Below are 57341 nucleotides of genomic sequence, written 5' to 3' on the forward strand. Positions count from 1 at the left end.
ACTCCCTGCAATCTTCCATCAAAAGGTGATCGCAGATCACGACGCCAGAGGTAATGTGGGGGCAAAACACCGCTTACGCTCTTTGTTGACCGTAGCCGGCTTGATTTCCTTCAGTCGTTCCTCGCGGTAGGCGACGAAGTGTTCGGGACTGAGGTGCTCAAGCGAGTAAGAGCTAATGCGCCGGCGGATCATGGCGCTGAGGACAAGCGCTTCAATCTTTCCGCCGCGTTTTTTCGGGGAGACTTCATTCCGGTATCGAGTGAGGAGGTCTCCGAACGATGTGTCGCCAAGCACGCGGGGATCGAAGTGGCGGAACGCGGAGCGTTCCATTTCGTCTTCGATTGATCTTGACCAGCGAACAGCATCGACCTTGCGATCGAAGGTTTTGGAGGTATCGGGGAAGCCTTTCCGGCGAACGATTGCCTGATACTTCCCGCGCAGTTTTCGGATGGTAGCCACGTCGCGCTCCCGGTGTGATCAAAATGTGATCAGAGGGATTTGCGGTGCTTCTCGGAGGGGAAATTGATTAAGCTAAATATTTGATTTATATAGCTTTTTCAATGGTGGGCGGTACTGGACTCGAACCAGTGACCCCTGCGATGTGAACACAGTGCTCTACCAACTGAGCTAACCGCCCCAAGCGGGATTCGGGGGGCCTTCAGGCCGCTCCCGAGCCGGGCCTGTCTATAGGCTTTGGGCGATCCCGAAGTCAAGACGTCTCGGGTAGTGGGTCTTCCGGCAGAGGACTGGCCGGGTATGCTACATGCCTGACGGCATCAAGACCGCGATCGGGAGGGGAATATGGCAGGAGCAGATTTTCGCACTGTGGGGACGCTGGCGAAGCTTGCGGGGCGAGGTTTGCTTCGCGCATTGCGGCCTGCGCCAGCGGGGCCTCGGGGCGGCGCCGCTTTCGAGGCGGCGTTCGGGGCGCTGGTCGCCGATCCCTCGGTCGCGGCGGAGGTGAAGCAGGCGCGGTTCGTGACGCTGTCGGCGGACGAGGCAGGTTGGCTTGCTGCAAATTGCGACGTCGCGCAGGGCGACGAGGTGACGGTCATGGCGGCCGGGAGCTTCTGGGCGTCGAAGGCGCTCGACATGCGCTTCGGCGCGCGCATCGGCGTCTGGCTGCGCGCGGGCGATCATGGCCATGTCCGAAAGACACGCGGCGCCGCGTCGAGCCTGCGGATGGAAGAAGGCGGGCCGCTTTATCTGGTTGCAAAACCGCCGGGCGAATGGGCGGACGAACGAGGGGCCTTCGATCCCGCCTTCCCGCGCGGCGGGCTGCCCGGCGCGATGAGCGCTTGCGTCATCGTCTGGAAGAATGGCGCGGTCAAGGGGCTCGAAGTGCTGGCGAGAGCGGGCGACCATGAGGGCCTCGTCGCCGAGGCGCTGGACGACGCACGCCATCCCGTGGAGCCGCCTGCGGGCTGGAACTATCTCTGGCGGCTTGGCGAGGGGCGCATCTACCGGGAGGCTGGTGACGAAGGCGCGCGGCGTATCTGCTGCCACACGCATGAGGATGTCGGCATCCTCCAATTCCCTGCGGACTTTGCGCTGACGGAAAACACGCGCCTCAGGTGGCGCTGGAAGGTGGACAAGCTACCTTGCGATCTGCCGGAAGATATCCAGCCGACGCATGACTATCTCTCGATCGCAGTCGAGTTCGAGAATGGTCAGGACCTCACCTATATGTGGTCGAGCAGGCTAGCCGAGGGCACGATCTTCCGTTGCCCGCTTCCCTATTGGGACAAGGTCGAAACGCATTGGGTGTTGCGCTCGGACGCCAACCGGCTTGGCCAGTGGCTTCGCGAGGAAAGGCCGGTGAGGGCGGATTATGCGAAGGCCGTCGGTGTGCCTCCGCAACGCATCGTCCGCGTCTGGCTCATCGCCGTCAGCGTTTTCCAGCGCGGAACGGGCATTTGCGAATATGCCGATATCGAACTTGTCGACGGCGACCGCGTCCAGAAAGTGCTCTAGCGCCAACCGCCGAAGTGGTCCGGGAGCAGGGTGGCTATGGCGCGGGGAAATTCGTCGAAATGGTCGATGATGATGTCCGCGCCGAGCTCGGTCACGGGCTGGCGCGTATAGCCGAAGCTGACGCAGATCGAAGGCAGGCCCGCATTCTTCGCCGCGTCGATATCGGTCTCGCTATCGCCGACCATGATCGTGGATTTCCGGTCGCCGCCGAGCAGGCGGATCGCCTCGAAGAGATGTTCGGGGTCGGGCTTCTTCACAGAAAGCGTGTCGCCGCCAATGACGACCGGGAAGTGCCGGGCGATGTCGAGATGTTCGAGGAGCTGGCGCGAGAGGCGCTCGACCTTGTTGGTGCAGACGGCGAGGAGCACATCCGCGTCTTCCAGCCGCTGAAGCAGCGGGCCGACGCCGGGCCAAAGCTCCGTATGGTCGGCGATATGCTCGCTGTAATAGGCGATGAACTCCTCAAACGTCTGATCGAGCAGTTCCTCGCTTGCGGCGGGCCCCGTTTCCTTGAAGCCGCGCTCCATCAGCAACCGTGCGCCGCCGCCGACGAGGTGGCGTACGCGGGAGGCCGGCACGCGCGGGCGGTTATGACGGGTGAGGATGACATTCATGGTCTCGCAGAGGTCGCCGGCTGTGTCGGCAAGCGTTCCGTCGAGATCGAACAGGAGCGTGGGGCGGGGCATGGTGAACCGGACTGAATTTGCGTCCGGCCTGTCTCGCATGTGCTCCCGGCGCTGGCAAGCCTCACATCGCGCGCCGTCGATTTGCTTTCAAAGCGGTGCATTCTCCAATCGGCAGCAGCCTGTCTTTCGGCCATTATTTTGGCATGACGGTGCTCACGCGCTACCAGATGCGGATGGCATGGCCGGATCAGGATGAAGAACTGATCGCGCGGCTGAAGATTGCCTGTTGGCGCGAGTCCTATCCCGGCATTCTTCCGCAATCCATTCTCGACGGGCTCGATCTTGAGAGTTCGAGTACAGAATGGGCGCGCGCCTTGCGGGGCGGCATAGCCTGGATTGCCGAGCAGAGCGGCGCGCCGGTCGGTTTCGGCCATGCGCGGGGTGACGAGGTCACCACGCTTTATGTGCGCAAGGCCGATCATGGGCAGGGCGTCGGCATGGCCTTGCTACTGCATTGCTTCGACGAGATCGCCTGTCTTGGCTATGGCCGTGCTCATCTCTGGGCGCTGGAAGAAAACACCAAGGCAAGGTCATTTTATGAGCGCATGGGTGGACAGGCCATCGCGCGGCGATCTGTCGGCTATCGTCAGTATGCAGATATTATGGAAGTTCGGTACGAATTCCCTCTCGACTGAGCGGGCGAGGCGTTAGTCTGCCGCGCGCGCACATTCATGCGTCCATTCGGCCATGCCGGAAATGGTTTCGCGGTAGCAGGCGAGCGCGTTGCGGATGACGTTGTCGTGCCAACTCTTGCGGCGGGGCGCGTAGTCGTCGCGGATCTCTTCCAGATAGGCTTTCGCCTCGGGGGCATCGAGCCCGCCCTCGAAACGCAGCCAGCGTTCGAGCAGTGAAGCGCGGATGGTTTTCGACGGGCTCGGCTTGTGGCGCGCGGAGCGGAATTCGATGACGGCGCCTGTGAGCCGCGCATGAGGTGCAAGCTCGTCCTCCAGCCCCCAGAACATGATGCCGCGCCGGGTTGGGCGCTTCGATCCCCACATGGCGTTGACGGTTGCGGGGTCGAGCGCATCCTCGCCCCACCAATGGGCGGCGCGGGCGAAATCCGATCCTTGCGGATTCGAAAAACAGAGATAGATCAATTCGCCATCGCCAGCCGGACCTGAATGCCAATCGATGAAGGCGACGCGGCGCGCAGCGGCAAGTTCTGTCGAGACGATGTGGCGAAGCGTGGTGTTCGACCACTCCGGCTTGAGGCCGCCATAGTGATAGCCGTCGGGGTGCGTGTATTGACCGCGGCTGATCGCATCTTCCAGCGCCCATTGTCCATGCTTCTGGACGAAGCGTGCGCCCGCACCGACGAGCTTGCTCATCGATTGATCGTCCAGACGCCTGGGGCAGAGAAATTTGTGCAGCTCGTCGTAGAGCGGATTTTCGGGGTGGGGGGCGTTGTGATCGAGGAAGTTGCGGTTGAGATCGATGTTGTTTTCAGTGCCACGCAGACCCCAGGCGAAGCCGAAAGGATTGACGGCGTGAACGAGCAGAGCGGCGGTACGCGGCGGAAGGTCGCGGGGGCCGCAGGTCGTCATCCAGGCGAGTTGAGCTGCCGAGCCCGCAAAACCCTCGGTTCCGTGTGTGCCGCAAGTGTTGAGCAGGACGGTTTCTGCGTCGTCCGGGCCGAACCAGGCGGTGTCGAGATGAAGGGCGATTCCATGAGGCCCGCGCGCCCGCGGATTCTCGTACGCAGTGAGCCGGGCGCCCGCCTGAGCAGCCGTTTCGAGGAAGCGGGAACGGGCTTCCTCATAAGTTTCCGAGAAAAACAGGCCTGCATCCATGAGCTTTTCGCTCTGTCTCTTTCCGCCCTTGGCGCCGAATGCTATCTAAGGGGAAGCCTTGGAGGTCCGCTCGACGCATCCCGCGTCAGTTTGAGCCTGACCCCGTTCAATAAGCAAGCCGCTCCCGAGGAGTTCACCATGAAGCTCGCTGCGCGTCTCAAAGACCAGAGCCTGTTGAAGACCCTTTGCTATATCGATGGAAAATGGGTCGGTGAGGGAGCGGCGCAGATCAAGGTTACAGACCCTGCGACTGACGAGGTTATCGCGACCGTGCCGTCGCTGGGTGCCGCCGAAACGCGCGAGGCGCTGAAGGCGGCCGAAAGGGCGCAGAAGGACTGGGGCAGGCGCCCGGCCAAGGAACGCGCCGCGATCCTGCGCCGCTGGTTCGACCTCATGATGGCCAATCAGGACGATCTCGGCGCGATCCTCACGGCCGAGCAGGGCAAGCCGCTCGCCGAAGGGAAAGGCGAAATCGCCTATGCGGCCTCCTTCATCGAATTCTACAGTGAGGAAGCGAAGCGCGTTTATGGCTCGATCGTGCCGTCGCCTTCCACGGACCGGCAGATCGTTGTGCTGAAGCAGCCGATCGGCGTTTGCGCCGCGATCACGCCGTGGAACTTTCCTTCCGCGATGATCACGCGCAAGGCGGGCCCGGCGCTTGCCGCCGGTTGCGCCATGGTGGTGAAGCCAGCCTCGCAGACGCCGCTCTCAGCGCTGGCGCTTGCTGAACTCGCACACCGCGCGGGCATTCCCGCCGGTGTTTTCAGCGTCGTCACCGGCAAGGCCGGCGAGATCGGCACGGAGATGACGACGAGCGAAATCGTGCGCAAGGTCACGTTCACCGGCTCGACGGAAGTCGGCAAGAGGCTGATGGAGCAGTCGGCCTCGACGGTGAAGAAGGTGTCGCTGGAGCTTGGCGGCAATGCGCCCTTTATCGTCTTCGACGATGCCGATATCGATGCCGCCGTCGAGGGTGCGCTTGGTTCGAAATATCGCAACACCGGCCAGACCTGCATCTGCACCAATCGCTTTCTTGTGCAGGACAAGGTCTATGATGCCTTCGTGGAGAAACTCTCCGCGAAGGTGAAGGCGATGAAGCAGGGCAGCGGCTTCGAGGACGGCGTGGCGCAGGGCCCACTCATCGACATGGCCGCCGTGGAAAAGGCCGAAGAACATGTGGCGGACGCTGTCGCCAAGGGTGGCCGCGTGGTCACCGGCGGCAAGCGCAGCGCGCTCGGCCATTCCTTCTATGAGCCAACCGTGATCGCCGATGCAAACTCGTCGATGAAGCTCGCGCAGGAAGAGACGTTCGGGCCCGTCGCGCCCATCTTCCGCTTCCATACCGAAGAGGAGGCGATCGCGCTCGCGAACGACACGCCTTTCGGTCTTGCGTCCTACTTCTACGCGCGCGACATCGGCCGCGTGTGGCGCGTGGCGCAGGCGCTGGAGGCGGGCCTCGTCGGCGTCAATGCCGGGCTCATCTCGACCGAGGTGGCGCCTTTCGGCGGATACAAGGAATCGGGCATCGGCCGCGAGGGCGGGCCCTGGGGCATCGAGGAATTCCTCGAAGTGAAATATGTGGCGATGGCGGGGCTTTGAGTAGATGACACCGGCGGAACAGAAGAAGGCGGCTGCTGCGAAAGCGGCCGAATATGTCGAGGACGGGATGAAGCTCGGCATCGGCACGGGCTCGACGTCGGAGGAATTCGTCCGTGTGCTGGCCGAGCGCGTGAAGGGCGGATTGCGCGTCATCGGCGTGCCGACTTCGGAGCGCACGGCGAAGCTCTGCACCGAGCTTGGCGTACCGCTGACCAATCTCGACGATACGCCGCATCTCGATCTGACCATCGATGGCGCGGATGAGTTCGATCCGGCGCTGCGTCTCATCAAGGGCGGCGGTGGCGCGCTGCTGCGCGAGAAGATCGTGGCGGCAGCGTCGGATCGCATGATCGTCATTACCGATGCGACCAAGAAGGTTGCCATGCTGGGCGCCTTTCCGCTGCCCATCGAGGTCATTCCCTTCGGCTCGCTCGCGACTGTGCGCCGCGTGGCGGAGGTTGCCAAAGCCTATGGTTGCGAGGGCAAGATCGCCCGCCGCGCGGATAGCTATGGCGAGCCCTTCTTCACGGACTCGAACAATTTCATCTTCGATTGCAGCTTCGGCCGCATTCCCGATCCGGATGGGCTTGCGCGGGAGCTAAATCTCATTCCGGGCGTCGTCGAGACCGGATTGTTCATCGGCATAGCCACATTGGCCCTTGTCGGTACGAGTTCGGGTGTCGATATCATAGAGCCGAAATAATTTTAGAGCGCAGCCGGCCATGACCAAATACGACTACGACCTCTTCGTCATCGGCGCGGGCTCGGGCGGTGTGCGGGCGAGCCGCATCGCCGCGAGCCATGGCGCAAAGGTGGCCGTTGCCGAGGAATATCGCGTCGGCGGCACATGCGTCATTCGCGGCTGCGTGCCGAAGAAGCTCTTCGTTTATGCGAGCCAGTTCTCGGACGAGTTCGAGGACGCGGAAGGCTTCGGCTGGACGGTCGGCGAGACGAGCTTTTCCTGGGCGAAGCTCATCGCCAACAAGGACAAGGAGATCGACCGGCTCAACGGCATCTATATCCGCAATCTGGAACGCTCCGGCGTTACCATCATCCAGTCGCGTGCGATCCTGAAGGACGCGCATACGGTGCACCTCGTCGGCGAAGGCCGCGACGTGACGGCGGACAAGATACTGATTGCGACCGGCGCGACGCCATTTCTGCCGCATGACGTGAAGGGCATCGAACATGCGATCACGTCGAACGAGGCGTTCCATCTGGAGGAATTGCCGAACGAGATCATCGTGGTCGGCGGTGGCTATATCGCGGTGGAATTCGCGGGCATCTTTAACGGGCTCGGCGTGAAGACGGGGCTGCTCTATCGCGCCGACAGGATCCTGCGCGGATTCGATGAAGATCTGCGGATCGGCCTGATGGACGAGATGCGCAAGAAGGGCGTCGACGTTCGCACCCATGCGCATATCACCGAGATCGAGCGCAGGGGTGGCAAGCTCCATGTGACGCTGAAGGACGGCACGGTGATCGAGACCGGCGCGGTTCTTTACGCGACCGGCCGCAAGCCGCATTCGCGCGGGCTGGGGCTTGAGGAAATCGGTGTCCGGATCAGGAAGAATGACGCCATCGAGGTCGATGCCTATTCGCAGACCAGCGTTCCGAACATCTATGCGGTGGGCGACGTGACGGACCGCGCGGCGCTGACGCCGATCGCCATTCGCGAGGGGCAGGCCTTCGCGGAGACGGTTTTCAACGCCAACCCGATCGCCGTCGATCACTCGGTCATTCCGACCGCGGTTTTCTCCCAGCCGGAACTCGGCACAGTGGGCCTTACCGAGCACGAGGCGCGGGAGAAGTTCGGCGAGGTGGACATCTACAAGACGAGCTTCCGGCCCATGAAGCACACCATGACGGGCCGCGAGGAAAAGACCTTCATGAAGCTCGTGGTCGACCAGAAGACCGACCGGGTGCTGGGCGTCCATCTGATGGGCCCGAGTTCCGGCGAGATTATCCAGGCTGTCGGCATCGCCGTCAGCATGGGGGCGACCAAGAAGCAGTTCGACCAGACGGTCGCCGTGCATCCCTCGGCGGCGGAAGAACTCGTCACCCTCAAGGAAAAATGGGTGCCGCCGGTCCAAAAGGCCGCCGATTAACCGGATTTTCCGCTATATCCAGCCGATTCAAGGGCTTAGACTTCCATTTGGAGAGGTTGTGGCCTATAAAGCGGCCCTCCATATGGAGAGCGAGCGGCGCAGGGCCGGGCGAAGGCGTCCGGATGCGCCTGTTCGTGTTTCGGAGTGACGATCATGGCGGAGACCTGGACACCGGATAGCTGGCGGGCAAAGCCCTCCAAGCATCTGCCCATTTACCCGGACGCGGCGGCCCTGCAGGCTGTCGAGGCCCGTTTGCGCTCCTATCCGCCGCTGGTTTTTGCAGGCGAGGCCCGCAACCTGAAGCGTGATCTGGCGGCTGTCTGCGAAGGACGCGCTTTTCTGCTCCAGGGCGGCGACTGCGCCGAGAGCTTTGCCGAATTCTCGGCCGACAATATTCGCGACACGTTTCGCGTGCTGCTGCAGATGGCGGTCGTGCTGACCTTTGCTGCCGGTTCGCCCATTGTGAAGGTCGGCCGCATCGCCGGTCAGTTCGCGAAGCCGCGTTCGGCGCCCGAAGAGACGATCGGTGGCGTGACGCTGCCTTCCTATCTCGGCGACAACATCAATGGTATCGAGTTCACGGCGGAATCCCGCATTCCGGATCCGGAGCGGTTGCTGCGCGCCTATTCGCAGTCGGCCTCGACGCTGAACCTCATCCGCGCTTTCGCGACCGGCGGCTATGCCGATCTCGATTTCGTGCATCGCTGGAATCTGGGCTTCGTTTCCGACAGTCCGGAAGGCGCGCGCTATGAAGAGCTGGCGAACCGCATCACGGAAGCGCTCGACTTCATGCGCGCCTGTGGCGTCAATTCGCAGACGCTGCCGCAGCTCCATACGACGGAGTTCTACACGAGCCACGAGGCGCTTCTGCTCGGTTTCGAGCAGGCGATGACGCGCGTCGACTCGACCACGGGCGATTGGTACGACACCTCCGCCCACATGCTCTGGATCGGCGACCGCACACGGCAGCCCGATCACGGCCATGTCGAGTTCCTGCGCGGCGTGAAGAATCCGATCGGCATGAAGTGCGGCCCGTCGCTCGATCCGGAAGAGCTTCTGCGTCTGACCGACATCCTCAACCCGAAGAACGAGCCCGGGCGTCTCACGCTCATCTGCCGTTTCGGCGCGGAGAATGTCGAAAAGCATCTGCCGGCGCTCATCCATGCGATCAAGCGCGAGGGCAAGAAGGTCGTCTGGTCTTGCGATCCGATGCATGGCAACACGATCAAGGCGTCGAATGGCTACAAGACGCGTCCCGTCGACCGGGTTCTTGCCGAAGTGCAGGCCTTCATGGCCGTGCACCGCGCCGAGGGAACGCATGCGGGCGGCGTCCATTTCGAGATGACGGGCCAGAACGTCACCGAATGCCTCGGTGGCGCGCAGGCCATCACCGAGACCGATCTCGGCGACCGCTACCACACACATTGCGACCCGCGCCTCAATGCGAGCCAGTCGCTCGAACTCGCCTTCATGATTGCTGAAGGTCTGAAGACCGAGCGCGTCAACGCGCAGAAGCTGGCCGTCGGCGCGAAGTGATCTTTGCATACAGATGAATCGAAAAGGCCCGGTCGAGACACTGGGCCTTTTTTCTTCTCGTCATGCCGGACCTGATCCGGCATCCATCTTCTTCACGTTGCGGCGCAAAGATGGACCCCGGGTCAAGCCCGGGGTGACGGGTGTTGATGCGTTTGCGGGCATCAGCGCCGCCGCAAAGAAAACTGTCATCTGTCATCCCGGCATTCGCCGGGATGACAGCAGAATTGGCGGCGGTCTCAATACTCTGCGGCTCAGCTCACCTTGATGAGCCTGCGTCCATGGTTCTCGCCTTCGAAGAGGCCGATGAAGGCCTTGGCGGAGTTTTCGAGGCCTGCGGAAATGTCTTCGGTGTAGACGAGCTTGCCTTCGTGAATCCAGCCGGCCATTTCGGTCTGCGCGGCGCGGAAGTCCTTGAAATAGTCGAAGACGACGAGGCCTTCCATGCGCAGGCGATGGGTGATGAAGCGCGTCACGTTGCGGATGCCGTGAAGTTCATTGTCGGCGCGGTTATATTCGCTGACCTGGCCGGAGACGACGATGCGGCCATGCTCATTCATGTTGAGGATCGCGGCGTCGAGCATTTCGGCGCCGACATTATCGAAATAGATGTCGACCCCGCCGGGGCAGGCTTCTGCGATGGCGGCGCGGAGATCGCTCGCCTCGCGGTAGTTGATCGTGCGGTCGAAGCCGAGGCTTCGCACATAGTCGCACTTGTCCTTCGAGCCCGCGATGCCGACAACGGTGCAGCCCTTCATCTTCGCGATCTGGCCTGCCGTCGCGCCGACGGGACCGGCGGCTGATGAGATCAGCACCGTGTCGCCTTCCTCCGGGTGTCCGAGATCGAGAAGGCCGAAATAGGAGGTGAGGCCCGGAATGCCGAGAACGCCGATGGCGGCGGTGGGGCGGAGCTTCCCGTGATAAAGCGCGGGATCGAGTTTCTGGATACCGCGTCCGTTGGAAATCGCATGGCTCACCCAGCCGAAACCGCCCGTCACGCGATCGCCCGGTTTGAACTTCTCGTTATTCGATGCTTCGACGATGCCGCTCATGGCGCTGTCGATTGTCTCGCCGAGTGGCAGTGCGGCCGCGTAGCTCGCGCTTGAAAGCCGCGAGCGCATGCCGGGATCGACGGAGTGATATTCCGTGCGGATCAGAAGTTCATGCTCGCCGAGGTCGGGGAGGGTGATTTCTTCCAGCCGGAAATTCTCGAGCTTCGGTTTTCCTTGCGGACGTGACGCCAGCACCCAGCGGCGCGCTTTTGTCGGCATGGTTTTCTCCCTCTCCGGTCTCGCCCTACCGTCATGGCCCGGGCTTGTTCCGGGCCATGACGACGTTGAAGGACCTAGATCGCCTTGTCCGGTCCGATCTTCACCAGCATCTTGCCGGCATTGGCGCCCGAGAAGAGGTTGAGGAAGGCCTTGGGCGCGTTCTCGATGCCGTGCTCGACCGTCTCCTGCCAATGCATCTTGCCTGCTTTGATGAGCTTGCCCATCTCGGCATAGAAGGCGGGGATGATGTCGAGATGGTTCGAGACGATGAAGCCTTGCAGCTTCAGGCTCTTGCCGACCGCCATGATGATGTTGGACGGGCCGGGGCGCGGGGCCGTGTCGTTATATTGTTCGATCATGCCGCAGAGCGCGAGGCGGCCGAAGGGGCGCATGTGGTTGATCGCAACTTCCAGATGCTTGCCGCCGACATTCTCGAAATAGACGTCGATGCCTTTCGGGAATGCCGCGCCGACCGCCTTGTCGAGATCGCCGCAGGTCTTGTAGTTGATGGCCTTGTCGATACCCGCGACCTTTTCAAGCCATTCGCATTTCTCGTCCGAGCCTGCAGAGCCCACGACATAGCAGCCATGCGCCTTGGCGAGCTGGCAGACGACCGTGCCGACGGCGCCTGATGCGGCTGAGACGAAGACCGTCTCGCCATCCTTCAGCTCACCGATCTTCATGAGCCCGGCATAGGCCGTCATGCCCGGCATGCCGAGCGTGCCAAGATAGGCTTCGATAGGCCCGAGCGCAGGATCGACTTTCTGGAAGGCTTCGGCTTTTGCGAGCGCGTATTCGCGCCAGCCGAACATGCTCTGCACATAATCGCCGACAGCGAGCTTCGGTGACTTCGAGGCGATCACCTGTCCGATGGCACCGCCCTGAAGTGCTTCACCGATCTGGAACGGGGGAACGTAGCTCTCGCGGTCCATCATGCGGCCGCGCATGTAAGGATCGACCGACATCCAGATATTCCGGACGAGGATTTCGCCGTCGCCGGGCTGGCGGACGTCGGTGGTTGCGAGTTCGAAGTCGGAAGGCTTCGGTTCGCCGACGGGGCGGGCCTTCAGACGGATTTCCTTCGAGACGAGGTTGGTCATGTTTCTCTCCCAGAATTGTTGTTGGGAGGAGTAAACACGCTTTCCGCAATGTCAGGAAGCCTGCAACGGCGAACAGGGTCTGTTCACGATTTCCAGCCGCCGCCGAGGGCGACGAAGAGATTGACGGCCGCCGTGTACTGGTTGAGCCGCGCCTGAGCCTCGCTGTCGCGGGCCGTGAGCCAGGCGCGCTGCGCGTCCAGCACCGAGAGGAAGTCGCTTGCGCCCGCCTTGTAGCTTGCCTGCGAGAGATCGTAGGACCGGCGGGCCTCGACGGCGGCGATGGCGAGTGACGACTGGCGGCGGCTATAGGCATCCGAATTGGTGAGGGCATCCTCGACTTCGCCGAAGGCGGTCAGCACGGTCTTGCGATAGGTCGCGGCGAGTTCCGCGTCGCGCGCCTTGGCGGTCTGAAGATTTCCTTCGAGCTGGCCGCCGGAGAAAATCGGCGCGAGTATCGAGGCGGCGATCGAGGTGCCGTTGGTCGTGCCAAGATTGGCGATCCAGTCGACGCTCTTGCTTGCCGAGAGGTCAATGGTCGGGAAGAAGGCCGCGCGGGCCGCGCCGATATCGGCATTGGCCGACTGGAGGTTCGCTTCCGCCTCGCGAATATCGGGGCGGCGTTCGAGCAGCGCCGAGGGCTGGCCGACCGCAACGGCGGGAAGTGTTGCCGTCGTGCCGCTGGCCGTCTTCACGTCGAAACCTTCCGGCGCCTTGCCCAGCAGGATCGCCAGCGCGTGCTGGTTTGCCGCGAGCTCGGCTTCGAGCGTGGGAATGGTCGCCTCGATCCCGGCCAGCGTCGTGCGCTGCTGCGAAACGTCGAGCGCGGAAGCCGTGCCGAACTGGAAGCGGGATTCGACGAGTTTCAGCGTTTCGCGCGCGGCATCGAGCGACTCGCGCGCGATGGCGAGGCGGTCCTTGAGATTGAGAATGCCGAAATAGGTCGTGGCGACGGAGGACTGTACGACGAGAACCGCCGCTTCCCTGGCATAGATGCTGGAGCGGAGGCTTGCCTCGGACGCCTCGCTCTGGGCGCGATAAAGACCCCAGAGGTCGAGGGCATAACTCACATTGAGCGCGCCGCTGGCGCTGCGTGTGGAGCCCGACTTGTCGCTCGAGGTGGTGCGCGAGGCGCTGCCGCTCGCGTCCACCGTCGGGAACAGCGACGAGTTGGTGCTGCGCAACTGGCCTTGCGCCTGCTCGACGCGGTGAAGCGCCGCGATGATGTCGAGGTTCTCCTTTAGCGCTTCGTCCATCAGGCTCTGAAGCTCGGGATCGTTGAAGGAGGACCACCAGGTGGAGGTAACATCGACCGCGCCGGTCTTGGCCACCGGGCTCGTGAAGGATGCGGGCACGGCCACTGCTGGGCGTTCGTAATCCGGCACCATCGAGCAGGCGGCGAGGGCGGATGAAAGCATCAGAAGCGCGGTGAATGTGGCGAGCGGGCGCCGGGCGATCAGCATTGGGGAAGTCCTTATTCAGACGAGAGCGCGACCACCGGGTCGAGGCTCGCGGCTTTACGTGCGGGTAAATATCCAAATAGGAGGCCGGTCGCGAAGGCGCAAGAGAAGGCGAGCAATGGCGGGGTGACCGAATAGACGACGGAGACGCCAAAAAACTCGCAAAGCATGGCCGTGCCGAGGCCGCCAAGGACGCCGATGATGCCGCCGACCCCGCAGACGACGAGCGCCTCGGTGTTGAATTGCAGCATGATGTCGAGCTGGCGCGCGCCGGTCGCCATGCGGATGCCGATTTCGCGTGTCCGCTCCGTTACGCTGACAAGCATGATGTTCATGACGCCGATGCCGCCGACGATGAGCGAAATGGCGGCAACGGAGCCGAGCAGGATCGTCAACGTGTTCTGCGTTGCTTCCGCCGTTTCGAGGATCGAGGCGGTGTTGCGGACCTGAAAGTCCTGCGTCTTGTGCCGGGCGGTCAGCAGCGAGGTTATCTTCGCTTCCGTGTCGTCGATCAGGGCGGCGTCCTGCGCCTTCACCGAAATGGTGCTGACATAGCGCTTGCCGAAGAGGCGCATATAGCCCGTGGAGAGCGGCACGAAGGCGACATCGTCCTGATCGCTGCCGAAGCTCGATGCACCCTTCGCTTCCATGATGCCGACGATCTCGAAGGGTACATTCTGGACGAGGATATATTTGCCGACCGGATTGCCGCCATCGGGGAAGAGATTGTTGACGATGGTCTGGCCGATGACGATGACAGGTGCGTAGCCGTCGAGATCCGCCCGCGTAAAAAAGCCGCCACTTGCGATGTTCCAGTCGCGCACCAGCGGATAGGACGGCCAGGTTCCGGTCACCTGTGTACGGTAGTCGATATTGCCGTAGCGGACAGTGACGGTAGTAGAGCGCTCCGGCGCTGCGGCCTCGACGTTGGACAGAGCGGTGATCGCGGTAACGTCGTCGGGGATCAGCGTCGCGATGTCGCCGGTGGGCCGCATGCCGGGTGCGCCTGGCCGGATCATCAGCAGGTTCGTTCCCATGGCCGAGATGCGATCCATCACGTTCTGTTTGGAGCCATTGCCGATGGCCAGCATGGCGACCACGGCACCGACGCCGATAACGACGCCGAGCAGGGTCAGGGCTGTCCGGAATATGTTGTTGCGCAGTGATCGCAGTGCCATCTTTATGGCCTCTCCGAGATCGCCACGGAAAAAAGATGCCATGCCGCCCAGTTCGGAAACGGGCTCGTCGCGTCTCGGCGCGACGGTCTGCGACGGTTCGCGCTCGATGTCCTCAGTTACCCGGCCGTCGGACAGGCGGATGAGGCGGCGTGCATGCGCGGCCACGCTCGCATCATGGGTGATGAGGATTACGGTCTTGCCTTCCGCATTGAGCGCGGCGAGAAGCGCCAGAACTTCGATGCCGCTCTGGGAGTCGAGCGCGCCCGTCGGCTCGTCGGCGAGGACGACTTCCGGATCGTTCATCAGCGCCCGCGCTATGGAGACACGCTGCTGCTGACCGCCCGAAAGCTCATTGGGCCTGTGCTCGCTGCGGTCGCCAATGCCGAGGCGGGCCAGCAGGGATTTCGCGCGGCTGACGCGCTCGCCATGCGGTGTGCCGGCATAGATGGACGGAAGTTCGACATTTTCGGTCGCCGTCATTGCCGGGAGGAGATTGTAGCGCTGGAAGACGAAGCCGAATGTGTCGCGGCGGAGCGTCGCCATGTCGTCGGAGGTGAGGGTTGCGACATCCATGCCATTGACGAGGTAGGTCCCGCTCGACGGCCGGTCGAGACAGCCCAGGATATTCATCAGCGTCGATTTGCCTGAACCCGACTGGCCCATGATGGCGACGAATTCGCCAGCGCGGATCGTCAGCGACACATCGTCGAGCGCTCGGACTTCCGTTTCGCCCGTCTGGTAGGTCCTGCTGACGTTGCGAATATCGATGAGGGCAGGGGGGGGTGGGTCTTGCGTCATAGCGTCGGCGGCCTGCCAGCGCCGTTGCTCGCCTTTTTCGTCGAACTCGTGCCTTCGACGCCGGTGACGACGATATCGCCTTCTTCAAGGCCGGAGAGGACTTCCGCCGAAATGCGGTTCATCAGGCCGATCTTCACATCGCGAGCGGTGGGGCGGCTGCCATCCATCACCATTACGCGATAGGCGCCCGCCTCGCCATTCTTTGCGGGCCGGAGTGCTGCGACGGGGACAATGGGAACATTTTTCGCTTCGCCAAGAAGGAAAAAGACCTGAGCGGTCATGCTCGTCATCAACGCATTATCCGCGTTCGCGACGTCGATCAGTGCATCATAGAGAATGACGTCATTCACCGTTTCCGGCGTCGGCAGAATTTGGCGAATGGTCGAGCGCCATTTTCGATCCGGCATGCCGAGCGTGGTGAAGTACACGGGCATACCGACCTTGAGCCTGCCGACATCGGCTTCCGCGACCTGCGCCTTCACCGTCATGGTGGAAAGATCGGCGATCTGGAGGATGGTCGGCGCGGTCTGCTTGTTGTTCAACGTCTGGCCTTGCAGGGTCGTCTGCGAGGTCACGGTGCCGCTCATCGGAGCATAGATCTTCGTGTAGCTCAGATTGGCTTCATCGCCCTCGAGCGTCGAATTTGCCTGATCGAGCTGTGCTTTCAACGAATCCAGCGACGCCTGATCCTGCTTGACCGTAGCGGCGCTGATATCGGCGGTGTCCTTGCTCACGGCATTGATCTTCAGAAGGCCCTGATTGCGGCGATTCTGGATGCGGGAGAGTTCGAGCTGCGCCTCCTGCCGTTTGATCTGCGCCTGGAGGTCGCGGACCTTCGCCTTGTCGGCGGCGACGGCGGACTCATAAACGGTCGGGTCGATCTCGGCGAGAAGCTCGCCCTTGTTCACGTGGTCGCCTATCTGGACATGAACGATCTTCAATTCGCCCGAGGCTTGTGCGCCGACGTCGACATAATCCTTGGGCTGCAATGCGCCCAGCGCCGTGACCGTCTGCTCAATGTCACCGCGGGTGACGGCTTCTGTCTTGAATTTTGTCGCGCCATTTTCAGCCGAGCGGGCATACCAGATAAGCGCAGCCAGGATGAGAATGAAGGTTGCTGCGATAGCCCATTGCGCCCTCGGGCTCAGGCTGCGATAGGCGGCGGGCAGGGTGGCGATCCGCTGCCTTAGTCGTTCGAAGGTCATATAGCCGCAATCCGTCCCGGGAAACTCGACAGGTTATAATCCGTTCAACGTGACAGGCGTATTTCTCCGTCGAGTGGTTCACACGAAAAAAAGCGGCGGAGGGAAACCCGTCCGCCGCCTCTTGCTTAGCTCACTTTCACCATACGTTTGCCGATATTCTCGCCGGCAAGAAGGCCGATCAGCGCCGCGGGCGTATTTTCAAGCCCCGACAGAATATCTTCACGCACCTTGATCTTCCCTGCCGCAACCCAGGACTGGAGATCGGCCAGGGCCTCTTCGCGCTTGTCGTTGAAGTCCGTGAGGATGAAGCCCTGCATGGTGAGGCGCTTCACGACAATGAGGCCGGGAATGCCGCGCGGGCCGTGGGCAGGCGGAGCGCCATCATATTGCGAGACGGCGCCGCAACAGGCGATGCGGCCGTAATTGTTCATGTTGAAGAGGCAGGCTTCGAGAATGTCGCCGCCCACATTGTCGAAATAGACGTCGATGCCCTTGGGCGCGGCTGCGCGGAGCGCCTTGCCCACGGCTTCCGTCTTGTAGTTGATAGCGTGGTCGAAACCGAGTTCGCTTTTCAGCAGCGCGCATTTGTCGTCGCCGCCGGCGATGCCGATGACGGTGCAGCCTTTCAGCTTCGCAATCTGGCCGACGATGGAGCCAACGGAGCCGGCGGCGGCGGAGACGACGACCGTGTCGCCCGGTTTCGGCTTACCCACGTCGAGCAGGCCATGATAGGCGGTGAGGCCAGCAATGCCATAGACGCTGAGGAGATGGCTCATCGGCTCCATGGCGGGAACCTTGTCGGCCGCTTTCGCAGGGATCGCCGCATATTCCTGCCAGCCCGTATCGGCGAAGACGAGGTCGCCAGTCGCGAAGCCGGGGGCTTTCGATTCGACGACTTCCGAGATGGAGCCGCCCGCCATGACCGTGCCGGACTCGACCGCCGAGCGGTAGGTGGCGCCCTGCATCCAGGCGCGGTTCGCGGCGTCGAGCGAGATGAGCTTCACGCGGACGAGGATCTCGCCGTCCTTCGGGCTCGGAATCGCGCCTTCTGAAAGGCTGAAATTCTGTGGGCTCAGCTTGCCTTTAGGTGTCTCGACCAGAAGTATCTGGCGGTTCGTACCCGTTGCCATCGGTCCTCCCAAAGCCCTCAAGGGGCATTTTCAATTTCGATGGCTGAGCTTACCGGCATTGCGGGAAAGTCGCACCTGTCCAGAGGCTTGCCGCCCGCCTATTGTTCAGCGGGACGGCAAGGGCTAGAAACGCCTGCCAGGACACGGATTCACGGGACTTATGACCGACAAGCTCCGCATAGCGCTCGCCCAGCTCAACCCCACCGTGGGCGATATCGCCGGGAACCTCGAAAAGGCTGTCGAAGCGCGCCGCACGGCTGCGCTCAAGGACGCCGATGTCGTCATGTTCCCGGAACTCTTTCTTGTGGGCTATCCGCCGGAAGATCTGGTGCTGAAGCCGGCTTTTCAGCGGGCGGCAATGGCCGCGGTCGCAGAACTCGCCTCGCAGACGGCGGATGGCGGCCCGGCGGTGCTGATCGGTTCGCCCTGGGTCGATGAGGGCAAGCTCTATAATGCTTTCCTCCTGCTCGATCAGGGCGAGATCAAGGGACGCACCTTCAAGGTCGATCTGCCGAATTACGGTCCCTTCGACGAAAAGCGCGTCTTCACGCCGGGGGACGCGCCGGGGCCGCTTTCCGTGCGCGGCGTCCGTATTGGCGTTCCGATCTGCGAGGATATCTGGACGGCCGAGGTCGTCGAATGCCTGTCGGAGACCGGCGGCGAAATCCTGCTCGTGCCGAATGGCTCTCCCTATTGGGCTGACAAGGTGGATGAGCGGCAGAACATCGTCGTCTCGCGCATTCGCGAAAGCGGGCTTCCGCTCGTTTATCTGAACCAGGTCGGCGGTCAGGACGAACTCGTCTTCGACGGCGGTTCCTTCGTCATCAATGCCGATTATTCCGTGGCGCTGCAGATGCCCGCTTGGGAAGAGGCCGTTGCCATCACCGACTGGGCGCGCACCGATCGCGGCTGGGTCTGTGCGCCGGGCGAGAAGGCGTTGATCGAGGAGGATCTCGAGTCGATCTACCTCGCCGTGGTGCAGGGGCTTCGCGACTATGTGCGCAAGAACCGCTTTCCGGGCGTCGTACTGGGCTTGTCCGGCGGCATCGACTCGGCGCTCGTCGCCGCCATCGCCGTCGACGCGCTGGGTCCGGACAAGGTTCACTGCGTCATGCTGCCTTACCGCTACACGTCCGACGAGAGCATCAAGGACGCGGCGGAATGCGCGAAGCTTCTCGGCGTGAAGTATAATGTCGTACCGATCGAGGCGCCGGTCGCGGGCTTCACTGATGCGCTCGCCTCGCTCTTTGAGGGCACACAGTCGGGCATCACGGAGGAAAATCTCCAGTCGCGCTCGCGCGGCGTGATCCTGATGGCGATTTCGAACAAGTTCGGCTCGATGCTGCTGACGACCGGCAACAAGTCGGAAGTGTCGGTCGGCTATGCCACGCTTTACGGCGACATGAATGGCGGCTTCAATCCGATCAAGGACCTATACAAGATGAAGGTCTTTGCGCTGTCGCGCTGGCGCAATGAGCACATGCCGAAAAATTGCCTTGGTCCCACGGGGCGCGTGATACCCGAGAATATCATTACCCGCCCGCCGTCTGCCGAACTTCGCCCGGACCAGAAGGACGAGGATTCGCTGCCGCCCTATGAGGTTCTCGACGCGGTGCTTGAATGCCTGGTCGAGAAGGAAATGGCCATTCGCGACATCATCGCGCTGGGATATGACCGTGCCGTCGTGAAGCGGGTCGAGCATCTGCTCTATATTTCCGAGTACAAGCGCCGTCAGGCCGCACCCGGCGTCAAGATCACGCAGCGCAATTTCGGCCGCGATCGCCGCTATCCGATCGTCAACGGTTTCCGCGATGCGGATTGAACGAGCGTAACCATGACCGTCATCGCCCGCTTTGCTCCCAGCCCGACCGGCAAGCTCCATGTCGGCAATATCCGCGCGGCGCTGTTCAGCTGGCTCTATGCGAAGAAGGCGGGCGGAAAATATCTGCTGCGTCTCGACGATACGGACACGGAGCGTTCCACGGAAGAATTTGCCAAGGGGATCGAGGCCGACCTCGAATGGCTTGGCCTGAAACACGATATTTTTGCAAGGCAGTCTGACCGGATCGCCGAATATGAGTCGGCAGTGGCGGCTTTGAAGGAAGCCGGGCGTCTTTACCCCTGCTACGAGACCGGTGCCGAACTCGAACGCAAGCGCAAGCTTCAGCTCTCGCAGAAGAAGCCGCCGGTCTATGACCGCGCCGCGCTGAGGCTGACCGAAGATGAGAAGCGCGCGCTTGAAGCGGAGGGGCGCCGCCCGCATTGGCGTTTCAAGCTCGACAGCGAGAAAACGGGCTTTGACGATCTCGTTCAGGGGCATGTTGCAGTCGACGCGGCCTCGCTGTCGGACCCCGTACTGGTGCGCGAGGATGGAAGTTTCCTCTACACGCTGCCGAGCGTTGTTGACGATATCGAGTTCCGGATCACTCATGTCGTTCGCGGCGCCGACCACATCACGAATACCGGCGTGCAGATTCAGATCACCCGCGCGCTCGGTACCGAGCCACCGGTCTATGCGCATTTCTCGCTTCTGCAGGGGCCAGAGGGGCGGCCGCTTTCAAAGCGCGAAGATGCCGCCTTTTCGATCGAGGCGCTGCGCGAAGCGGGTTACGAACCCATGGCGCTCAATTCGCTGCTCGCCCGCCTCGGAACCTCCGATGCCATCGAGCCGCGGTTGACGCTGGAGGAGCTTGCGGACGGTTTCGACATATCCCATCTCGGCCGTGCGGATATTCGTTTCGATCCCGCGGACCTCGACAAGACAAATGCCGCGCTGCTCCATCTGACGCCCTATGAAGGCGTCATCGACCGGCTCGATGCGGCGAACTGCAATCTCGGAAAGGCCTTCTGGGACGCAGTGAGGCCGAACCTCGTGCGCTTCGCGGATGTGAAGGACTGGGCGCGGGTGGTTCAGGGGCCGATCGCGGCGGTCATTGAGGACGCGGGGTTCACGGCAGAAGCGGCCTCCTTGCTGCCCGAAGAGCCTTGGGGGACCGAGACCTGGGGTCTCTGGACCGAGGCGGTGAAGGGCAAGACGGGCCGGAAGGGCAAGGCGCTCTTCATGCCGCTCCGGCTTGCGCTTACCGGGCTAGCCCATGGACCGGAACTCAAAAATCTGCTACCTCTCATCGGACGCGAAAGGGCGGAAGCCCGACTTCGCGGCGTAAGCCTCTGATAAGGCTTGTGTTTTTGTAACGGCGAGACGATGGCACCGAACATGGCGATGAAACGCCCGGCCATTATTGGGATTCTCATTATTCGCGGCTGACAACAGTCTGCCGCCGCCGTACAAGCTCGCTTAAATTCCATGTGAGATAACGGGTCCGGTCGCGGCAGAGTGATGCTGTGCGCGTGATACGGAATATGACCATGAGCAGAGAACGCCTCTATCTCTTCGACACGACGCTCCGCGACGGAGCGCAGACGCAGGGCGTCGACTTCAGCGTCGAAGACAAGCGGCTCATTGCGGGCCTGCTGGATGAGCTGGGCGTCGACTACATCGAAGGCGGCTATCCCGGCGCCAATCCCACAGACACGTCCTTTTTCGGCGAGCGCCCGGCGCTCAAGCGCGCCAAATTCACCGCCTTCGGAATGACCAAGCGGGCGGGCCGCAGCGCATCGAACGATCCGGGTCTTGCCGCGATCCTTGATGCGGATACAGACGCGGTCTGCCTCGTTGCCAAGAGCTGGGATTTTCATGTGCGGGTCGCGCTGGGCGTTACCAATGAAGAGAACCTCGAGTCGATCGAGGACAGCGTGAAGGCGGTCGCAGCCAAGGGCCGCGAGCCGATGATCGACTGCGAGCATTTCTTCGACGGCTATAAGGCGAACCGCGCCTATGCGCTTTCCTGCATCAGGACGGCGCTGGATGCTGGCGCGCGCTGGGCGGTGCTTTGCGACACCAATGGCGGCACGCTGCCGGACGAGGTCGAGCGCATCGTGGGCGAGGTGATCGCGTCTGGCGTTCCCGGCGACCGGCTCGGCATCCATGCGCATAACGATACGGAAAACGCGGTGGCGAATTCGCTTGCTGCGATCCGCGCGGGTGTGCGCCAGGTGCAGGGGACGCTCAACGGTCTCGGCGAGCGTTGCGGCAATGCGAACATCGTGTCGCTGATCCCGACGCTGCTTCTGAAGAAGGAATATGCAGATCGCTTCGAAATCGCCGTCAGCCTCGAAAGGCTGAAGACGCTGACGCATGTCTCGCGCACACTGGATGAAATCCTGAACCGCGCGCCGAACCGCTACGCCCCCTATGTCGGCGAGAATGCCTTTGCCTCCAAGGCCGGCATCCATGTCTCGGCGATCCTGAAGGATCCCGCGACCTATGAGCATGTACCGCCGGAATGCGTCGGCAACCAGCGCAAGATCGCCGTTTCCGATCAGGCGGGCCGGTCGAACATCCTTGCCGCGCTCGAAGAGGCCGGCATCAAGATCGACCCGAAGGATTCCCGTGTGCAGCGCCTTCTCGACGAGGTGAAGGAGCGCGAATTCCTCGGCTATTCCTATGACGGCGCTGGCGCGTCCTTTGAGCTTCTGGCGCGGCGTCTTCTCGGCGAAGTGCCCGAATATTTCGTGATCGAATCCTTCCGCGTTCTGGTCGAGCGCCGTTACAACGCGGCGGGCGAGTTCGTCACGGTTTCGGAAGCGACCGTGAAGGTGAATGTCGATGCCGATTTGCTGATCTCGGTGGGCGAGGGCAACGGCCCCGTCAATGCGCTCGATCAGGCGCTGCGCAAGGATCTCGGCAAATATTCACCCTATATCGAAGATCTGCGTCTTGCGGACTTCAAGGTCCGTATCCTGACGAGCGGCACCGAAGCGATCACCCGCGTCATGATCGAAAGCGCGGACGGCAAGGGCAACCGATGGTTCACCGTCGGCGTCTCGCCCAATATCGTCGACGCCTCGTTCCAGGCGCTGGTCGATTCCATCACCTACAAGCTGCTGCGCGATGGTGCGCCTGCGCCCGTCAAACCGGCCAAAAAAATGGAAGTGCGAGTCTAGTTTTCCGCAGAGCGCAACCTCGCCCGCGCTCCGGCTGGAGCGTTTGGGCGGGGGTATAAATCAAGGCTCTGCATCATGACGACGACCACGCCTGCCGAAATTCAAACCCGTGAAGCGACATTGGGCGGCTTTGCCGCTGGCGCCGGATATATGTTCTGGGGTCTTTCGGTCATCTTTTATCGGCAGCTCGCGCATGTCGTGCCCTTTGAAATTCTGGCGCACCGCACACTCTGGAGCATTCTGCTCATCGCGGCGCTGATCTTTGGGCTGGGGCGCGGTATGCATCTTGGCGCATTGCTGCGCGACCGCAGGAAGCTTGCGACGCTTGCCTTGTCGGCGATGCTCCTCGCCATGAATTGGGGCATTTTCATCTGGGCCATCAATTCCGGCCGCATTCTTGAAACGAGCCTCGGTTATTTCATCAATCCACTGGTGAGCGTTCTCCTCGGTGTCGCTCTTCTCGGTGAGAGACTGTCGCGTCCGCAGATCTCCGCCGTTGCGCTCGCGGGGGCGGCTGTCGCCTGGTTCACTTTCTCGCTTGGGTTTCTGCCGTGGATCGCGCTGGCGCTGGCGGCGAGTTTTGCCGCCTATGGCTACTTGCGGAAGATCACGCGGGTCGACGCCCTGGCGGGGCTTCTCATCGAGGTCGTGGTGATGTCGCCCTTCGCGATTGCCTATCTCGCTTACGCCTCGGCGCATGGCGGAACGGGCTTTGCGAAGGATGGCTGGCTCACCGATGCGTTGCTCGTCGCGACGGGGCCGATGACGACGCTGCTGCTGGTGCTTTTCACCTATGGCGCGCAGCGCGTCCGGCTGACGACGCTTGGGCTCCTGCAATATCTGGTGCCGACCATGTCCTTCGTGATCGCCATCTGGGTCTATGGCGAGCCGCTTGGCCACGGCCAGATGGTGACCTTCGGCCTCATCTGGATCGGTCTTGCAATCTTCACCGTGGATGCATGGCGGAAGGAGCGGGAGCTTCGCCGCGTGACTTAAATCGCAGCCTCGATGCGCGGAAGAATGTCCCCGACCTTGTCGACGACCGAATAGATGCTGCGGATGTTCGAGCGCGCGAAGCCCGACTTGATCATGTGGTCCAGCAGCGCGATCAGCGGGTCCCAGAACCCATTGAGATTAAGAAACACGATGGGGCATTTGTGACGGCCGAGCTGTGCCCAGGTCATCATTTCGATGACTTCTTCCAGTGTGCCCACGCCGCCGGGCAGCGCCACGAAGGCGTCGGACCGCTCGAACATCGTCCATTTGCGGGTGTGCATGCTGTCGGTGACGATGAGCTCCGTCACCTCCTTGAGCTGGACCTCCTTGGTGGACAGGAAGTCGGGGATGATGCCGGTGACCCGTCCTCCCTCGGCCATGACCGACCGGGCGATGGCGCCCATGACGCCTACGCCGCCGCCGCCATAAACGAGGCCGACGCCAGAGCGGGCCAGGATACGGCCGAACTCTTGCCCGGCTTCGACATAGGCAGGCTCATTGCCATTGCTCGATCCGCAATAAACGCAAACATTCGAAATTTTCATGGAACGAAACCTGAGGGGAACGCGGGAACCGGCGGGGCGAGCCCGCATGCTATAAGTGCCTGGCCTCCGTTGAAAGCGCTACCTCGCGCAGGCGCCAGTCATGCTGGTGTCTTCCTTGCAGGGTAGATGGTGGGAAATAGCCCCGCCTGCCGGTTGTGCCGGAATGGGACATAGCTTTACCATCGCGCGTGTTCGTCTGGGGCAGGGGCCCCTTGGGGGGCGGACCAAAGGGGACATGAAGGATGCGTAACACTGGTCTGATAGCAGGCGGCGTGGCGGTGGTTCTGGCCGCTCTGGTCGGAGCCTATTTCCTCTTTTTCCGCCATGGCGGCGAGACGCCTGCGCCGGTCGCGCAGCCGGCGGCGCAGGGCGAGGCCAAGGCGCCCGCCGCCGTCGAGGACAAGAGCATTCCGACATTCGATGTCGTCCGCGTGGAGCGCGATGGTTCGACCGTCGCCGCGGGCCGCGCGCTGCCCGGCGCCAAGGTGGACATCAAGGCCAATGGCGAAGTCCTGGCCACGGTGCAGGCGGACGGCAATGGCGAATGGGTGATCGCACTCGACAAGCCGCTGAAGCCCGGCAATATCGTCATCACGCTGACGGCGCACAATCCCGACGGCACGGTGAAGGACAGCTTGCAGTCCGTCGCCGTCAATGTGCCGGAGCAGAAAGACAAGCCCGCGCTCGTCGTCATGAGCGAACCCGGCAAGGCGAGCCGTGTGTTGCAGGGCCCCGGCGTACCCTCCGATGCAGGGAGCCTCGTCCTCGAAACGGTCGATTACGACAAGAACGGCAATCTCATCATTTCCGGCAAGGCGACGCCGCTCTCAACAGTGCGGGTCTATGTCGGCGGCAAGCCGGTGGGCGACGCGACAACTGATGCCAAGGGCCATTGGGAGCTTCGTCCCACCGTCGAGATCGCGCCGGGCCGCTATGCGCTGCGCATCGATCAGCTGGATCAGGCGGGCAAGGTCGTCGCCCGCGTGGAACTGCCCTTTGAACGCGGCGCGCCGGACCAGATCGCCGAAGCGCTTCGCAAGGGGCAGGTCATCATCCAGCCGGGCAACAACCTCTGGACCATCGCCCAGCGGCTTTACGGTTCGGGCTTCCGCTACACGGTCATCTATGAGGCCAACAAGGACCAGATTCGCGACCCGAATCTCATCTATCCGGGTCAGGTCTTCGCGACCCCGCCCAAGTAGCGACAAGTGACGAAATGTCCCGCCGGGCTTGCCCCGTGGGCAGGAATCCTTATCTAAAGGCGAAGTTTGGCGCCCCGCTTCGGCAAGATGGCCGGGGCGGGGCGTTTCCCTGCTGGCAGGATGGCTTGCGCCCCGCCGTCAAACCGAGGACCCTCGCCGCCATGAGGCATTTGAAGTCATCCGGCCCCGAGGGCGGCCCACACCCCGTCACGGGCGGCGCCGCGCCGGTCAGGCATCGGCGCATCGAGACGCTGCGCTCCTTCGCGCCCTATTTGTGGCCCAAGGGCAGGCCCGATCTGCGCATGCGCGTCGTCTCGGCGCTGCTGCTGCTGGTCGCAGCGAAGGCCATTACGGTTTATGTGCCCTTCCTTTACCGCGACGCCACGAACCTGCTGGCGCCCAAGGGCGGGGCGGCGGCGCTGCTTGCCGTTCCGTTTGGACTGATCGTCGCCTATGGCCTCGGCCGCATCATGATGGTGGCGCTTGCCCAGCTGCGCGACGGCGTCTTTGCTCAGGTAAGCCAGAATGCGGTGCGCGAACTGGCGCTGCGGACCTTCCGCCACCTTCATGCGCTGTCGCTGCGCTTCCATCTCGAGCGGCGGACGGGCGGGCTTTCGCGCGTCATCGAGCGCGGTACCAAGGCGATCGACCTGCTGCTGCGCTTCTCGATCTTCAACATCATTCCGACCATCATCGAGCTTGCGCTGGTCGGCGTCATTTTCGTCTGGGCCTTCAACGTCTGGTTCGCCGTCGTCACCGGTGTGATGATCGTTCTCTATATCTGGTTCACCTTCACGGTGACGGAGTGGCGCACGCGCTTTCACCGGCAGATGAACTCGCTCGATACCGAGGCCAATACCAAAGCGATCGACAGCCTGCTGAATTTTGAGACGGTCAAATATTTCGGCAACGAGGAGCACGAGGCGCGGCGCTTCGACCGTTCGATGAAGGGTTACGAGGCAGCAGCGGTCAAGACGACGACATCGCTCTCGATCCTCAATGCGGGGCAGACCGCCATCTTCACCGTCGGCCTCACCATTCTCATGCTGATGGCCGCGCAGGGCGTCGTGAAGGGTACGATGACCATCGGCGACTTCGTCATGGTCAATGCCTATCTCATTCAGCTTTATCAGCCGCTCAACCTGCTCGGCATGGTCTATCGCGAAATCCGTCAGGCGCTGATCGACATGGAGACCATGTTCGATCTTCTCGAAATCCCGACCGAGGTGGCCGACGCATCCGACGCGAGGCCGCTTGCCGTGAAGGGCGGGGAGATTGTCTTCGAGAATGTCTCCTTCCACTACGACAAGGAGCGCACGATCCTCGACGGCGTTTCCTTCCGTGTGCCGGCGGGGCGAACGCTTGCCATCGTCGGCCCGTCCGGCGCGGGCAAGTCGACCATTTCGCGCATTCTTTTCCGCTTCTATGACATCACCAGGGGCAGGGTGCTGATCGACGGGCAGGATCTGCGTGAAGTCACGCAAGCCTCGCTCCGCGCCGCCGTGGGCATGGTTCCGCAGGACACGGTACTCTTCAACGACACCATTCGTTACAACATCCGCTACGGGCGCCCTGAGGCGAGTGACGGGGAGGTCTTCGAGGCGGCGGCGCAGGCGCAGATTGCTGATTTTGTCGCGCGTCTGCCCAAGGGCTTCGACACGATGGTGGGCGAGCGCGGCCTCAAGCTTTCAGGTGGCGAGAAGCAGCGCGTAGCGATTGCGCGCACCATTCTGAAGAACCCGCCCATCCTCATTCTCGACGAGGCGACGTCCGCGCTCGATACGCATACCGAGAAAGAGATTCAGGCGGCGCTGAAGCGCATCTCGCAGAACCGCACAACGCTCATCATCGCGCACCGACTTTCCACCGTGGTCGATGCCGACGAGATCATTGTTCTCGATCATGGCCGCATCGCGGAGCGCGGACGCCATGAGGAACTGCTTGCTCGCGGCGGCAAATACGCCGCCATGTGGAACCGCCAGCGCGAGGCGGACGCGGCGCGCGAGAAGCTCAAGGAAACCGAAGACGAGGGCTCGCCCGAACCCGCCCGCGCCATTGATGCGCTTGTCGGCGAACCGGGCTAGACTGTGCATTCGAAATTGAACCTGAGAGCCGGAAAGAACCTATGGACAGCCTGACCTCGATCCTGGTGCCCATCCATCGCGAAGGCCACCGCTTCGTCATTATCTTCGCAGCGGTGACGGTCGTTCTTTTCCTGCTCTGGTATCCGCTGGGCTGGGTAGGCGTCGTGCTGACGCTCTGGTGCCTCTACTTCTTCCGCGATCCGGACCGTGTGACGCCGAAGCGCGAGGGGCTTGTCATCAGCCCCGCCGACGGTGTGGTCAACATGATCACTGAAGCCTCGCCGCCGCCTGAGCTCGGCCTTGGCGAAATGCGCCGCACCCGGGTCAGCATTTTCATGAACGTCTTCAACTGCCATGTGAACCGGTCGCCCATTGCGGGCAAGGTGCTGCGCGTCGCCTATCGGCCCGGGCAGTTCCTCAATGCAAGCCTCGACAAGGCGAGCGAGGACAATGAGCGCAACTCGCTCGTCATCGAGCGCGCGGACGGCCAGCAGATCGTCGTTGTGCAGGTCGCGGGCCTTGTCGCGCGGCGCATCGTTTGCGACGTCGCGGAGGGCAAGGAGCTTCAGGCCGGCGAGCGCTATGGCATCATCCGCTTCGGCAGCCGTCTCGACGTCTATCTGCCGGAGGGTGCGATTCCGCTCGTGGCTGTCGGCCAGACCGCCATTTCCGGCGAGACCGTGCTTGCGGATTCGATCTCGGTCGAACCGCACCACATTTGAACAGGCCACCTTTGAACAGGCAAGAGGACGAGCCCATGGCCAATCCCATTCCGCCCTTCGGTCAGCGCCCCGAGAGAGGGCGCGGGTTCCGCGGCAGGCGTCCGGGCGGTCACTTCGGGCATATGCCGATCCGTACGATCATTCCCAACGCGCTGACCGTGCTCGCGCTTTGCGCGGGCCTCACCGCGATCCGTTTCGCGCTTGAAGCGAAGTTCGAGGCGGCGGTGGCGGCGATCATCGTTGCGTCGGTTTTCGACGGGCTCGACGGAAGGGTGGCGCGGCTTCTCAATGGATCGTCGAAATTCGGCGCCGAACTCGACTCGCTGACCGACTTTGTGAATTTCGGCGTGGCGCCCGTTCTCGTTCTCTATCTCTGGTCGCTGAACGAGATTGGCGGCATCGGCTGGATCGCGGTGCTGGGCTATGCGGTCTGCTGCGCGCTGCGTCTCGCACGCTTCAACGTGGCGCTGGAGGACCCTGACAAGCCCGCCTGGACCGGCAATTATTTTGTAGGGGTGCCCGCGCCTGCAGGCGCGATGCTCGTCATGCTGCCGCTCTATCTGAGCTTCATCGGCCTCGACGGGCTGAACACGCTGCCGCTGCTCATCGCGGTGCACTGCTTCTTCGTCGCCTTCCTGCTGATCAGCCGTATACCGACCTTTTCAGGCAAGCGGATGGGCGTTCGCATCAAGCGCGACATGGTCCTGCCGATTTTGCTGCTGGTCGGTTTCTCGGCGGCGGTGATCCTGAACTATCCGTGGATCGCCTTCACCGCGTTGAGCGCCGGCTATCTCGCGATGATCCCTGTCAGCGTCGCGCGCTATCGCCATCATCAGGCGCGCATGGCGGGTGCCCAGGTTCCGGAGAGCGACGATCTGCCGATCGGCTGAGGAGCTGATGGCGGGTGGCCGTCAGTCCCGCTCGGCCGGAGTCTGTCGGGACGTATCCTTCTGCGCCGTGCGATAGGTCGAGTGGCGGAGCAGGGCGCCGGATGCGTCGAAAATCGGCTCGACGCGGCGGGGTTGGGCAGTCGCTTGGGTGGTCTGGCTAGACATTCCGCTCTCCGTGGCGTCCTGCACATCCGGGCTGCGCTTCGCGCTCGTCACGCCCGGCGGTCATCGGTTAATCGATGGTCATCGGATCGTTGAGCGCGCGTTTGGGGCCGTGATGCATCCGCGCGTGGATGAAAATCAGTTTCAGTCTTCCGCTTTCCAGTGCACGGCATCGCGCCATCCAGAGGTCAGCCTCTTCCATCAACATGGCGGCCTTTTCGGGCTGAATTTTGGCGTTTTTAAGGTGGGCATGGAGTTTCTTCCAGCCGGCCTGAATGAGAGCCACATATTCGGCGGTCAGATCATCCGTGCTTTTGACTTCGAAGCGCAGATGAGCCAGCAGTTCGGAATACTCTTCCAGCGTGCAAGGCGTAGGTTTGCGGGGTTCGGCGGCCCGCCAGGCGTCCACGACTTCGCATTTGGCCCGGTCGGACAGGATAAAATCCGTGATGAGCAGCGCGCCGCCATCAACCAGCGCCCGCATCGCGGAGGCGAGGAATTTCCGGCGGTCGCGGAAGGAAAAGAGCGCTTCCCGCGCGAAAATGGCCCCATAGCACTTGTCGCCCAGAGTCTCCGTCTCGGGGTTGCCGCTGCGGATCGGCGTTTGCGCGAGCATGCCGAGCCGGTCCGAAATCATGCCACCGGCGACGGCGAAGATTGGTTCGCCCTCCAGGCCCTCAATGGTGAGGTTCAGGGCTTTGGCTACCGCCCGCATGCTACCGCCAAGGCCCGGCGCAACGTCAAGACAGGGGCTTCCGGCAGGAAGGGAGATATTGCGCAAGAGCCCGGGGAAGAAACCGTCTCCGCCCGGGAGGCTGAACCCTTCGCCCCAGATGCTCTGAATGATGTCGATGCGCTCTTCGATCGGCGAGAGAGGAGGAGGCGCAGAAACGGGGGCCGCCATGGGTGCGGCGACGGGCGCCGGGCTTAGGGCGGGTTCGATCTTCTCGGGCTTTTTGCCGCTCGCGCGGGCCGCGTCGAGACGAGGCAGATCCCCGACATTTACCCCTTCCCACCAGGCGCGCAGCCGGAGCTTGAAGATGGAGAGGCGCGATGGACCGGTCGCCGCGGCCTTCATGTGCTTTGAGCTTGGCTGAGCCGACTTTGCCGCCTTTCCGCTCTTCTTTGGAAGGGGCGCGGGCTCATCGTCGCCGCTCGGTCGCTTTTCTGGATGTTCGATCAGGTATTTTTCGAGGGTCTGGCGGTGGTCGTTGCTCAACTTGCGCATCTTGCGGAAGCGCGCGATTGCCTCCCCCGACATTTGCTCGAGGCTGGCCCTGAAGACGGGCACGGACATGGCCTTGAGTTCGGCTGTGCCGACCGTCGCCAGATTGATGCCAGTTTCCGCGCCCATAACCTTCCTGCCGCTCTGTGCCTTCGGGAACAGCACCCGAAGGCCGCGCCGGTTTCTTTCTGGCCCGGCGCCCGGATACGCTCTCTCGCCGGGGCTCAGCCGGTTTCGACAACGCCAAGCGGCATTTTTGCCTGAATGTCGTTAAAATCGGGTTGGCGTCGGCGCCGTGGGCGGGTTGTGCCTTTGCGGGACAAGCGCATAAACTCGCGTGACCACCGGGCCCGGGTTCGAATGTCGGGGCCGGGCGGGAGGTGGATTCCAGAAGGCGGCGGGGCGGCGCCAATCCAATGTCGAGATTTACTGAAACGGTGCTTCGTGCGCCGCGCATCGTTATGGCGCTGTGCTTCCTCCTCTGCATGGTCGCGGAGGCGGGCCTGCCGCGACTCACGCTGTCATCCGATACGCGGGTCTTCTTCGATCCGAAGAATCCCGAACTGCACGAACTTCAGAAGTTCGAGAGCAAATACGGACAGAACAACAGCGTTCTCATGGTCGTCTGGGCGGGTGGCAAGAAGGTGACGACGCCCGAGACGCTCGCCGCCATCGGCGATCTCACCGCCAGGGCATGGAAGCTGCCGTATTCGACGCGTGTGGAGTCGCTGACGAATTTCCCCCATGTCACCGCCGATGCCGACAGTTTCGCCGTCGACGAACTGGTGCCTCATCCCGATAGCGTGACGCCCGAGCAGGCGACCGAAATCGAGCGCGTGGCGGTCTCGGACGATCTTGTGCGGAATCGCCTTCTTGCGGCCGATGCAAAGGCGGCCGGCGTCCTTATCAATTTCAATCTTCCGCCCGAGGGTTCGAAGCAGGTACGCGATATCATCGCCGCATCCCGCGCGCTCGCGCGCGCTACAGAGGCGGCGCATCCCGGCGTCGAGGTGAAGGTTACGGGCAATGTCATCCTGATGGGGACCTTCTCCGAGGCTGCTGTCAGGGACGCGAGATTCCTCATTCCCGTGAGCCTAGCGGTCACCGCGTTGATCATGATGATCTTCGTGCGGGCCATCAAACCGAGTCTCGCCATCCTGACGCTGCTCATCCTCTCCAGCGCCTCGGCCATGGGCATTGCGGGCTGGTTCAACTACGTCATCAATCTGTCGACCATTGCTGCGCCGATCATCATCATGACCGTGAATATGGCCGCCGCCGTGCGCATCGTTACGACGACCATGGCGGAACTTGGCGCAGGCAGAACCAAGTTGGATGCGATCAGAGAATCGCTGCGCATCCATGTGCGTCCTGTGACCATGACGAATGCGACAAGCGCCCTGGGCTTCCTGTCGATGAACCTCGCCGACGCGCCGCCCTTCGTCGATCTGGGCAATATCGTCGCCATGGGTATCGGGATTGCCTATGTCATGACGTTTACATGGTTGCCGGCCATGCTGTTGCTGATGCCGCTCACCCCTGCGGTCAGCCGCTCGGAGCGATTGATGATCGGGCTCGGTCATTTCGTGAACCGCCATTATGCAGCGCTCTTCGTGGTTACCGGTATGCTCGTCGTGGCGTCGTGCTTCTGGCTCGGCAAGATCACGCTCGACGACGATTTCCAGCGCTATTTCGACAAGCGGTTCGATTACCGCCAGGCGTCGGACTTTGCCGAAGATCATCTGACCGGCCTCAACCTCATCGAATTCGACATTGGCTCGGGGCATGACAGCGGCGTCTACGATCCGGACTACCAGCGCAAGGTCGCGGCCTTCGCCGTCTGGCTTCGCGCACAGCCGAGAGTGGTCAGCGTCCTCTCATTGCCCGACATCACGCGGCGCATCAACAAGACGATCAATTTCGGCAAGGCTGGCGATCAGGACACGATCCCGGACAACTCCAATCAGATCGCCCAATATTTCCTGCTCTACGAGATGTCGTTGCCCTATGGTGCCTCAATCACTGACCAGATTAATGTGAGCCGCTCGTCGAGCCGGGTGACGGCCATCCTCGCACATGCGACGGCCAGCGAAATCCGGGCCACGAACAAGGCTGCGCAGGCATGGCTCGCGGCCAATGCGCCGCCGCAGATGCAGGCGAAGGGCATCAGCATCAACGTCCTCTTCTCGCACCTTTCCTGGGAAAATATCCGCTCGATGATCGGAAGCACCATCGTCTCGATGCTGTTGATCGCGGTGGTGGTCGGGGTTGTCTTGCGCAGCGTGACTTACGGCCTTCTCAGCATCGTCATGAACGTGCTGCCGAGCGTTGTCGGCTTCGGGCTGTGGGGCCTCTTCATCGGCCAGCTGGGCCTCTCCGCTGCCGTCATCACGGCCATGACGATCGGTCTCGTCGTCGACGACACGATCTATTTTCTCCTGATGTATCAGGCGGCGCGGAAGAGGGGCCTCAATGCGGAGGAGGCGAACAACGATGTATTCGTTAATGTCGGCGTCGCAATGCTGGTCATTACTTCGTCGCTCGCCGTAGGCTTTGGTGTGCTGATGTTCTCCGGCTTCGAGGTCAATTATGCGCTTGGCGCACAGACGTCGATCATCATTGTCGCCAATCTTTTCATCGACTGGATGATGCTTCCGCCGCTGCTCCGTCTCATTGATGGCAAGCGGGCCCGCGCGTCATTGACACGTCAAACGCATGTATAAGGTGCGCCTACGGAAATTATGGTTAAGGTTTATCTAAAATTTGCATTTTCTTAAGCTTTATGATTGCCTAACAAAAGTTGACTAGAGTGGCTGGGGGCCAAGTAATGCGGACTTATGAGCAGCTGACCGGTGCTGAAGGCAGGCGCATGTTTTTTCGTGCCGAACGGTACAGGCCGGAAGAACTCTTCAAGGAAGTCGTTCCTGCGGTTTACTTCGGAAACGAGAAGGCCGCTCTCAAGAACATCAGCATGACGGGCATTGCCGCGCAGAGCAGCGACGCTGATACTTGGGATGGTCGTTTGGGCTCGGAGATTCCCTTCGAACTGAAGGTCGGCGACGAGAAGCTTTATCATGGGTCCGGGCGTATCCGCCGCGTCGAGCCGCATGGTGCGCGCGCCACGGTTGCGCTGGAATTCACCTCGGGCTTTCTCGACATTCCCGCCATCGTCACCAAGCACGATAATCTTCTGCTGTCGCGGGCGCTTGCCGATCCGACGTTCGGTACGTCGGAGGGCATCCTCCCGGAATTCGCGCAGCTCTGCATGGAGATCGTGAATCTCTTCCGCTCCTACAAGCAGATCCTCGAGGCTTATGAAGCGCGTTTGACGGCCACGGGCGACGAGCGCGACGCAAAACTCCTGTCGGCGCTGATCGCTTGCGAGGAGCGTATCGTCCCGCAATGGAAGGAGCTCTGGTATCGCGGCAGCGACATTCTGGAGCCGGTTTGGGCAGACCCCGCGGTTCTCGCGCGCCACAAGCGCTATGCCGAACGCGTCCTGACCCCCGACTTCATGCCGGGCGCGGTCATGCGCCGATGCTATGAAAAGCCGCTCGGTTATCCGGGCGACTTCCAGATCATGAATTATGTTTATGAGTGGCAGCGCATCGGCAATACGCCTTACGAGAAGCTGCTCCACCGCATCGGCATCGAGACCGGCGCCTGCGTTGGTACGCGTCTGCGTATGACGCAGAAGATCCTTGGCGATGCGATTGCTGCCAATCCCGGCGACAAGGCGATGAACATCGCCAATCTCGGCTGCGGATCGGCCTATGAGGTCTATGACTATCTACGGATCGAGCGTCTGGCACGTCCGGTCAACTTCACGCTGATCGATCAGGACCAGCGTGCGCTGAGCCATGCCTATGAGCATGGTTTCCGCGAGGTGTCGCGCCATCGGGGGCGGGCCAAGATCCAGTGCCTGCAGGCGTCCTTCGCGCAGCTTCTGAAGGCGGGCGCGCTTTTCCGTACGCTTCCGCCGCAGGACATTCTCTACAGCCTGGGTCTTTTCGATTATCTCTCGCACCGCCGCGCCAAGGCCCTCGCGCATGATCTCTACGAGCAGGTCGCTCCTGGCGGCAAGCTCATCATCGCGAATGTGAAGCAGGGGCGCGAGACCTGTCAGTGGCCGCTGGAATTTGTGACCGACTGGAGCCTGATCTATCGCACCGAAGATGACATGCGGGCGATGGTCGAGGGGCTCGATGTCACCAATGTAACGGTCACGGAAGACGCGACGAAGTGCGTCTATCTGATGGTTGCGGACAAGCCGGCCTGATCTTCTACGAGGAGCGCCGATGGATGTGCGTCAGCGCACGTTCCAGAGGCGCTCGTCGGCCGGGGCCACAAAGCGGCTCTTCGGGAAGGTCGCGGTGACGGTCGTCCCCTGACCGCTTTCACTTTCAAGCTCCACCGTGCCGCCATGCAGACTCATGATCTTGCGCACCAGCGGCAGGCCAAGGCCCGTGCCCTGATGAGTGCGGGACATGGCGTTTTCGACCTGCACGAAGGGCTCGAAGATACGAATAATATCGGCCTTTTTGACGCCAATGCCTGTGTCGCGGACGGTGAGCGCCAGATTGCGCGCGGCATCGAGACCGATCTCGATCCAGACATGGCCGCCTTCCGGCGTGAATTTCAGCGCGTTCGAGGTGAGGTTGATCGCAACCTGATTGAAGAGGCGTGGATCGGCGATGATCCAGGGAATGTCGTCGCGCACGCGGAATGAGAGTTCGACGCCCAGTTCAGAGGCGCGCTGGCGGAACATGCGCATGGCGCGGTTGAGCGACTCGACCGGGGCGATCGGCTCTTCTTCGAGATGCAGCTTGCCGGCCTCAGCCTTCGAGATATCGAGAATGTCGTTGATGATGCTCAGCAGATGCGCGCCGCTGGAGCGGATGTCGTTGGCGTAATCCGCATATTTCGGTTGGCCGACCGGGCCGAACATCTGGTTCGCGATGATCTCGGAGAAGCCGATGATGGCGTTAAGCGGCGTCCGGAGCTCATGGCTCATGATGGCGAGGAAGTCGTTCTTCGCGCGGTTCGCCGCTTCCGAACGGCTCAGCAGCCTTTCGGAGCGCGTCCGCTCGCGGCGCAGATACTCGTTGTCGATGAAGCTGCGGCGAAGCTGGTATTCCTGGATGTAGTTGACGAAGACGCTCACGCCGATCGCGAAGGCGAGGAAGGCGTTGTTGTTGATGAGGATCGTGCTCGGCATCGGATTGATGGCGAACACGACCACTTCATAAAGGGCAAATGTCGCCACCGAAATGGCTGTCGAATAGAGGTAGCTCAGCCGCCAGAGGCAGTTGCTGTAGCCAATGATGATGATGAGCCCGCCATAGTAAAGCTGGCTGCCCGGCGCCTGCGCGAGCGCGATCATGACCACGACGCTGATGCCAGGTATCGCCATCGAGAGCGACAGGAGCCCCTGATGCCGATAATTGAACCAGGGTGCGTAGCTGATCGCGGCGAGAGAGAGAAGCAAGGGGCACGCGATCCCGAAGCGGATGAGCCACGCCTTATACAGGATGTCGGGGACGATATAGGGATCGAGAAGGGCGTAGACCGCGAAGATCACCGCGCCCATCACGATCGAAAATCGCGTCAGGCCCAGCTGTCGGTGGTAGTTGCGCCGACTGTAGGAGTCCTCGAGTTCGGCCTGACAGAAACGGAGCGTGAACGGATTGATGGCGTAGTCGTCCGCGGTGCCGACGATTGAATCGGCGGCATCTGCAAGGCTATCCATGGCCCGGCCAACGGGCTGGCCATGTACGCCTGAAGCTCGATCGATCGAATCCGTCATCTTCGCCCGGACAAAAAACACACTCCCTTGTTGAATAAACCAAAAGGGCTAATGGAGGATTAAGCGGGCGGAGATGGTAAGGATTGATAAAGGTTAACAGCGGGTTGTGGTTCAGATCACCCAGAAATAGGCGGCGAGAGCGGCGCCGAAAATGATGCGATACCAACCAAAGACCACGAAGCTATGGCGGCTGACGAAGCCGACGAGCCAGCGCACGACGACGATTGCCGAGATAAAGGCCGCGACGAAGCCTACCGCGATCACGGCGCTGTCGTCGGCGTTGAGCAGATGACGGCTCTTCCAGAGGTCGAGAACCGTCGCTCCCAGCATGGTCGGGATGGCCAGGAAGAACGAGAACTCAGCCGCCGTCTTGCGTTCCACGCCGAGCAGCAGCGCGCCGAGGATGGTCGCGCCGGAGCGGGACACGCCGGGCACCATGGCGAGGCACTGGAAAAATCCGATCTTGAGAGAGGTGAGGGGCGTGAGTTCTTCGATGGCTGCATAGCGCGGTTCCGGCCGCCAACGCTCGATGGCGAGGATGGCGACGCCGCCGACGATCAGAGAGGTGCAGACGACCGCCGGGTTGAAAAGCACCGACTTGATGAAGTCATGGAGCAGAAAGCCGAAAAACGCCGCCGGCAGGAAGGCGATGATGACGGCCATGGCGAAATGTCGCGCTGCAGGATCGTCGACGAGGCCGAAGGCAACCTCGAAGAGCTTGCGGGCATAAAGCACACAGATGGCCAGAATCGCGCCGAGCTGGATCACGACCTCAAAGACGGTCGCCAAAGGACCGGAAAATCCGATCAGATCGCCGGCGACGATGAGGTGGCCGGTGGAGGAAACGGGCAGGAACTCGGTCACGCCCTCGACAACGCCGAGGAAAACGGCCTGTAGCAGAAGCAGCATATTCATTTACGGGGACTCTTGGTGCGGTGCGAAAGCTGGCGAATACAGTCTAGCGTAGCATAGGAAATATATCGCCTTGCCATTGCCTGGATGGTGACGCGACGGCTTAAAAATGGTTCATCCTGCGTTCAGCCGCCGCATGGAAATGTGGTGACCATGGCAGGTACTTTGCCTGTGAATGAATATGGAGGCACCCTATGGTGCGCATTGGAAAGACGTCGGTTCGGATTGCGCTTGCGACCATGGTCAGCGTCGCCGCACTGAGTGCTTATTCGGGCCTTGCCCAGGCAGAAGACTGGCAGCATCGTAAAGACCAGAGCGGTGACCAGCAGCAGGAACAGTCGAAGGACCAGCAGCGGCGCGACCAGCGACAGCGGGAGCAAAGGCAGGAACAGGATCGACAGCGCCAGCAGCAGGACCGGCAGCGGCAGTTCGATCAGCAGCGCCAGCAGCAGGACCGGCAGCGGCAGTTCGATCAGCAGCGCCAGCAGCAGGACCGGCAGCGGCAGTTCGATCAGCAGCGCCAGCAGCAGGACCGGCAGCGGCAGTTCGATCAGCAGCGCCAGCAGCAGGACCGGCAGCGGCAGTTCGATCAGCAGCGCCAGCAGCAGGACCGGCAGCGGCAGTTCGATCAGCAGCGTCAGCAGCAGGACCGGCAGCGTCAGTTCGATCAGCAGCGTCAGCAGCAGGACCGGCAGCGTCAGTTCGATCAGCAGCGCCAGCAGCAGGATCGGCAGCGTCAGTTCGATCAGCAGCATCAGCAGCAGGATCGGCAGCGTCAGTTCGATCAGCAGCGTCAGCAGCAGGACGGGCAACGCCAGTTCGATCAACAGCGCCAGCAGCAGGACCGGCAGCGCCAGTTCGACCAGCAGCAGCAGCAGCAGCAGCAGCAGGACAGGCAACGTCAGTTTGACCAGCGGCGCCCGGACCAGAGGCGTCCGGACGAGGCCCACAGGCCCGGCGACCGCGACCAGCGGCGTGGAGACCAGCAGCCGGGTCGCGACTGGCGTTCGCAGCAGGAATCGCGTTTCGAGCATGATCGTGACGAGCGCCGCGTTCGGGCGCGTCGCGAGCAGGAGGAGCGTTGGGGCGATCTGCGCGAGCGCAACTGGTCGCGCGTGCGCGAGTGGGGGCCGGGATTCCAGCACCGCGAATATTACCGTGGACCGGACTGGGATGACTGGCGCCGGCGGCATTATGCACCGCGTCCGCGCTACGACTGGTATCACGACCGCTATTCGCGTCCGTGGTTCGACTATGGTTCGGTTGGCTATCTTTCGATCTTCATGCCGACCTACGTCATTCCTTATGACGCCTACGACACCTATGGCTCCAGCTACTACGGCCCGGTCGGCTGCAATCGTGATGTTGTCGGTGCGGTGCTCGGCGGCGCCGCCGGCGCTTTGATCGGGTCGAGCCATCACGGCGGAGCTGGTGCGACGATCGGCGGTGCAATTGTCGGCGCCATTCTCGGCGGCGCGCTGGGGCAGGCGATCGACATGAGCGATCAGGCTTGTTACGGGCAGGTGCTTGAATATGTGCCGAACAACCAGCCCGTTTATTGGGAAAACAACGGTGCGCAATATCAGGTGACGCCGCTGCGGACTTATCGCGACGATGAGGGTCTCTACTGCCGCGAATACCAGACGGAGATCTATATCGACGGCTATCCGCAGCAGGCTTACGGCAAGGCCTGCCGCCAGCCGGATGGTTCATGGCAGATGTCGGATTGATCTCGCGACAAACGAAAGGCCGGCGCTGCGAAAGCAACGCCGGCCTTTTTCATGCGTGCGAGGCGTCAGTTCTCGCGCTTGCCCGTAATGCGCGTCACGTCGCGAACGGCGCCGCGCGCGGCGCTGGTGGTCATGGCGGCGTAGGCCTGGAGTGCGGGCGACACGCGGCGCTTGCGCTTTTCCTTCGGGTGCCAGCCATTGTTTTCGGCCAATTCGCGGCGAGCGGCGAGTTCCGCATCGTCCACGGCGAGGTGGATCGAGCGGTTCGGGATGTCGATCTCGATGCGGTCGCCGGTTTCGACGAGGCCGATCGTGCCGCCTTCCGCCGCTTCCGGCGAGACGTGGCCGATGGAGAGGCCGGAGGTGCCGCCCGAGAAGCGCCCGTCTGTGACGAGGGCGCAGGCTTTGCCAAGGCCTTTCGACTTGATGTAGCTCGTCGGGTAAAGCATTTCCTGCATGCCGGGTCCGCCACGCGGGCCTTCATAGCGAATGACGACGACTTCGCCGGCCTTCACCTCGCCGGTGAGAATGCCGGAGACGGCCGAGTCCTGACTCTCATAAACGCGCGCCGTGCCGGAGAAGACGAGGATCGACTCATCGACGCCTGCCGTCTTCACGATGCAGCCATGCTCCGCGAGATTGCCATAGAGAACGGCGAGGCCGCCATCCTTGCTGTACGCATGTGCCGCGTCGCGGATGACGCCGTTCTCGCGGTCGAGATCGAGATCGGCGAAGCGGCGCGACGTCGAGAAGGCCTCCGTGGTGCGGACGCCGCCGGGCGCCGCGCGGAAGAACTCATGCGCGTGGTTGTTCTTCGTGATGCCGATGTCCCAATGGTCGATCGCTTCGCCAAGGCTCGGGCTGTGGACCGTGGAGACATTGCGATGGATGAGGCCGGCGCGGTCGAGCTCGCCGAGGATCGCGAAGATGCCGCCGGCGCGATGCACGTCCTCCATGTGGACGTCGTTGCGGGCGGGCGCGACCTTGCAGACGTTCGGCACCTTGCGCGACAGGTGGTCGATGTCGCGCATGGTGAAATCGACTTCGCCCTCATGTGCTGCGGCGAGGAGATGCAGCACCGTGTTGGTGGAGCCGCCCATGGCGATGTCGAGCGACATGGCGTTCTGGAAGGCTTCGAAGGTCGCGATGTTGCGCGGCAGAACGCTCGCATCGTCGGTCTCATAATAGCGGCGCGTGATCTCGACGATGAGGCGGCCTGCTTCGAGGAAAAGGCCCTTGCGGTCGGCATGGGTCGCCAGCGTCGAGCCGTTGCCGGGTAGCGAAAGGCCGAGTGCCTCGGTGAGGCAATTCATGGAGTTGGCAGTGAACATGCCGGAGCAGGAGCCGCAGGTCGGACACGCCGACCGCTCGATCTCGGCGACCTGATTGTCCGACACTCTGTCGTCGGCGGCTGCGATCATGGCGTCGATGAGGTCGATGGCGCGTTCCTCGTCGTCCCATTTCACCTTGCCGGCTTCCATCGGGCCGCCGGAAACGAAGACGACCGGGATGTTGAGGCGCATGGCAGCCATCAGCATGCCGGGCGTGATCTTGTCGCAATTGGAGATACAGACCAGCGCGTCGGCGCAATGGGCGTTAACCATGTATTCGACGCTGTCGGCAATGAGGTCGCGCGAGGGCAGGCTGTAAAGCATGCCGTCGTGACCCATGGCGATGCCGTCATCGACCGCGATGGTGTTGAATTCCTTGGCGACGCCGCCCGCCTTTTCGATCTCGCGGGCGACCAGCTGACCGAGATCCTTCAGATGCACATGCCCCGGCACGAACTGCGTGAAAGAGTTCGCGATGGCGATGATCGGCTTTCCGAAATCGCTGTCATTCATGCCGGTGGCGCGCCAGAGGCCGCGGGCGCCTGCCATGTTGCGGCCGTGGGTCGATGTGCGTGAGCGATAGGGGGGCACTGCCTTGTCCTTTCGAGTGGAACGGGTCGCATGGGAGCGGGGCCTGTGCCCCTTATATGGGTATGGCCAAGGCTCCCGTCGCCGGGTTTGGGCGTCTTTTTATCCGCGCAAGCCAGCGGATACAAATAGCACGAACGACGCGCCGCGGCCGGCCGGAATGCCGCTGACTACAGCGAGGTCTTTTGATTGGTCAAACTCGTCCTGCGAGCCATTCGCAGGACGAGCTGCTTTTCGTGTTAATTATCGCGATTCGTCATGTCGTATTGCTTCGCCTTTCAGCGCGCGCCGCGCCATCCAACATTACAATCGAGTAAGAAATTTACGGCCGCCCAATTTGTCCTCATGCGTTCCATCTGCGGAAGCTCACTAAATTTGCAGACTCGGTAAGGCGCGACGACGATTTCACTCGGCCACCAAAGCATTTGACGGCGCTGATGGCGGCGTGTGCCTTGTCGGCAAGCGGCGGTGACCATTTGCTGGGCAACCCGTCCGCCGGGCCTATTCCGCGTGACTTCACGTAAATGACAGATGAATGGAAATTTGAGGGGTGAAGCGCGTCCGGAATGGCGCTAGCATCTTTGAGGTGGCTGCGATGTGGCGGGGGGAGTTCCGCTGCCGCGCTGCTCCTTCCTCGGGCATGCAATGGCCCAAGCTTCAAAACGAAGCCAACAGGAGCTTCTTCATGATTGGAAAAATCGGGACAGGACTTGTTGCGTTTGCGATCGCCGGGATGATCTCGGTCGGCGCTCACGCAGAAGAAAAAGTCCTCAACATCTACAACTGGTCCGACTACATCGCGAAGGACACGGTTGCGAAGTTTGAGAAACAGACCGGTATCAAAGTCCGCTACGACGTTTACGACGGCAATGAGACGCTTGAGGCGAAACTGCTCGCCGGGCACTCCGGTTACGACATCGTCGTGCCGACGGCCTTTCCGTTCCTGGATCGCCAGGTGAAGGCCGGCGTCTACATGAAGCTCGATAAGAGCAAGATCCCGAACTACAAGAACCTCGATCCCGCTCTGATGAAGCAGGTCGCGGCAGCTGACCCGGGCAATGAGCATGCCGTCATCTGGCTCTGGGGTACGACCGGCCTCGGCTACAACGTCAAGGCGATCGAGAAGCGTATTCCGAACGCGCCTGTCGATTCTCTCGACCTGATCTTCAAGCCGGAGAATGCGAAGAAGCTCAAGGATTGCGGCATCACAATGCTGGACAGCCCGACGGACATCATTCCGATCGCGCTCAACTATCTCCACATCGATCCGAACTCGCAGAAGCCCGAGGACCTCGAGAAGGCCAAGGCGCTGCTGATGAGCATCCGTCCCTACGTGAAGTACTTCCACTCGTCGCAGTACATCAACGACCTCGCCAATGGCGACATCTGCCTGTCGCTCGGCTGGTCGGGTGACATTCTGCAGGCCGCCGCGCGCGCTGCGGAAGCAAAGAACGGTGTCGAGGTGAAGTACTCGATCCCGAAGGAAGGCACGATGGTGTGGTTCGACAACATGGCGATTCCCGCCGACGCGCCGCATCCGGAATATGCCTATCAGTGGATCAACTTCATCCTGCAGCCGGAGATCGAGGCGGCGAACTCGAACTACGTCTCCTATGCCAATCCGGTTCCGGCATCGAAGGCCATGATCGATGCCGCGATCAAGGACGATCCGAACATCTATCCGCCGGAAGATGTGATGAAGAAGCTCTTCGCTGTGCCGACGAAGTCGGAAAAGTTCAACAGGCTTCAGACGCGAGCCTGGACAACGATCCGCACCGGCCAGTAACAATACGACAGACCCCGGCCACCAGGCCGGGGTCTCTTTCTTTCGGTATATCTTCAGCCAGCATGCTGTTTCGGGGGTGATATGGCGGACGGGCGAACTTCCAGCTTGTCGGATCGGGTATGGGCGGGACTTGGCCGCATCGGGATCACCGGCAAGCGCGTCGTGATCGGCATTCCGCTGATCTGGCTCACCATCTTCTTCATTCTGCCTTTTCTGATCGTTTTGAAGATCAGCTTCTCGACGCAGATCATCGGCATTCCGCCCTTTACCGATCTATTCGACTGGAGCGGGGGCGGGATAGTCCCGAAGCTGCAGATCGACTGGTCGAATTACAGCTACCTTTTTGAGGATCCGCTCTACATCGTCGCCTATTTCAACTCGGTCAAGATCGCTTTCTTCTCGACCTGCATCTGCACGCTGATCGCCTATCCGGTCGCTTATGGCGTTGCGCGGGTGCCCGAGACATGGCGCAACCCGCTGCTCCTGCTCATCGTGCTGCCGTTCTGGACCTCGCTGTTGCTGCGCGTCTATGCCTGGATCGGCCTTCTCAAGAATAACGGCATTATCAACAATTTCCTGATCTCGCTCGGCGTCATCAGCGAGCCGTTGCCGATGATGAACAATGCCTTCTCCGTCTATGTCGGCATCGTCTATTCCTATCTGCCTTTCATGCTGCTGCCGCTTTACGCCACACTGTCGCGCCTCGATTTCACGCTGCTCGAGGCTGCGGCCGATCTTGGGGCATCGAGGACGCGAGCCTTCGTCACGGTGACCTTGCCGCTCTCGATACCGGGCGTCATTGCGGGCGCCATGCTTGTCTTCATTCCCGCCATCGGCGAATTCGTGATCCCCTCGCTGCTCGGCGGCCCGGCGACGACCATGATCGGTCGCGTCATCTGGGACGAGTTCTTTGAAAATCAGGCCTGGCCCGTCGCTTCCGCCGTGGCGATCGCGCTCATGCTGTTCCTCGTCGTGCCCATCATGATCTTCCAATACTACCAGACGCGTTCGGAGGCTCAGCCATGAAGATCACCGGCCTTTCGCCCTTCGTGTTCGCCTGCATGATCCTTGGCTTTGTTTTTCTCTATGCGCCGATCGTCATGCTCATCATCTATTCCTTCAACGCCTCGCGGCTCGTCACCGTTTGGGCCGGGTTCTCGACCCACTGGTATGGCGAGCTTCTGCATGACCAGCAGATATTGACCGCCGCCTTTCTGAGTTTCCGCATCGCCTTCATGAACGGCGTTCTGTCCGTCATCATCGGCACCATGGCAGCTTTCGCACTTGTGCGTTTCGGCCGCTTCTGGGGCCGCTCGGTGATGATCCAGTCGATCTCGTCGCGCCTCGTCCTGCCGGATGTGATCCTGGGCCTGTCGATCCTGCTGCTTTTCGTTTCGTCGCGCAGTCTCATCGGCTGGCCGGACCAGCGCGGTGTACTGACGATCCTGATCTCGCATGTGACCTTCTCGTCGGCCTACGTCGCCATCGTTGTGCAGTCGCGACTTGCGGGGCTTGACCGGACATTCGAGGAGGCGGCATTCGATCTCGGCGCGCCGCCCTTCGCGGTCTTCCGCACGATCACCCTGCCGCTCATTGCGCCCTCCCTTGTCGCGGGCTTCCTGCTCGCCTTCATCCTCTCCTTCGACGATCTCGTCATTGCGAGCTTCGCCTCGGGCCCCAGCGCGACAACGCTGCCCATGGTCATCTTCTCCAAGGTGAGGCTTGGCATTTCGCCGGAGATCAATGCGCTGGCGACGATCATCGTCGTCGTCGTTGCGCTGGGCGTCGCCTTCGCAGGCAATATGCTCCAGCGCCAGAACGCGCAACGCTAGAGCGGGGCCACGGAATGAGAGCGCTCGTCCCGTAATCGACATAGGCTGGGCGGATGCGCTATTCGGCGGGAGCGCTCTGGAGTTCGAGCGAGCGCATGACAGTCGCGACAACCGCCCTGTTGTCATGGTCCCAGGGGTGGAAGTCGCGGCGAAAGAAGTCGCGCCAGGGGCGGCCGAGGCCGTAGAGCGGGCTCTCCTTGCTGCGCAGAAATTTGAGCCCGCCGAGCCAGAGCTTCACCTTTGAGCCCTTGTAGTCCTTCAGCATCAGCCGCATGTGGCGGATACCGTCGAGGAAGAACTGGACGGTGACAATGAGCATCAGCCGCCGACGCAAGCCTACTGTTCCGCCCACGGCCCGATAGACATCGAAGGCGACCGCTTTGTGCTCGCTCTCCTCGATCGCATGCCAGCGCCAGAGTCTTGCCATTTCCGGCTTCGCACCGTCGAAGGTCTCAGGCCGCCGCAACACCGCATCGGCGAGGATCGCCGTCCAGTGCTCATAGGCGACCGTCGCGCCGAGATGGACGATGGGCGGCATGTGCTTTTGCGCGAGTGCGATCCTTTTGCGGATAGGCGCTTCGAGCTTTTCCAACGAATAGCCGCGACTGGCGCAGAGCGCCTCGTTGTATTTCTGATGTTCGCGGCGGTGGATGGATTCCTGTGCGGTGAAGCCGCGCACATGCGCGTTGAGTACCGGATCGCTGATCTTGTCGCGATAGTGCTTTACGCTGTCGATGAAGTGCTGCTCACCGACCGGAAACATGATCGAGAGCGCATTGTAAAAAGCGGTGCGGAATGGATCGCCGCCATGCCAGTCGGTCGCGAGCGCCTTTTCCACATTGAAGTTGATGTTGCGCGCTTCTATCGCAACATCATCGGGCGTGTGGGAAAGTTTCGTATCGGTCATGGCGGGCCTCTGGATCGGTGTTTTGATGGTTGATATCTAGAAGGGCTGCTGCTGTATTTGGAGGGCATTTCCGGTCAAACAGGGGGGCCGAAGCGGCCAAGTTCTGGTTCCACGTGAGAAAGGCAGTTGCTGTTTCAACAGCTGCCCACTGCAGAGTATGTCTGCGCTCGGCCGGATCCCTTGCAGGCGACTTACAGAGAAGAATGGGCCCGGCCGGTGGGGGCGCCGGCCGGGCCATGACAGACGACTTACGCTTGGTCGGCGCTAGAAAGCGTATGACGTCGCCATCGAGACAAATGCCTTGTTCTATATGCGGGCCGGAATCGGTGCTCAGAAGGTGAAAGAGAAGGAGGCGCTGGCGAAATCCTTATCCGCCATCGCATTTCTGTAGCGATTGCCGAAGCTCGACGCGTAATCGAAGCTGAGCTTGTAGGTCGACTGGTAGTCGAAATCGACGCCGAGACCGACGGTCTTCACGCCTTCGACGAAGCCGGGGCCGATCGGACCAGCCGAGTAGCCCTTCACGTCATGCGCGAAGAATATGCGAGGCGTCGCCGTTACGGCAGTGTCCATGAAGCTGTGGTACTGCATCATCGCCATCAGGCGATAACCCCAGGAGAAAGTCGTCGCATATTGCGGCGCAATGGTGCAGGGGCCGGTGATATGGCAAGGATCGCCGAAGTTTGCAGCCATGCCCGCATTTGCGTTCGCCAGACCCGAGCGCGGAATCATGAAGTGATTGTTGTTGGCATCCGGCAGATACTGGAGACCAGCATTCATGACGAGGATCAGAAGATCGCCATGCGCCGCTTCCACCAGCCAGTTTGAAGGCGTGAATGTGCTGAGTGTATAGCCCTGCGCATGGAGAGCCCGTGTCCGCATATAGCCGGGAATTACATCGCCGGGATTGACGTGCGGGCCGTCATAGTAAGATGTTTCGCCGGGGGCGGGCGTAAAGCCGAAATTGCCGACGTCGACACCCTGCAGATAGGTCGTGTCGAGCTGGAAGGGCATGTTGCTGTAGTAGGCAACTTCACCGGAAAGGGCTGTGCCGTTCATCACGTCAGCAAGCGTCGTATTGAAGCTTGCGCCGAAAACATGAATATTCTCCGGGTACTGAGCGACAAGCGTCTTTCCGCTGTCACGAGCGGCCTGACCGAAGAGCGCGGCGCAGAGCGGAATTGGCTGGCCACCTTCGTCCGGAGAGACGATCGGAAGAGGAGTCGTGCAGATGGACGAACTGAGCATTCCGGGGATCGCCGAAAGCGCAGCCAGGGCCGTGTAGCCGAGGCCCGACAATTTGTCCGCGGTAAAGGTGCCGATCGGCAGCTTGTCGTGGAAATTGACGAAATAGGTGGCGAGTTCCGTGCCGTCGTTGAGCCAATCGGCCATATACCGGAGTGCAGCGCCCCACTGGCCTTGCTCGCGCGCGTTTTGCGACGCAGCCCGCGGAATGAAGAGGGCATCGTTAAGGTTGGTTGTGCTGCGCGGCGTCCCGTCGGGATTGGTGTAGAATTCGCCGTTGCTCAGCGCGTAGGCGCAGCCGTCGGCAAGTGCGTCGCTTGGCGCGAAGAAAGTCCCGCAAGGCGGCAGCGGGGACTTGTCCCATTCGAGAATGTACATGCCCTCGAAGGTAAAGTTTGCCGGAAGGCCAAGACTTACATAGGCGGTGTTCTGGGGCAGGAACACTTCCTTGAGTTCGGTGCCCGGCTTCGTGTAGGCGGCGACATCGAGCGGTAGGTAAGACGAGATGCCTCCGGGGATGAAGGTGCTTTCGCCCCAGTTCACCGCCTGGCGGCCCAGGCGCACGTTGAGCGGCAGATCGTCAAAGACGGTGAAGTTGCCATAGGCAAAGGCGTCCAGCAGTTTGAGTTGCCGCAACTCGCGGTTATAGGCGTCATCGCCCCTGTAGTAGTCCTGCATCGGGCGCCGTTGGTCGCTCGGTGCATGCACTGGTCCATAGCTCCCGCTACCGTCGCCGAGCTTGTAGGCCGCGGGATCCCAAAAGGCCTTGGCGCGCACGAAGGCGCCGTAGTTCTGCCACTTGGCGCCCAGTTCCGAGATGATCTTCAGCGGCGCGGCGATGAGCTCGCCGCGTTCGACATTGACATCGCCATCGTCGGAATTGACGTCCCAGTGCGCGCCATTCGAGCTGGCGCAGCCGCCATTATAGACCGAGATGTGATCGCACGATTGAGCGGAGGTACGGATGCTTGCAGATGCGGAGACGGTGTTGTCAAAGGTGAAGTCAACGCCGCCGAAGTGATATTCCTCGGCGAGCGCCGGCGTCGCCAGAAGTGCGACGCCTAGAAATAGAAGTTGAGGCCTCAACCACCTCTTAAATCGATCAACGCCGAACCGCATGTCTCGTCCCTCCGCGATTTATGTGCATTTTCGCGCCCGCGCTGCCGATCTTTTTTTTGGCGTTCTCTGCATCAAGACAAACGTCCGCATGCCAACAGTGGCGGGCGACACATTTCAGAAATATTTTCCAGTGAGGTGGAGGTCAGATGTGGCCAATGCGGAGGTCCGATGTGGACGGCGCATCAAAGTCGAAACGCGCGACAATTTTTTACAAAAGTGCAACCAGTGCCCCGGCGGCGTGCATGTACATTTCTTCAGGTGGCGCCGACGGCGCATGAGGAGGGAGCCGGGCGAAATGTCGCGCGGCCGGATGGGGGCGCTTGTGGACGTATAATGAAAGTCCAGACCGCTTACATATTCGCGCTTGCCCGCGCGCTTCGTGAGAGCGGGGTAGCACTCTCAAGCTTGGGGCATACGGATAGGCCGCTCGACGAGAACGAGTTCTATCGGCTTTGCGGCGAGGCGGTGATGCATGCGCAGGATGCGACGCTCGCCCTGCGGTTCGGGTCGTCCCTGCATGTCGCCTCCCATGGCGTCCTCGGCTGCGGTCTGATGAGTTGCTCCACGCTTCGCCAGGCTGCGGAGTTTCTGGTGCAGCATAATCCGGTGCGTTCAGCGCGGGCCCATATCCGGTTTATGGTCGACCAACGCGAGGCGACGCTCGCCATGACCCCCGCCATCGACATGGTCGACCCGACGAACTTTTTGACGGAGGCATTTTTTGCGGCTGCTGTAACGGCCATATCCGAACTCGTCGGCGCCGATCTCGATGGATGCAGGATCGAGTTTTCATTCGAGCCGCGATTACCGGTTGACGTCTATCGACAATACCTGCGCATGCCTGTTGCCTTTGGCAAGGCCGCCAACCGTCTTGTCGGGCCGCGCAGCATGGCCGATGCGCCGCTGGCCGCCGCGCAAAATGTGGCGGCAGAGATATATGTCAGGCAATGCGGCGAGTTGCTGCGAATGCGGCATGTGGCACTGAGCTATGCGTCCGAGGTGCGTCGTGTCTTGATGAGCGCAAGGGGACGCATTCCGAGCGAATATGACGTGGCGCGGGAACTCAATGTGAGTGGCAGGACGCTGCGCCGCCGGCTTCTATGCGAGGGCCATTCCTTTCAGGACATCCTGGACGATGTGAGGAACAATCTGGCCAAGACCTATCTCGGACAGACCGGGCTCAACGTCGCGGAGGTTGGCGTTCTGCTCGGCTTTGAAGACGCAGCCAATTTTCGCCGGGCTTTCCGGCGCTGGAACGGCTGTTCGCCTCAGCATTTCCGGGAGGTGGCAGGAGGGAGTATCCGACTGTCTGATGCTCGGGCTTTAGTTGCAAAGGGCAGCAGATCGCAGGTCTTGCGCTGATCGCGCTACCGAAAAAGATGCCCGGCTGGCGAGGAGACCAGCCGGGCCTGAGGGACGACTTACGCTCGAGTCAGCGGTTAAAAAGCGTATGACGCCGTCAAAGAGACAAAGTCCTTGTCGTAATTCGCATTGCGATAGGGATTGCCCATATAGGTTGTGTAGGAGAGCCCGAGGTTGTAGCGGCTCTGATATTTCGCATCGATGCCGAGGGTGAGCGACTTGGTACCCTCGACGAAGCCCGGGCCGATGGGGCCGGCCGAATAGCCGGACACGTCGTGATACCAGATGATTTTCGGTGCGAGGGTCCAGGCTGTTCCGAAGGCGCTGTCGAAGTTTTCGAAGCCGTAGAGCCGGTATCCCCACGAGAAGGCGGAGGCATATTGCGCCTGAATGTGGCAGGTGCCCGCCGCAATGCAGGGGTCGCCCACGGCCGCCGCCAACCCGGAATTCGCATGCGTTGCAAACGACATGGGAATGGCAAAGCGGTTCCCGTCGGCATCGGGCAGATACTGGAAGCCGAAATTCGAGACGAGCGCCATAAGGTCGCCACCCGTCATGTTCACGAACCAGTTCGATGGCGTGAGCGTTGAGAGCGTGTAGATCTGCCCGACCATCGCCTTGGTGCGTCGATAGCCCTGAATAACCTGGCCGGGGGCGACCATTGGGCCGGTATAGATCGGTGCTTCGCCCGGCTGGGCCTCGAACCCGGCGTTAACCGCGTCCACGCCCTGAAGCTCGGTGATATCGACCTGAAAAGGCATGTTGCTGTAATAGGCGAGTTCGCCGGAAAGGGCGGTGCCATCGCCAATGATCGGGATGGTCGTGTTGAAGCTCGCGCCCAGCATGTGGATGTTTTCCGGGTACTGAGCGAGGACAGTCTTGTTGCTTAGCATCGCGGCGGCTCCCATGTACGCCTGGCAGGCGGTGATGGGCTGTCCAACCGGATCTATAAAGGCCGGCGTCGCGCAGTCTGGACTGTTCAGGTTATGGTTGTAGGCGTCGAGTACGAAGACGTCGAGGCCCTCAGCTGTGTCGGCCGTGAACGTCGCGATCGGCAGCTTGGAGTGAAAATTTACGAAGTAGAGGCCCATTTCGGTGCCGTCATTCAGCCAGTCGGCATAATACCGTGTGGCCATGCCCCATTGTCCGCTATTGCGGGCTTCCTGCGAGGGGGATCTGTGAACGAGAACCGCAAGGGAGTTGAACTCGGGAGTGAAGGGAAAGAGCGGTACCGGGCCCTTGCTGCCATCGGCATTTGAGTAGTATTCCCCGCGCAACATTCCGTAGGCGCAGCCATCGCCCAGCGTGTCGCTCACCCCAAACAGACTGCCGCAGGCCGGCAGCACGGACTTCTCCCATTCCATGATATACATGGCTTCAAAGGTGAAGTTGTTGGGCAAACCGAGGCTCATATAGGCCGTGTTCTGCGGCAGGAACACTTCCTTAAGCTCCGTGCCCGGCTGATAGAGCGCGCTGACGTCAATGGGCAGAAATGAAGAGATTCCGCCCTGAATGAATGTGCTCTCGCCCCAGTTGACCGCCTGCCGTCCGACGCGGACGTTGAGCGGAAGGTCGCCGAGATCGAAGTTACCATATGCGTAAGCGTCGAGGAGTTTCAGGCCGCGAAGCTGACGCATATAGGCATCGTCGCCGCGCAGCGCGTCTTTGAGAGGGCGACGCTGAGGAGGTGCCTCGGGTGCACCAAGGTAAGCGTTCGCGAGCGGGCCGTAATTGCCGTCCCCGTCTCCCAGATTGCGGGCCACGGGATCGTAGTAAGCCTTGCCGCGGACGAAGAGTCCGTAGTTCTGATATTTGGCGTCGAGTTCCGAGACGACCTTGATCGGGGCGGAGAAAAGCTCCCCTCGCTCGACGTTGACGTCGCCGTCGTCATTGTTAACGTCTGCGGTTCGGCCTGCGGAGTCCGTGCAGCCCTTGTTGTAAATTGAAATATGAGTGCAATTCTGCGCCGCAACGCGCATACCGGCAGAAGCAGAGATTGTCGTATCGATATGAGCCTCAATCTCCCCGAACTTCAGTTCGACGGCGAAAGCGGGCGTCGCCGCGAAAATGGCGACGATTGCAGCAGCTACCGGGCCCCGATACCGAAGTATCGGAGAAACTATGTTGAAAGACATGATGCCCCCCTCTTTCCCCTGACGGAGTTTCTGACTAGTTTGGCGTTTCCTCACGCAGTTTTTGCAAAGCGCTGGCCCCTCCCTGATGCGATGGCCTCCCTGCTCAACAGCGCTATGTCTTTTCGAATAGGTGCGCTTTCGTATAAAGGTCACAAGCGGTCAACCAGAGGGTCACTTTCGGTCACAAAATGCGTATTGAACCTGCTTATGTTTCGGCCTTTGCAAATGCGATACGCGAGTGTGGTTACGACCCCGCGCAGTTCGGGCTGAAACGCGAGGCCATTGTCGACGAGGACGAGATTTTCGATCTGTTTGTCCGTGTTCTGGCTGTGGTTGAAGACCCGACGATCGGGCTTCGTCTTGGTACGGCACTTCACATAGGGACGCATGGCGTGCTGGGGCACGCGCTCATGAGCTGCCGGACGCTTCGGCAGGCGGCAGAGATCCTCGTTCGCCATAACCCTTTGCGTAGCCGTCGCGGCAGCGTCAGCCTTGCACTCACGCCCGATCATGCGATTCTGACCTTCACGCCGCCATTTCATGTTCCGGGCGCGCCCTGGTTCCTGCCAGAGGTGTTTCTTGCCGCGGGTGCGGCGGTGATTCGGCAGCTCTCGGGAACTGATCTTTCGAGCTGCAGTCTCGAATTCACACATCTTCCGCATATGGACGAGGAAAAATATCAGGAGATTCTCGGCCTGCCGGTTTTCTTCGGGCGAACGCAGAATCGGTTCATCGGGCCGCGGCCGGCAGTCGATTTTCCTCTGCCGACCGCGAATGATGCCGTCGCCGAGATGTACTTGCGGCAATGCAACAAGCTCCTGCGTGAGATGGACGCCGCGAGTGGCAGCGCCTCGGAGGTGCGTCACGTTCTTCTCAGTTCGCGTGGACGATTTCCCTCCGCCAGGGAGGTTGCCTCATCGCTCAACATGAGCGAGCGCACGCTGCGGCGGCGGCTCGATGAGGAGGCGACGTCGTTCATGCAGATCGTGGACGATGTGCGCAATCACCTTGCCAAGCAGTATCTGAACGAGACGAAGCTCACCATTGCCGAGGTGGGCGAGCTTCTCGGCTTCGACGATGCTGCCAATTTCCGCCGCGCGTTCAAGCGCTGGAATGGATATCCGCCGCGAAGCATGCGAGAAGCGGATCAGCCGGATGCGCCTGAAGACGCCGCCGAAGCCGCGGCCAAGGCCGCCGATTGACACCCGGAGCTATCTTGTCCGAATCCGCTATGCTTGAAATTTATGTCGATGCCGATGCTTGCCCGGTGAAGGATGAGGTTGTGCGCGTTGCAGAGCGCCACGGATTGCCGGTTTATATCGTCAGCAATAGTGGCATGCGGCCAAGTGGGCATCCGCTGGTGCGGCCCGTGGTGGTGGCCGAAGGGCCGGACGCGGCAGATGACTGGATCGTGGAGCACATCGCGCCCGGCGATATTTGCGTAACCTCCGATATTCCGCTTGCCGCGCGCTGTCTCAAGCAGGGGGGACAGGCGCTTCGGCCCGATGGCAGCCTCTTCACGGAGCAGAGCATCGGAATGGCGCTCGCCATGCGAGATCTGATGAAGAACCTGCGTGAGGCAGGCGACGTCAAGGGCAACAATGCGGCCTTCGGGAAGGCTGACCGCTCGCGCTTCCTGCGGGAGCTTGAGCAACTGATTCAGGCCGCGCGACGCCGTTGATCAGCGGTCCTCCCGGGCGAGGACGAAGTGCCAGCCGAGAACTCCTGATGTTTCGAAAAGCGCCGTCCTTTTCTGTCCCCTGAATTCGTAGGAGACGGAGCCGCTAGGCGCTTTCAGGATGGTGTTGACGGCCGCCCCGAGCGACGGGGCGCCCATGTCGGAGGGAAACTCGAACATGCGCTCTGGATCCTTGTGGATGGCCGTCCGTCCGTCGGCGTCGAGCGCATAGAAAATGAGATTGTCGGGCATGTGGGTCTTCTCAGCTACCATTGCCGCGAGAAGGCGCGCCCGGATGGAGACGCCGATGGCGGCGACGACCTTGCCGTCCCTGACCACAGGCGCAGCGACGATGATAGAGCGATGTCCGGTCGATTTGCTGATGACGAGTGTGCCTTCCACAGACTTATCTGCCAGCAACGCCGGGAAATAGGCGCGATCCTTCAGGCTCTCCTTGCTGAGATCGCCATCGACTGTGTAGTAGTGCCCATCCGGCATGGCATACCAGACAGCGGCTTCGGTCGTGACATCCCGCGCGAGCGACGCCAGCGCGGGCTTGATCCTTGCCCAATCGGCGCTTTGCGCGTCGGCTGTCGCGGCAAGGGCGCGCTCGGCAGCGAGTACACCGGAGAGGTGGTCTTCCGTCAGGGCGCGATAGGCGCTGAGCGCCACGCGCTCGTCGGCGGTGCAGTCGTCAGACGCCGCCAGGGCAGGGTTCACGGTCGCGGCAAAAAGCGCAAGCGCGGCAAGAAAGGATTTGATCATCATTGTTTCTCTCGTGTCGGAACGGAAGAAGACTGGCCTGTAAGGCGCCGGACTGGCCATGACCTTGATCAAAACGAGACAGGTAATCGACGCCCCGTGAGGCGCTCTCATCACCTAAACTTGCAACCTTCCGGCGGGCGGGCATCATGGACGCAGGTGAGTCGGGGGGGATCATGCCGCGCAAGAGCAACGCAACACGGGCGGGAACGAAACAGTCGCTGCCGAAGGATGCAAGGCTGACGCTTCGGCTCGACTTTGAGGATATCGGTCGCCTCGGCCCCGGCAAGGTGCGGCTCCTCGAGTTGCTTGACGAACACGGATCGATCAGTGCAGCGGGGCGCGCCATGGACATGTCCTATCGCCGCGCCTGGCAGCTCATCGATGAACTCAACCGCACCTTCACCGACGATCTCGTGAAGACGCAGCAGGGCGGTGTGCGTGGCGGCGGGGCCGTTCTGACTCAGACGGGCAAGGATATTCTCCACGCCTATCGCGCGATCGAGAAGAAGGCCCTGAAGGCAGCCGCCGCTGAAATTGCGGTCATCGCAAGGGCGCTCGCCAAACCCTGATCAGAGCACCATTTGCGTCTGGGTCACGATAGCGGCGAGCTTTCCATCGCCGCGCGTGATGCGCGTTTGCCAGACCATGAGCTTGCGTCCGCGATGAACCGGCGTGCACTGGGCAAGCGCCGTGTCCCCCAGCGGAACAGCGCTCAGGAAATTCGTCTTGCTTTCGATTGTCGTGGTCGAGGCGCTCGCGTCGAGGTTGAGGAAGGTCGCCATGCCGCCCAGCGTATCGGCGAGTGCCATGATCGCGCCGCCATGAAGAATGTCAGGGATGGTGCAGTGCTCCTTGCGGACGGCAAGCTTTGCCTCCACGCAATCCGGTGAAGCGGAGACAAGTTCGACTCCCATGAGGCTGGCAAAGGGCAGGGCATTTTGCCGAAGGATATCAAGTGCTTCCGTCATCAAAATCCTCGTTTCTCACATTGAGACCGACGCGCAAAGTATCGGCGGTGCGGGTGTCGCAGAAGGGCCATGTCCGAAGTTGGGGTGGAGCCAATCGGCGGTCTTGCGATCACACAACTCGACGCAATTCCCAATGACGTGGGCCGGCTGCGAACGGACACTCGGGACGTTAGTGGGTGCAACCTGAGTAATCGCTTCGGGTCGTCGGCAGCGCTGGCGGCACAACCCAATTGGAAGGCGGCATCTCGGTAAAACGAGTGCCCCCCAAGCTCTGTCCGCAGAGCCGAGACGCCGTCTTCCAACCTGGGACAATCATTGTGCCACTCCTGGGGAGTTGGTGCCGCAATTCGATCGTCCCCGTTTCCGTGGAACGCTTTGGCTGTTCTTGCGTTTGGTCATACAGGGTTCCAGGGGGCGCTTTTATCCATAAGACGGGACGACTCCTATGTCGGAACAGATTTCTTCTACGACGGCCTTTCCCGCAAACCTGAACGGGGTGTTCGACCGCGTCCGACAATCTCCGACCATCGGAGAAATCTTCGAATCCGAGGAACTGTCGCGCTCTCTGGTGGAGGCTGCGCGGTGGCCTCAGGGGCCCGAATGTCCGAGCTGCAAATCTGTGGGGGCCGCCTGCAAGCTGACGACGCGGCCGGGGCTCTGGACCTGCAAGGCGTGCCGCCGCTGCCAGTATAGCGCGACGTCCGGGACGCCGCTGCATGGAACGCGGGTGACGATCGCGGCCTGGTTGGTCCTCTTCCATGCGTTTGAGGTTCGCAAGCAGCGGCTGAGCGTTTCGCAGGTGAGCCACAAGCTCAATGTCTCGTACCTCACCGCAAAGAGCATGCTCCAGCGGCTTGATCAGCTGAAGACCGAGATGCCGGAGATGGCGGACCGGCTGAGGTCGCAACTGATCGATCTGTCGGGCAGGCGCGAAGGTGTGATGCCGGCGATGGCAAGAATGGGTTCCGTCGTCACGGGCGCCTAGGCGGCGTCGCCGGGCTCCGCTTCGCTCTGGCCGCAGACGGGCCGCAAGAAGCTCATCAGTTTGGGAAGCTCAATGGGCTTCGCGAAGACATTGACTGCGCCGCATTCTGTATCCTGCGCGTATTGAAACGCTCCCGCATCGGCTGTCATCAGTATGATGACAGCGCGATGATCGAGGTTGCGGATCGCATCGGCGACGCGCACGCCGTCCCAGCCGGGCATGTTGACATCGAGCATGATGACGCGCGGTCGGTGTTTTGTCATTTGCTCGAGGGCATGAAAGCCATCATTCGCTGTGACGACATCGAAGCCGGCGCGGTTGAGATACTCGCTGATCTCCGAGAGTTGGTCTGGATCATCGTCGGCGATAAGAAGACATGAGCGCATCATAGGGCCCGATTGGTATTTGGTCGCGATGCCTCATGAGGCGCCGACCGCATTTAACGGCGGGTAAAAGGGGCGCGCTGGAAGGTGGGCGAACTCGACGTTGATTTGTGGGATTTTGTCGAGCGCTTCGATTTCCGCTCAGCGAGGCTTGATCATCAATTCCAGCTGCGAGAGACGGAATGGCTTGCGCAATACGCCGCGCAAACGAATGCCATAAGCTTCGGCAAGAGCAGATGCGCTGGCAATCAGCGTAGGATGAGCGGCCGAGATCAGGATGACATCAAGCTCATTCTTGCGGTCGTAAGTCTTCAGCGCCCGGAGCGCTTCGATGCCGTCGAAATCGGGTATATGGAGATCGAGCAGCAACATTTCGGGCGCGAAATCGGAGACCATCGCTGAAAAATCGGCCTGACGGACGCAAGCTTCGACGCTATATCCCTGACGATGTAGCGCTTCCGCGCATTCCTCGGAGAAGGATTCATCATCATCATAGATAAGCGCTCGCCTTGCGTTGGAAAGGTGCTCGCTTGCGGGCAAAGCATTCGTCACGGTGTGGGGATCATAGTCGGTGTTGTTGATCATGACAGTGCCTCGGTTCTGGACTGCCACTATCCTGTGGGAGAGATGACGCCAATGCTCGCGCAAAAACGTCCAATTGTGTGAGCATTCGTAACTCATCCGAGAGCGGATTTCATCCGACGAGGACTGGAACCCCGCATTTCACACCTGTCACCGACATGTCCATGGTGCCGAGCCCGAGGCCGAGCGTGGTCAGCAGGCTGTTGATCGGCGCGTCGAGGGTCGACAAGACCGAGACGAGCGTGCTGGTGATCCCCGAGAGCAGCAGGTCGAGCAAGCCGAGACTGACGGTACCGAGAAGCGTCACGCTGGTATGGAGAGCGCCGGGCGCATTTTCCGCGATGAGCCTTCCATCGTTGCCGGTTGGTACTGTCTGGATCGTACTGGACTGGATGTCGTTGTCGGAGAAGGTGTGATCCTCCGGCCCGTGCGAGGCGACGCTCGCAGAGCCGGTGGCGTCGATCCTTGCGATAGGAAGTCCAAGCAACGTCACGTTGGCGACGGTGGCGGGCGTAACGGTGGGCGATGATGTAAAGTTCGCAAGGTCGCCGTCGGCGACAGTCCC

49 protein-coding genes and 1 tRNA gene (1 of these 50 running past the window's edge) are annotated in these 57341 nt (G+C 61.5%); 25 read left to right on the forward strand and 25 right to left on the reverse strand.

Translation table 11 applies throughout. From position 1 onward, the window contains the following. Positions 1-36: 36 nt before the first annotated feature. Together F2P47_RS16540 and F2P47_RS16545 are read right to left on the reverse strand one after the other, a co-directional pair. Positions 37-459 (reverse strand): hypothetical protein, encoded by a 423-nt coding sequence (locus F2P47_RS16540; protein ID WP_152217496.1) that lies wholly within the window; start codon positions 457-459, stop codon positions 37-39. 102 nt (positions 460-561) lie between these two features. Next, positions 562-637 (reverse strand) — tRNA-Val (locus F2P47_RS16545). A 164-nt stretch (positions 638-801) separates the two neighbouring features. On the opposite strand from F2P47_RS16545, the gene F2P47_RS16550 reads away from it, so the two are divergent. Next, complete coding sequence (locus tag F2P47_RS16550) at positions 802-1974, forward strand: DUF3047 domain-containing protein (protein ID WP_152217497.1); 1173 nt, start codon at positions 802-804, stop codon at positions 1972-1974. Here the strand turns inward: F2P47_RS16550 and F2P47_RS16555 are convergent. Further along, positions 1971-2660 carry an HAD family hydrolase gene (locus tag F2P47_RS16555; RefSeq protein WP_152217498.1) on the reverse strand — a complete coding sequence of 230 codons (690 nt, stop codon included), beginning with the start codon at positions 2658-2660 and terminating at the stop codon, positions 1971-1973. The two genes, F2P47_RS16550 and F2P47_RS16555, sit on opposite strands and share 4 nt — an antisense overlap. 95 nt (positions 2661-2755) lie before the next feature. On the opposite strand from F2P47_RS16555, the gene F2P47_RS16560 reads away from it, so the two are divergent. Continuing rightward, on the forward strand, positions 2756-3295 hold the full coding sequence (locus tag F2P47_RS16560) for a GNAT family N-acetyltransferase (protein WP_152217499.1): 540 nt from the start codon (positions 2756-2758) through the stop codon (positions 3293-3295). Between the two features lie 12 nt (positions 3296-3307). Here F2P47_RS16560 and F2P47_RS16565 read toward each other — a convergent pair whose 3' ends face one another. Continuing rightward, on the reverse strand, positions 3308-4450 hold the full coding sequence (locus F2P47_RS16565; RefSeq protein WP_152217500.1) for a M14 family metallopeptidase: 1143 nt from the start codon (positions 4448-4450) through the stop codon (positions 3308-3310). 138 nt (positions 4451-4588) lie between these two features. Between F2P47_RS16565 and F2P47_RS16570 the strand changes: the two genes are divergently transcribed. The 4 genes from F2P47_RS16570 to F2P47_RS16585 all read left to right on the forward strand — a co-directional run bounded on the left by F2P47_RS16570 (position 4589) and on the right by F2P47_RS16585 (position 9693). After that, entirely contained in the window at positions 4589-6049 is a 1461-nt protein-coding gene (locus tag F2P47_RS16570; protein ID WP_152217501.1) for an NAD-dependent succinate-semialdehyde dehydrogenase, read from the forward strand. Positions 6050-6053: 4 nt separating this feature from the next. Next, on the forward strand, positions 6054-6752 hold the full coding sequence (gene rpiA, locus F2P47_RS16575; RefSeq protein WP_152217502.1) for a ribose-5-phosphate isomerase RpiA: 699 nt from the start codon (positions 6054-6056) through the stop codon (positions 6750-6752). Between the two features lie 19 nt (positions 6753-6771). Next, positions 6772-8157, forward strand: a complete 1386-nt coding sequence (gor, locus tag F2P47_RS16580) for a glutathione-disulfide reductase (protein WP_152217503.1) — start codon at positions 6772-6774, stop codon at positions 8155-8157. Positions 8158-8310: 153 nt separating this feature from the next. Continuing rightward, on the forward strand, positions 8311-9693 hold the full coding sequence (locus tag F2P47_RS16585; RefSeq protein ID WP_152217504.1) for a class II 3-deoxy-7-phosphoheptulonate synthase: 1383 nt from the start codon (positions 8311-8313) through the stop codon (positions 9691-9693). Between the two features lie 251 nt (positions 9694-9944). Here F2P47_RS16585 and F2P47_RS16590 read toward each other — a convergent pair whose 3' ends face one another. The 6 genes from F2P47_RS16590 to F2P47_RS16615 all read right to left on the reverse strand — a co-directional run bounded on the left by F2P47_RS16590 (position 9945) and on the right by F2P47_RS16615 (position 17829). After that, entirely contained in the window at positions 9945-10961 is a 1017-nt protein-coding gene (locus F2P47_RS16590; RefSeq protein ID WP_152217505.1) for an NADP-dependent oxidoreductase, read from the reverse strand. Positions 10962-11035: 74 nt separating this feature from the next. Continuing rightward, a complete protein-coding gene (locus F2P47_RS16595) occupies positions 11036-12061 on the reverse strand; it encodes an NADP-dependent oxidoreductase (protein WP_152217506.1) in 1026 nt (341 codons plus the stop codon). A gap of 83 nt (positions 12062-12144) precedes the next feature. After that, entirely contained in the window at positions 12145-13521 is a 1377-nt protein-coding gene (locus F2P47_RS16600) for an efflux transporter outer membrane subunit (protein ID WP_152217507.1), read from the reverse strand. A gap of 11 nt (positions 13522-13532) precedes the next feature. Then, positions 13533-15494 carry a MacB family efflux pump subunit gene (locus F2P47_RS16605; protein ID WP_152217508.1) on the reverse strand — a complete coding sequence of 654 codons (1962 nt, stop codon included), beginning with the start codon at positions 15492-15494 and terminating at the stop codon, positions 13533-13535. Then, entirely contained in the window at positions 15491-16699 is a 1209-nt protein-coding gene (locus F2P47_RS16610; RefSeq protein ID WP_152217509.1) for an efflux RND transporter periplasmic adaptor subunit, read from the reverse strand. The genes F2P47_RS16605 and F2P47_RS16610 overlap by 4 nt, the downstream gene beginning before the upstream one ends. A gap of 125 nt (positions 16700-16824) precedes the next feature. After that, complete coding sequence (locus F2P47_RS16615) at positions 16825-17829, reverse strand: NADP-dependent oxidoreductase (RefSeq protein WP_152217510.1); 1005 nt, start codon at positions 17827-17829, stop codon at positions 16825-16827. A gap of 160 nt (positions 17830-17989) precedes the next feature. On the opposite strand from F2P47_RS16615, the gene F2P47_RS16620 reads away from it, so the two are divergent. The 4 genes from F2P47_RS16620 to rarD all read left to right on the forward strand — a co-directional run bounded on the left by F2P47_RS16620 (position 17990) and on the right by rarD (position 23832). Beyond that, entirely contained in the window at positions 17990-19651 is a 1662-nt protein-coding gene (locus F2P47_RS16620; protein ID WP_152217511.1) for an NAD+ synthase, read from the forward strand. Positions 19652-19663: 12 nt separating this feature from the next. Beyond that, positions 19664-21004 carry a glutamate--tRNA ligase gene (gltX, locus tag F2P47_RS16625; protein ID WP_152217512.1) on the forward strand — a complete coding sequence of 447 codons (1341 nt, stop codon included), beginning with the start codon at positions 19664-19666 and terminating at the stop codon, positions 21002-21004. Positions 21005-21198: 194 nt separating this feature from the next. Further along, positions 21199-22836 (forward strand): citramalate synthase, encoded by a 1638-nt coding sequence (cimA, locus tag F2P47_RS16630; RefSeq protein WP_152217513.1) that lies wholly within the window; start codon positions 21199-21201, stop codon positions 22834-22836. A 75-nt stretch (positions 22837-22911) separates the two neighbouring features. Further along, positions 22912-23832, forward strand: coding sequence for an EamA family transporter RarD (gene rarD / locus F2P47_RS16635; protein ID WP_152217514.1), 921 nt, complete (start codon positions 22912-22914; stop codon positions 23830-23832). On the opposite strand, the gene F2P47_RS16640 is transcribed toward rarD, so the two are convergent. Continuing rightward, on the reverse strand, positions 23829-24377 hold the full coding sequence (locus tag F2P47_RS16640; protein WP_152217515.1) for an LOG family protein: 549 nt from the start codon (positions 24375-24377) through the stop codon (positions 23829-23831). The two genes, rarD and F2P47_RS16640, sit on opposite strands and share 4 nt — an antisense overlap. A gap of 242 nt (positions 24378-24619) precedes the next feature. Here F2P47_RS16640 and F2P47_RS16645 point away from each other — a divergent pair, with 242 nt between their 5' ends. The 4 genes from F2P47_RS16645 (at position 24620) to pssA (ending at position 29275) form a co-directional block, all read left to right on the forward strand. Further along, positions 24620-25579 carry a LysM peptidoglycan-binding domain-containing protein gene (locus F2P47_RS16645; RefSeq protein ID WP_152217516.1) on the forward strand — a complete coding sequence of 320 codons (960 nt, stop codon included), beginning with the start codon at positions 24620-24622 and terminating at the stop codon, positions 25577-25579. A 161-nt stretch (positions 25580-25740) separates the two neighbouring features. Continuing rightward, positions 25741-27663 (forward strand): ABCB family ABC transporter ATP-binding protein/permease, encoded by a 1923-nt coding sequence (locus F2P47_RS16650; RefSeq protein WP_152217517.1) that lies wholly within the window; start codon positions 25741-25743, stop codon positions 27661-27663. Between the two features lie 14 nt (positions 27664-27677). Further along, positions 27678-28385: a phosphatidylserine decarboxylase gene (locus tag F2P47_RS16655; RefSeq protein WP_281349328.1), complete on the forward strand. Its 708-nt coding sequence runs from the start codon at positions 27678-27680 to the stop codon at positions 28383-28385. Positions 28386-28420: 35 nt separating this feature from the next. Continuing rightward, on the forward strand, positions 28421-29275 hold the full coding sequence (pssA, locus tag F2P47_RS16660; RefSeq protein WP_152217519.1) for a CDP-diacylglycerol--serine O-phosphatidyltransferase: 855 nt from the start codon (positions 28421-28423) through the stop codon (positions 29273-29275). A 21-nt stretch (positions 29276-29296) separates the two neighbouring features. Here the strand turns inward: pssA and F2P47_RS17765 are convergent, their stop codons facing one another. Continuing rightward, entirely contained in the window at positions 29297-29440 is a 144-nt protein-coding gene (locus F2P47_RS17765; RefSeq protein ID WP_185681172.1) for a hypothetical protein, read from the reverse strand. 67 nt (positions 29441-29507) lie between these two features. Next, positions 29508-30791 carry a methyltransferase domain-containing protein gene (locus tag F2P47_RS16665; protein ID WP_152217520.1) on the reverse strand — a complete coding sequence of 428 codons (1284 nt, stop codon included), beginning with the start codon at positions 30789-30791 and terminating at the stop codon, positions 29508-29510. Positions 30792-31078: 287 nt separating this feature from the next. Between F2P47_RS16665 and F2P47_RS16670 the strand changes: the two genes are divergently transcribed. Then, a complete protein-coding gene (locus tag F2P47_RS16670; RefSeq protein ID WP_152217521.1) occupies positions 31079-33385 on the forward strand; it encodes an efflux RND transporter permease subunit in 2307 nt (768 codons plus the stop codon). A gap of 146 nt (positions 33386-33531) precedes the next feature. Further along, a complete protein-coding gene (locus tag F2P47_RS16675; protein WP_152217522.1) occupies positions 33532-34941 on the forward strand; it encodes a hypothetical protein in 1410 nt (469 codons plus the stop codon). Positions 34942-34971: 30 nt separating this feature from the next. Here the strand turns inward: F2P47_RS16675 and F2P47_RS16680 are convergent, their stop codons facing one another. From F2P47_RS16680 to F2P47_RS16690, 3 genes are all read right to left on the reverse strand, one after another. After that, positions 34972-36411, reverse strand: a complete 1440-nt coding sequence (locus F2P47_RS16680; protein WP_185681173.1) for a sensor histidine kinase — start codon at positions 36409-36411, stop codon at positions 34972-34974. Between the two features lie 168 nt (positions 36412-36579). Next, positions 36580-37383 (reverse strand): undecaprenyl-diphosphate phosphatase, encoded by an 804-nt coding sequence (locus F2P47_RS16685; RefSeq protein WP_152217524.1) that lies wholly within the window; start codon positions 37381-37383, stop codon positions 36580-36582. A gap of 122 nt (positions 37384-37505) precedes the next feature. Then, positions 37506-38525 carry a hypothetical protein gene (locus tag F2P47_RS16690; protein WP_152217525.1) on the reverse strand — a complete coding sequence of 340 codons (1020 nt, stop codon included), beginning with the start codon at positions 38523-38525 and terminating at the stop codon, positions 37506-37508. On the opposite strand from F2P47_RS16690, the gene F2P47_RS16695 reads away from it, so the two are divergent. Further along, positions 38496-39110, forward strand: coding sequence for a glycine zipper domain-containing protein (locus F2P47_RS16695; RefSeq protein WP_152217526.1), 615 nt, complete (start codon positions 38496-38498; stop codon positions 39108-39110). The two genes, F2P47_RS16690 and F2P47_RS16695, sit on opposite strands and share 30 nt — an antisense overlap. Positions 39111-39175: 65 nt before the next feature. Here the strand turns inward: F2P47_RS16695 and ilvD are convergent, their stop codons facing one another. Further along, positions 39176-41032: a dihydroxy-acid dehydratase gene (ilvD, locus tag F2P47_RS16700; RefSeq protein WP_152217527.1), complete on the reverse strand. Its 1857-nt coding sequence runs from the start codon at positions 41030-41032 to the stop codon at positions 39176-39178. 682 nt (positions 41033-41714) lie between these two features. Here ilvD and F2P47_RS16705 point away from each other — a divergent pair. The 3 genes from F2P47_RS16705 to F2P47_RS16715 all read left to right on the forward strand — a co-directional run bounded on the left by F2P47_RS16705 (position 41715) and on the right by F2P47_RS16715 (position 44647). Next, complete coding sequence (locus F2P47_RS16705; RefSeq protein ID WP_152217528.1) at positions 41715-42815, forward strand: polyamine ABC transporter substrate-binding protein; 1101 nt, start codon at positions 41715-41717, stop codon at positions 42813-42815. Between the two features lie 105 nt (positions 42816-42920). Further along, complete coding sequence (locus F2P47_RS16710) at positions 42921-43841, forward strand: ABC transporter permease subunit (protein WP_246176939.1); 921 nt, start codon at positions 42921-42923, stop codon at positions 43839-43841. Further along, positions 43838-44647 (forward strand): ABC transporter permease subunit, encoded by an 810-nt coding sequence (locus tag F2P47_RS16715; RefSeq protein WP_152217530.1) that lies wholly within the window; start codon positions 43838-43840, stop codon positions 44645-44647. The genes F2P47_RS16710 and F2P47_RS16715 overlap by 4 nt, the downstream gene beginning before the upstream one ends. Positions 44648-44705: 58 nt before the next feature. Here F2P47_RS16715 and F2P47_RS16720 read toward each other — a convergent pair whose 3' ends face one another. Together F2P47_RS16720 and F2P47_RS16725 are read right to left on the reverse strand one after the other, a co-directional pair. Next, the gene (locus F2P47_RS16720; protein ID WP_152217531.1) at positions 44706-45554 is read right to left on the reverse strand and encodes a metal-dependent hydrolase; all 849 of its coding nucleotides are present in this window, start codon (positions 45552-45554) and stop codon (positions 44706-44708) included. A 330-nt stretch (positions 45555-45884) separates the two neighbouring features. Next, a complete protein-coding gene (locus F2P47_RS16725) occupies positions 45885-47885 on the reverse strand; it encodes a DUF1302 domain-containing protein (RefSeq protein ID WP_185681174.1) in 2001 nt (666 codons plus the stop codon). 366 nt (positions 47886-48251) lie between these two features. On the opposite strand from F2P47_RS16725, the gene F2P47_RS16730 reads away from it, so the two are divergent. Further along, on the forward strand, positions 48252-49280 hold the full coding sequence (locus tag F2P47_RS16730; protein WP_185681175.1) for an AraC family transcriptional regulator: 1029 nt from the start codon (positions 48252-48254) through the stop codon (positions 49278-49280). 77 nt (positions 49281-49357) lie between these two features. Here F2P47_RS16730 and F2P47_RS16735 read toward each other — a convergent pair whose 3' ends face one another. Further along, positions 49358-51415 (reverse strand): DUF1302 domain-containing protein, encoded by a 2058-nt coding sequence (locus F2P47_RS16735; RefSeq protein WP_152217534.1) that lies wholly within the window; start codon positions 51413-51415, stop codon positions 49358-49360. A gap of 188 nt (positions 51416-51603) precedes the next feature. Here F2P47_RS16735 and F2P47_RS16740 point away from each other — a divergent pair, with 188 nt between their 5' ends. Both F2P47_RS16740 and F2P47_RS16745 read left to right on the forward strand, forming a co-directional pair. Continuing rightward, complete coding sequence (locus F2P47_RS16740) at positions 51604-52617, forward strand: AraC family transcriptional regulator (protein ID WP_152217535.1); 1014 nt, start codon at positions 51604-51606, stop codon at positions 52615-52617. 29 nt (positions 52618-52646) lie between these two features. Further along, positions 52647-53096 (forward strand): YaiI/YqxD family protein, encoded by a 450-nt coding sequence (locus F2P47_RS16745; protein ID WP_152217545.1) that lies wholly within the window; start codon positions 52647-52649, stop codon positions 53094-53096. Here F2P47_RS16745 and F2P47_RS16750 read toward each other — a convergent pair whose 3' ends face one another. After that, positions 53097-53861, reverse strand: coding sequence for a PDC sensor domain-containing protein (locus F2P47_RS16750; RefSeq protein WP_185681176.1), 765 nt, complete (start codon positions 53859-53861; stop codon positions 53097-53099). A 170-nt stretch (positions 53862-54031) separates the two neighbouring features. Between F2P47_RS16750 and F2P47_RS16755 the strand changes: the two genes are divergently transcribed. Next, positions 54032-54427: a winged helix-turn-helix domain-containing protein gene (locus tag F2P47_RS16755; protein WP_152217537.1), complete on the forward strand. Its 396-nt coding sequence runs from the start codon at positions 54032-54034 to the stop codon at positions 54425-54427. Here F2P47_RS16755 and F2P47_RS16760 read toward each other — a convergent pair whose 3' ends face one another. Continuing rightward, on the reverse strand, positions 54428-54826 hold the full coding sequence (locus tag F2P47_RS16760) for a PaaI family thioesterase (protein WP_152217538.1): 399 nt from the start codon (positions 54824-54826) through the stop codon (positions 54428-54430). 445 nt (positions 54827-55271) lie between these two features. Between F2P47_RS16760 and F2P47_RS16765 the strand changes: the two genes are divergently transcribed. Continuing rightward, positions 55272-55811, forward strand: coding sequence for a transposase (locus F2P47_RS16765; RefSeq protein ID WP_152217539.1), 540 nt, complete (start codon positions 55272-55274; stop codon positions 55809-55811). Here F2P47_RS16765 and F2P47_RS16770 read toward each other — a convergent pair. The 3 genes from F2P47_RS16770 to F2P47_RS16780 all read right to left on the reverse strand — a co-directional run. Further along, a complete protein-coding gene (locus F2P47_RS16770) occupies positions 55808-56200 on the reverse strand; it encodes a response regulator (protein WP_152217540.1) in 393 nt (130 codons plus the stop codon). The two genes, F2P47_RS16765 and F2P47_RS16770, sit on opposite strands and share 4 nt — an antisense overlap. 135 nt (positions 56201-56335) lie before the next feature. Then, entirely contained in the window at positions 56336-56875 is a 540-nt protein-coding gene (locus F2P47_RS16775) for a response regulator (protein WP_152217541.1), read from the reverse strand. A 13-nt stretch (positions 56876-56888) separates the two neighbouring features. Further along, on the reverse strand, positions 56889-57341 hold the 3' portion of the coding sequence (locus F2P47_RS16780) for a TadG family pilus assembly protein (protein ID WP_152217542.1). It continues 1305 nt past the right edge of the window; the window shows 453 of its 1758 coding nt (coding positions 1306-1758); its start codon lies off the right edge, out of view; its stop codon occupies positions 56889-56891.

The sequence above is a fragment of the Parvibaculum sedimenti genome (genome assembly GCF_009184905.1).
In the GTDB taxonomy this organism is placed as follows: Bacteria; Pseudomonadota; Alphaproteobacteria; order Parvibaculales; family Parvibaculaceae; genus Parvibaculum; species Parvibaculum sedimenti.

Bases quoted from the DNA above. Each gene is read 5' to 3' on its own strand.
- F2P47_RS16715 (WP_152217530.1), top strand. From the start codon at position 43,838: ATGAAGATCACCGGCCTTTCGCCCTTCGTGTTCGCCTGCATGATCCTT.
- rarD (WP_152217514.1), top strand. From the start codon at position 22,912: ATGACGACGACCACGCCTGCCGAAATTCAAACCCGTGAAGCGACATTG.
- F2P47_RS16600 (WP_152217507.1), bottom strand. From the start codon at position 13,521: ATGCTGATCGCCCGGCGCCCGCTCGCCACATTCACCGCGCTTCTGATG.
- F2P47_RS16620 (WP_152217511.1), top strand. From the start codon at position 17,990: ATGACCGACAAGCTCCGCATAGCGCTCGCCCAGCTCAACCCCACCGTG.
- F2P47_RS16740 (WP_152217535.1), top strand. From the start codon at position 51,604: ATGCGTATTGAACCTGCTTATGTTTCGGCCTTTGCAAATGCGATACGC.
- F2P47_RS16720 (WP_152217531.1), bottom strand. From the start codon at position 45,554: ATGACCGATACGAAACTTTCCCACACGCCCGATGATGTTGCGATAGAA.
- F2P47_RS16750 (WP_185681176.1), bottom strand. From the start codon at position 53,861: ATGATGATCAAATCCTTTCTTGCCGCGCTTGCGCTTTTTGCCGCGACC.
- F2P47_RS16595 (WP_152217506.1), bottom strand. From the start codon at position 12,061: ATGACCAACCTCGTCTCGAAGGAAATCCGTCTGAAGGCCCGCCCCGTC.
- F2P47_RS16640 (WP_152217515.1), bottom strand. From the start codon at position 24,377: ATGAAAATTTCGAATGTTTGCGTTTATTGCGGATCGAGCAATGGCAAT.
- F2P47_RS16735 (WP_152217534.1), bottom strand. From the start codon at position 51,415: ATGTCTTTCAACATAGTTTCTCCGATACTTCGGTATCGGGGCCCGGTA.
- cimA (WP_152217513.1), top strand. From the start codon at position 21,199: ATGAGCAGAGAACGCCTCTATCTCTTCGACACGACGCTCCGCGACGGA.
- F2P47_RS17765 (WP_185681172.1), bottom strand. From the start codon at position 29,440: ATGTCTAGCCAGACCACCCAAGCGACTGCCCAACCCCGCCGCGTCGAG.
- F2P47_RS16665 (WP_152217520.1), bottom strand. From the start codon at position 30,791: ATGGGCGCGGAAACTGGCATCAATCTGGCGACGGTCGGCACAGCCGAA.
- F2P47_RS16760 (WP_152217538.1), bottom strand. From the start codon at position 54,826: ATGACGGAAGCACTTGATATCCTTCGGCAAAATGCCCTGCCCTTTGCC.
- F2P47_RS16610 (WP_152217509.1), bottom strand. From the start codon at position 16,699: ATGACCTTCGAACGACTAAGGCAGCGGATCGCCACCCTGCCCGCCGCC.
- F2P47_RS16605 (WP_152217508.1), bottom strand. From the start codon at position 15,494: ATGACGCAAGACCCACCCCCCCCTGCCCTCATCGATATTCGCAACGTC.
- F2P47_RS16685 (WP_152217524.1), bottom strand. From the start codon at position 37,383: ATGAATATGCTGCTTCTGCTACAGGCCGTTTTCCTCGGCGTTGTCGAG.
- F2P47_RS16765 (WP_152217539.1), top strand. From the start codon at position 55,272: ATGTCGGAACAGATTTCTTCTACGACGGCCTTTCCCGCAAACCTGAAC.
- F2P47_RS16650 (WP_152217517.1), top strand. From the start codon at position 25,741: ATGAGGCATTTGAAGTCATCCGGCCCCGAGGGCGGCCCACACCCCGTC.
- F2P47_RS16770 (WP_152217540.1), bottom strand. From the start codon at position 56,200: ATGATGCGCTCATGTCTTCTTATCGCCGACGATGATCCAGACCAACTC.
- gltX (WP_152217512.1), top strand. From the start codon at position 19,664: ATGACCGTCATCGCCCGCTTTGCTCCCAGCCCGACCGGCAAGCTCCAT.
- F2P47_RS16730 (WP_185681175.1), top strand. From the start codon at position 48,252: ATGAAAGTCCAGACCGCTTACATATTCGCGCTTGCCCGCGCGCTTCGT.
- F2P47_RS16755 (WP_152217537.1), top strand. From the start codon at position 54,032: ATGCCGCGCAAGAGCAACGCAACACGGGCGGGAACGAAACAGTCGCTG.
- F2P47_RS16615 (WP_152217510.1), bottom strand. From the start codon at position 17,829: ATGGCAACGGGTACGAACCGCCAGATACTTCTGGTCGAGACACCTAAA.
- F2P47_RS16745 (WP_152217545.1), top strand. From the start codon at position 52,647: ATGCTTGAAATTTATGTCGATGCCGATGCTTGCCCGGTGAAGGATGAG.
- F2P47_RS16675 (WP_152217522.1), top strand. From the start codon at position 33,532: ATGTTTTTTCGTGCCGAACGGTACAGGCCGGAAGAACTCTTCAAGGAA.
- F2P47_RS16555 (WP_152217498.1), bottom strand. From the start codon at position 2,660: ATGCCCCGCCCCACGCTCCTGTTCGATCTCGACGGAACGCTTGCCGAC.
- rpiA (WP_152217502.1), top strand. From the start codon at position 6,054: ATGACACCGGCGGAACAGAAGAAGGCGGCTGCTGCGAAAGCGGCCGAA.
- F2P47_RS16680 (WP_185681173.1), bottom strand. From the start codon at position 36,411: ATGGATAGCCTTGCAGATGCCGCCGATTCAATCGTCGGCACCGCGGAC.
- F2P47_RS16585 (WP_152217504.1), top strand. From the start codon at position 8,311: ATGGCGGAGACCTGGACACCGGATAGCTGGCGGGCAAAGCCCTCCAAG.
- pssA (WP_152217519.1), top strand. From the start codon at position 28,421: ATGGCCAATCCCATTCCGCCCTTCGGTCAGCGCCCCGAGAGAGGGCGC.
- F2P47_RS16670 (WP_152217521.1), top strand. From the start codon at position 31,079: ATGTCGAGATTTACTGAAACGGTGCTTCGTGCGCCGCGCATCGTTATG.
- F2P47_RS16705 (WP_152217528.1), top strand. From the start codon at position 41,715: ATGATTGGAAAAATCGGGACAGGACTTGTTGCGTTTGCGATCGCCGGG.
- F2P47_RS16550 (WP_152217497.1), top strand. From the start codon at position 802: ATGGCAGGAGCAGATTTTCGCACTGTGGGGACGCTGGCGAAGCTTGCG.
- F2P47_RS16775 (WP_152217541.1), bottom strand. From the start codon at position 56,875: ATGAGTTACGAATGCTCACACAATTGGACGTTTTTGCGCGAGCATTGG.
- F2P47_RS16570 (WP_152217501.1), top strand. From the start codon at position 4,589: ATGAAGCTCGCTGCGCGTCTCAAAGACCAGAGCCTGTTGAAGACCCTT.
- F2P47_RS16565 (WP_152217500.1), bottom strand. From the start codon at position 4,450: ATGGATGCAGGCCTGTTTTTCTCGGAAACTTATGAGGAAGCCCGTTCC.
- gor (WP_152217503.1), top strand. From the start codon at position 6,772: ATGACCAAATACGACTACGACCTCTTCGTCATCGGCGCGGGCTCGGGC.
- F2P47_RS16645 (WP_152217516.1), top strand. From the start codon at position 24,620: ATGCGTAACACTGGTCTGATAGCAGGCGGCGTGGCGGTGGTTCTGGCC.
- F2P47_RS16590 (WP_152217505.1), bottom strand. From the start codon at position 10,961: ATGCCGACAAAAGCGCGCCGCTGGGTGCTGGCGTCACGTCCGCAAGGA.